The 57671-nt window shown below is 39.0% G+C and carries 50 protein-coding genes and 4 pseudogenes (2 of these 54 cut by a window edge); 24 read left to right on the forward strand and 30 right to left on the reverse strand.

The genetic code is table 11. From position 1 onward, the window contains the following. The 4 genes from I6E70_RS20685 to I6E70_RS11760 form a co-directional block, all read left to right on the forward strand. Positions 1 to 199: the 3' portion of a hypothetical protein gene (locus I6E70_RS20685; RefSeq protein ID WP_231620105.1), read on the forward strand. The gene continues 158 nt to the left of window position 1, outside the view; 199 of the gene's 357 nt are visible here — the last part of the coding sequence; the start codon falls outside the window, past its left edge; it ends in the stop codon at positions 197 to 199. Between the two features lie 62 nt (positions 200 to 261). After that, a complete protein-coding gene (locus tag I6E70_RS20690; RefSeq protein ID WP_231620106.1) occupies positions 262 to 648 on the forward strand; it encodes a hypothetical protein in 387 nt (128 codons plus the stop codon). Further along, complete coding sequence (locus I6E70_RS20695; protein ID WP_231620108.1) at positions 570 to 869, forward strand: YHYH protein; 300 nt, start codon at positions 570 to 572, stop codon at positions 867 to 869. Before I6E70_RS20690 ends, I6E70_RS20695 begins: the two co-directional genes overlap by 79 nt. Before the next feature lie 7 nt (positions 870 to 876). Then, positions 877 to 1182: a hypothetical protein gene (locus I6E70_RS11760; protein ID WP_197188775.1), complete on the forward strand. Its 306-nt coding sequence runs from the start codon at positions 877 to 879 to the stop codon at positions 1180 to 1182. A gap of 287 nt (positions 1183 to 1469) precedes the next feature. On the opposite strand, the gene I6E70_RS11765 is transcribed toward I6E70_RS11760, so the two are convergent. The 4 genes from I6E70_RS11765 to I6E70_RS11780 form a co-directional block, all read right to left on the reverse strand. Then, positions 1470 to 2273, reverse strand: a complete 804-nt coding sequence (locus I6E70_RS11765) for a hypothetical protein (protein WP_197188776.1) — start codon at positions 2271 to 2273, stop codon at positions 1470 to 1472. 703 nt (positions 2274 to 2976) lie between these two features. Continuing rightward, a complete protein-coding gene (locus tag I6E70_RS11770; protein ID WP_197112782.1) occupies positions 2977 to 3990 on the reverse strand; it encodes a DUF5924 family protein in 1014 nt (337 codons plus the stop codon). 135 nt (positions 3991 to 4125) lie between these two features. Beyond that, on the reverse strand, positions 4126 to 4875 hold the full coding sequence (locus tag I6E70_RS11775; protein WP_101163867.1) for a spermidine synthase: 750 nt from the start codon (positions 4873 to 4875) through the stop codon (positions 4126 to 4128). A 204-nt stretch (positions 4876 to 5079) separates the two neighbouring features. Next, positions 5080 to 5583, reverse strand: coding sequence for an Lrp/AsnC family transcriptional regulator (locus I6E70_RS11780; protein ID WP_165726008.1), 504 nt, complete (start codon positions 5581 to 5583; stop codon positions 5080 to 5082). A 140-nt stretch (positions 5584 to 5723) separates the two neighbouring features. Between I6E70_RS11780 and I6E70_RS11785 the strand changes: the two genes are divergently transcribed. Continuing rightward, positions 5724 to 6251, forward strand: coding sequence for a peptidylprolyl isomerase (locus I6E70_RS11785; RefSeq protein ID WP_169060974.1), 528 nt, complete (start codon positions 5724 to 5726; stop codon positions 6249 to 6251). On the opposite strand, the gene I6E70_RS11790 is transcribed toward I6E70_RS11785, so the two are convergent. The 5 genes from I6E70_RS11790 to I6E70_RS11810 all read right to left on the reverse strand — a co-directional run bounded on the left by I6E70_RS11790 (position 6248) and on the right by I6E70_RS11810 (position 16217). After that, on the reverse strand, positions 6248 to 7414 hold the full coding sequence (locus tag I6E70_RS11790) for an MFS transporter (RefSeq protein WP_197188777.1): 1167 nt from the start codon (positions 7412 to 7414) through the stop codon (positions 6248 to 6250). The two genes, I6E70_RS11785 and I6E70_RS11790, sit on opposite strands and share 4 nt — an antisense overlap. A gap of 456 nt (positions 7415 to 7870) precedes the next feature. Beyond that, the gene (locus tag I6E70_RS11795; RefSeq protein WP_197188778.1) at positions 7871 to 9553 is read right to left on the reverse strand and encodes a hydantoinase B/oxoprolinase family protein; all 1683 of its coding nucleotides are present in this window, start codon (positions 9551 to 9553) and stop codon (positions 7871 to 7873) included. A gap of 39 nt (positions 9554 to 9592) precedes the next feature. Next, the gene (locus tag I6E70_RS11800) at positions 9593 to 11650 is read right to left on the reverse strand and encodes a hydantoinase/oxoprolinase family protein (protein ID WP_165726001.1); all 2058 of its coding nucleotides are present in this window, start codon (positions 11648 to 11650) and stop codon (positions 9593 to 9595) included. 163 nt (positions 11651 to 11813) lie between these two features. After that, on the reverse strand, positions 11814 to 13991 hold the full coding sequence (locus I6E70_RS11805; RefSeq protein WP_197188779.1) for a TonB-dependent receptor: 2178 nt from the start codon (positions 13989 to 13991) through the stop codon (positions 11814 to 11816). A 438-nt stretch (positions 13992 to 14429) separates the two neighbouring features. Further along, complete coding sequence (locus I6E70_RS11810) at positions 14430 to 16217, reverse strand: aminopeptidase P family protein (protein ID WP_197188780.1); 1788 nt, start codon at positions 16215 to 16217, stop codon at positions 14430 to 14432. Between the two features lie 567 nt (positions 16218 to 16784). On the opposite strand from I6E70_RS11810, the gene I6E70_RS11815 reads away from it, so the two are divergent. Further along, positions 16785 to 17762, forward strand: coding sequence for a DUF1852 domain-containing protein (locus I6E70_RS11815; protein WP_165735120.1), 978 nt, complete (start codon positions 16785 to 16787; stop codon positions 17760 to 17762). A gap of 78 nt (positions 17763 to 17840) precedes the next feature. Further along, positions 17841 to 18875: a methionine synthase gene (locus tag I6E70_RS11820; RefSeq protein WP_197188781.1), complete on the forward strand. Its 1035-nt coding sequence runs from the start codon at positions 17841 to 17843 to the stop codon at positions 18873 to 18875. Between the two features lie 120 nt (positions 18876 to 18995). Here I6E70_RS11820 and I6E70_RS11825 read toward each other — a convergent pair whose 3' ends face one another. The 5 genes and pseudogenes from I6E70_RS11825 to I6E70_RS11845 form a co-directional block, all read right to left on the reverse strand. Next, positions 18996 to 19418 (reverse strand): retropepsin-like aspartic protease, encoded by a 423-nt coding sequence (locus I6E70_RS11825; RefSeq protein ID WP_010552826.1) that lies wholly within the window; start codon positions 19416 to 19418, stop codon positions 18996 to 18998. A 109-nt stretch (positions 19419 to 19527) separates the two neighbouring features. Continuing rightward, the gene (locus tag I6E70_RS11830; RefSeq protein WP_197188782.1) at positions 19528 to 20100 is read right to left on the reverse strand and encodes a hypothetical protein; all 573 of its coding nucleotides are present in this window, start codon (positions 20098 to 20100) and stop codon (positions 19528 to 19530) included. 43 nt (positions 20101 to 20143) lie between these two features. Then, positions 20144 to 20542, reverse strand: coding sequence for a hypothetical protein (locus I6E70_RS11835; protein WP_197188783.1), 399 nt, complete (start codon positions 20540 to 20542; stop codon positions 20144 to 20146). Positions 20543 to 20757: 215 nt separating this feature from the next. Then, positions 20758 to 21030: pseudogene (locus tag I6E70_RS20925) on the reverse strand (transposase); the annotation flags it as partial. A gap of 70 nt (positions 21031 to 21100) precedes the next feature. Continuing rightward, positions 21101 to 21916 (reverse strand): annotated as a pseudogene (locus I6E70_RS11845) (transposase); the annotation flags it as partial. 456 nt (positions 21917 to 22372) lie between these two features. Between I6E70_RS11845 and I6E70_RS11850 the strand changes: the two are divergent. Continuing rightward, positions 22373 to 23635 (forward strand): IS110 family transposase, encoded by a 1263-nt coding sequence (locus tag I6E70_RS11850; protein WP_197188785.1) that lies wholly within the window; start codon positions 22373 to 22375, stop codon positions 23633 to 23635. 49 nt (positions 23636 to 23684) lie between these two features. On the opposite strand, the gene I6E70_RS11855 is transcribed toward I6E70_RS11850, so the two are convergent. The 11 genes and pseudogenes from I6E70_RS11855 to I6E70_RS11900 form a co-directional block, all read right to left on the reverse strand. Continuing rightward, the gene (locus I6E70_RS11855; protein WP_197188786.1) at positions 23685 to 24077 is read right to left on the reverse strand and encodes a hypothetical protein; all 393 of its coding nucleotides are present in this window, start codon (positions 24075 to 24077) and stop codon (positions 23685 to 23687) included. Between the two features lie 201 nt (positions 24078 to 24278). After that, positions 24279 to 24581: pseudogene (locus I6E70_RS20930) on the reverse strand (hypothetical protein); the annotation flags it as partial. Positions 24582 to 24683: 102 nt separating this feature from the next. Continuing rightward, the gene (locus I6E70_RS11860) at positions 24684 to 25112 is read right to left on the reverse strand and encodes a hypothetical protein (protein WP_197188787.1); all 429 of its coding nucleotides are present in this window, start codon (positions 25110 to 25112) and stop codon (positions 24684 to 24686) included. A 114-nt stretch (positions 25113 to 25226) separates the two neighbouring features. Next, positions 25227 to 25637, reverse strand: a complete 411-nt coding sequence (locus I6E70_RS11865; protein ID WP_197188788.1) for a hypothetical protein — start codon at positions 25635 to 25637, stop codon at positions 25227 to 25229. Between the two features lie 396 nt (positions 25638 to 26033). After that, entirely contained in the window at positions 26034 to 26804 is a 771-nt protein-coding gene (locus I6E70_RS11870) for an SDR family oxidoreductase (protein ID WP_197188789.1), read from the reverse strand. A 9-nt stretch (positions 26805 to 26813) separates the two neighbouring features. Further along, positions 26814 to 27713, reverse strand: coding sequence for a 3-hydroxyisobutyrate dehydrogenase (gene mmsB, locus I6E70_RS11875; RefSeq protein ID WP_197188790.1), 900 nt, complete (start codon positions 27711 to 27713; stop codon positions 26814 to 26816). A 10-nt stretch (positions 27714 to 27723) separates the two neighbouring features. Then, positions 27724 to 28875, reverse strand: coding sequence for an enoyl-CoA hydratase/isomerase family protein (locus tag I6E70_RS11880; RefSeq protein ID WP_197188791.1), 1152 nt, complete (start codon positions 28873 to 28875; stop codon positions 27724 to 27726). Further along, entirely contained in the window at positions 28875 to 29666 is a 792-nt protein-coding gene (locus I6E70_RS11885; RefSeq protein WP_166110970.1) for an enoyl-CoA hydratase, read from the reverse strand. Before I6E70_RS11885 ends, I6E70_RS11880 begins: the two co-directional genes overlap by 1 nt. 10 nt (positions 29667 to 29676) lie before the next feature. Beyond that, a complete protein-coding gene (locus I6E70_RS11890; protein ID WP_010552837.1) occupies positions 29677 to 30834 on the reverse strand; it encodes an acyl-CoA dehydrogenase family protein in 1158 nt (385 codons plus the stop codon). Between the two features lie 169 nt (positions 30835 to 31003). Further along, positions 31004 to 32494: a CoA-acylating methylmalonate-semialdehyde dehydrogenase gene (locus I6E70_RS11895; protein ID WP_197188792.1), complete on the reverse strand. Its 1491-nt coding sequence runs from the start codon at positions 32492 to 32494 to the stop codon at positions 31004 to 31006. A 125-nt stretch (positions 32495 to 32619) separates the two neighbouring features. Next, positions 32620 to 33801, reverse strand: a complete 1182-nt coding sequence (locus tag I6E70_RS11900) for a thiolase family protein (protein ID WP_024590172.1) — start codon at positions 33799 to 33801, stop codon at positions 32620 to 32622. A gap of 330 nt (positions 33802 to 34131) precedes the next feature. Between I6E70_RS11900 and I6E70_RS11905 the strand changes: the two genes are divergently transcribed. From I6E70_RS11905 to I6E70_RS11945, 9 genes are all read left to right on the forward strand, one after another. Then, positions 34132 to 34566, forward strand: a complete 435-nt coding sequence (locus I6E70_RS11905) for a MerR family transcriptional regulator (protein ID WP_024592405.1) — start codon at positions 34132 to 34134, stop codon at positions 34564 to 34566. 56 nt (positions 34567 to 34622) lie between these two features. After that, entirely contained in the window at positions 34623 to 35798 is a 1176-nt protein-coding gene (locus I6E70_RS11910) for an isovaleryl-CoA dehydrogenase (RefSeq protein WP_024590171.1), read from the forward strand. Between the two features lie 10 nt (positions 35799 to 35808). Continuing rightward, positions 35809 to 37416, forward strand: coding sequence for a carboxyl transferase domain-containing protein (locus I6E70_RS11915; protein ID WP_197188793.1), 1608 nt, complete (start codon positions 35809 to 35811; stop codon positions 37414 to 37416). A gap of 12 nt (positions 37417 to 37428) precedes the next feature. Further along, entirely contained in the window at positions 37429 to 38199 is a 771-nt protein-coding gene (locus I6E70_RS11920; RefSeq protein ID WP_197188794.1) for an enoyl-CoA hydratase/isomerase family protein, read from the forward strand. Between the two features lie 8 nt (positions 38200 to 38207). Continuing rightward, positions 38208 to 40226 carry an acetyl/propionyl/methylcrotonyl-CoA carboxylase subunit alpha gene (locus I6E70_RS11925; protein WP_197188795.1) on the forward strand — a complete coding sequence of 673 codons (2019 nt, stop codon included), beginning with the start codon at positions 38208 to 38210 and terminating at the stop codon, positions 40224 to 40226. Beyond that, on the forward strand, positions 40226 to 41122 hold the full coding sequence (locus I6E70_RS11930; RefSeq protein WP_197188796.1) for a hydroxymethylglutaryl-CoA lyase: 897 nt from the start codon (positions 40226 to 40228) through the stop codon (positions 41120 to 41122). Before I6E70_RS11925 ends, I6E70_RS11930 begins: the two co-directional genes overlap by 1 nt. 261 nt (positions 41123 to 41383) lie before the next feature. Next, positions 41384 to 42082, forward strand: a complete 699-nt coding sequence (locus tag I6E70_RS11935) for a CoA transferase subunit A (protein ID WP_007580250.1) — start codon at positions 41384 to 41386, stop codon at positions 42080 to 42082. 14 nt (positions 42083 to 42096) lie between these two features. Continuing rightward, positions 42097 to 42753, forward strand: coding sequence for a CoA transferase subunit B (locus tag I6E70_RS11940; protein ID WP_077537942.1), 657 nt, complete (start codon positions 42097 to 42099; stop codon positions 42751 to 42753). A gap of 334 nt (positions 42754 to 43087) precedes the next feature. After that, positions 43088 to 43969, forward strand: coding sequence for a LysR family transcriptional regulator (locus I6E70_RS11945; RefSeq protein ID WP_024590165.1), 882 nt, complete (start codon positions 43088 to 43090; stop codon positions 43967 to 43969). Between the two features lie 879 nt (positions 43970 to 44848). Here I6E70_RS11945 and I6E70_RS11950 read toward each other — a convergent pair. Further along, positions 44849 to 45625 carry an amino acid ABC transporter substrate-binding protein gene (locus I6E70_RS11950; protein WP_197188797.1) on the reverse strand — a complete coding sequence of 259 codons (777 nt, stop codon included), beginning with the start codon at positions 45623 to 45625 and terminating at the stop codon, positions 44849 to 44851. A 134-nt stretch (positions 45626 to 45759) separates the two neighbouring features. Then, complete coding sequence (gene msrA, locus I6E70_RS11955) at positions 45760 to 47049, reverse strand: peptide-methionine (S)-S-oxide reductase MsrA (RefSeq protein ID WP_166376329.1); 1290 nt, start codon at positions 47047 to 47049, stop codon at positions 45760 to 45762. A 256-nt stretch (positions 47050 to 47305) separates the two neighbouring features. Here msrA and pxpB point away from each other — a divergent pair, with 256 nt between their 5' ends. From pxpB to I6E70_RS11985, 6 genes and pseudogenes are all read left to right on the forward strand, one after another. Then, positions 47306 to 47971: a 5-oxoprolinase subunit PxpB gene (pxpB, locus tag I6E70_RS11960; protein WP_197188798.1), complete on the forward strand. Its 666-nt coding sequence runs from the start codon at positions 47306 to 47308 to the stop codon at positions 47969 to 47971. Beyond that, on the forward strand, positions 47964 to 48890 hold the full coding sequence (locus I6E70_RS11965; RefSeq protein WP_197188799.1) for a biotin-dependent carboxyltransferase family protein: 927 nt from the start codon (positions 47964 to 47966) through the stop codon (positions 48888 to 48890). Before pxpB ends, I6E70_RS11965 begins: the two co-directional genes overlap by 8 nt. A gap of 34 nt (positions 48891 to 48924) precedes the next feature. Further along, a pseudogene (locus I6E70_RS20700) lies at positions 48925 to 49020 on the forward strand (5-oxoproline transporter, DUF979 family subunit); the annotation flags it as partial. After that, positions 49013 to 49681: a pyroglutamyl-peptidase I gene (pcp, locus tag I6E70_RS11975; protein ID WP_080670012.1), complete on the forward strand. Its 669-nt coding sequence runs from the start codon at positions 49013 to 49015 to the stop codon at positions 49679 to 49681. The pseudogene I6E70_RS20700 and the gene pcp, both read left to right, overlap by 8 nt. A 153-nt stretch (positions 49682 to 49834) precedes the next feature. Then, the gene (gene asnB / locus I6E70_RS11980) at positions 49835 to 51508 is read left to right on the forward strand and encodes an asparagine synthase B (RefSeq protein ID WP_010552851.1); all 1674 of its coding nucleotides are present in this window, start codon (positions 49835 to 49837) and stop codon (positions 51506 to 51508) included. Further along, on the forward strand, positions 51492 to 52379 hold the full coding sequence (locus I6E70_RS11985; RefSeq protein WP_197188800.1) for a PhzF family phenazine biosynthesis protein: 888 nt from the start codon (positions 51492 to 51494) through the stop codon (positions 52377 to 52379). The genes asnB and I6E70_RS11985 overlap by 17 nt, the downstream gene beginning before the upstream one ends. 18 nt (positions 52380 to 52397) lie before the next feature. On the opposite strand, the gene egtD is transcribed toward I6E70_RS11985, so the two are convergent. Continuing rightward, complete coding sequence (gene egtD / locus I6E70_RS11990) at positions 52398 to 53372, reverse strand: L-histidine N(alpha)-methyltransferase (protein WP_010552853.1); 975 nt, start codon at positions 53370 to 53372, stop codon at positions 52398 to 52400. After that, on the reverse strand, positions 53369 to 54640 hold the full coding sequence (gene egtB, locus I6E70_RS11995) for an ergothioneine biosynthesis protein EgtB (protein WP_197188801.1): 1272 nt from the start codon (positions 54638 to 54640) through the stop codon (positions 53369 to 53371). Before egtB ends, egtD begins: the two co-directional genes overlap by 4 nt. 627 nt (positions 54641 to 55267) lie before the next feature. Here egtB and I6E70_RS12000 point away from each other — a divergent pair. After that, on the forward strand, positions 55268 to 56848 hold the full coding sequence (locus I6E70_RS12000) for a BCCT family transporter (RefSeq protein ID WP_007583074.1): 1581 nt from the start codon (positions 55268 to 55270) through the stop codon (positions 56846 to 56848). A 243-nt stretch (positions 56849 to 57091) separates the two neighbouring features. On the opposite strand, the gene I6E70_RS12005 is transcribed toward I6E70_RS12000, so the two are convergent. Beyond that, positions 57092 to 57671, reverse strand: partial view of a 3'-5' exonuclease gene (locus tag I6E70_RS12005; RefSeq protein ID WP_169043594.1) — the 3' portion only. The gene runs 131 nt beyond the window's last position; 580 of the gene's 711 nt are visible here — the last part of the coding sequence; the start codon falls outside the window, past its right edge — the gene reads right to left on this strand; its stop codon occupies positions 57092 to 57094.

The following is a 57671-nucleotide window of genomic DNA, read 5'->3' on the forward strand; positions in this document are numbered from 1 at the left end:
GTTCAAACAAGAGGCTTTTATTACAGAGCCTAAAATTGTTGATTGTGAAACCCAGCAAGTACTAAAACAACCTGTTATGAGTTTACTACATCAGGTGCACCTGCAGGCAGAGACCCTGGCCCATTTTGCCCTTGCAGCACAACAGACGGAGCTGATGTATCAGGTACTTGGTTTGATAAACAAGGTAAAGGAGAGCTAGTCGACTTAACTGGCGACTTTATTCTTAAGTTAGATGAATACTACGGCGATGAAAAATGGGTATTGTATGACGCAAAAACAAATAAAGTTCGTTATACAGCAACAAAAGAATCTTGCTCGGGTGCTGCACGCCCAGATGTAGAAGAACAATACAAACAAAATTGTATTGAATGCGAACTATCCTATTTAGAAGATTATTTTTCGCTTACGTATTTAATTCCGACTACACCCATAGTGAGTAAAAAATCCAGCCGTTTCCATACCGTGGGCTTAGCGCTTGATGGTACTGAACTTTCAGGCCCTGCACCTATAAATGCTATTTTGGGCAGTTATACAATTGCAGCATTTGACGACTGCGGTGGGCATATAACCTGCACCAAGGCTATCACTATCATTCAACAACAGGATGTACCAATTCAGCTCCAAGTACTGATGGACACGCTCCTTTAATAGGTTATGCCGTTGACGGTTACGGTATTTACGCAATGAAAGATGCACAAGGCAATGAAGAGTCACTCGACGAATGCCGTGGTATAACAGATGAAACCAGAGGCTATCATTATCATGCTGCCAGCCCGAGCGAAAATTTGTTTATTGGCTGCCTTCATGGTGAGTCTGTAAGAGCAGCAGGTGGCCCGCCACCGGGTAATAAACCACCACCAAAGCATTGAGAAAGTTATGACTATTAAATATAAGTCACTGTTTGTTTTACTTGCTCCTTCATTATTACTTTTAAGTGGTTATGCGGCAGCACATTCTCAGCCTCTTAATCAAATAGCAGTGAAAGCATGCTTTGAAAAGCAAAAGTCACAATCGTGTCAGTATCAGGGTGGGCATAACGACTTATATATAGGAAGCTGCCAATATATGGCTGATGACTTAATGTGTGTTCGTAATCAACCCATTCAAAAAGTTGATAACAAAGAAAGTAAAACGAATAACAGCAATGACAGCCACGAACATCAAAATAAGCAGCATAAGTAGTTTTAAGAGTTAAGAGTTGTGGGTTTTGTATTATACCAATTCGCTTAATTAAGTGATCTATTTTGAGGGTAGAAAAACGTGTTGATAGCTAGGCAAAAAATTCGCTATTTGGTTGTTCTCGGCAATTGCTCCTGCATTGCTCTACCTTCTGCATCCATGCAGTCGTAAATGAAAGTTTTTTAACACAGGTAGCGACACGTTTAGCCCCGCAAAATGATTAAGTATTATTGCTGATTGGTATTAGGTGAAGTAAATTTACTGCACCTAATTAATTTAAACCGTTACGATTAGTATTGATAACTTAGCCCTACACCACCCCAAAATATATTTCGAAGTGTCTCGTCACCTGCAAAGCGTTTTTCATCTTTATTAACGGCAATGCTATAGCTTGTATATGTGTATAAGGCTAACTGATTAAAAAGCTGATACGACAAGTTTGCAGTAAACTTTACGTTGTTAATTCCGTTGTGCCCATCATTAACATACCCCGCATTAAACCCCACGCCCGATTGAATATCCAATAATAGTAAATCGTTAATATAAAAATCTTTTTTTACTGCCAGCTCCAAAAATGTACCGCTGGCATCAAATGAATGATAAACACTACTTAATAACTGAATATCGTCTGCATAGAGATACGCAAAGTCGAGGCTTAGCTCATTATCGTGAGCATCAATGCCTTCTTCACGAGCTTTAATATAGTTATAACCTACATACATCTCTATCCGCTCAGATAAGTGAGCGGTATAAATAGCATTTAAATTAAGCTCTGAATAATCACTACTAATACCTTTTGCCGCCCAAGGGATCACCGCAAAGTTTTTATAATTAAACTCAGTAGCAATTGATGCAATACCATTACCAGCAAGGTTATCTCGACCTTCGGTTACATATCGGCTTTCCCATAATGGGTGAATATGTAAATCAAACTCTTTATTTTTATAATTTACGTCAGTATTGGTATGCTTAATATTTCCGCCTACGCCCACTTCAAGCTCTTGATAGTGCTCTTGTGTTTTTGCTTGTGCGTAAGCTGTATTTACTCCCGCTAGAGTCGTAATAACAAATACATATTTTAAATAGTGAGTCATTTATTAAGTCCAAAACCATCATAAATGGTAAAAAGTGGCGCATAGCATTGTTATAAAACGTATTAGCGCAATAAATGGATGCACATTTATTGTTTTATTTATTAGATTTGAAGTATTTACTAAGTATTACCCATAAACTACAAGTTGCAATTAGCTCGGATTTCAACCAACAAACCAAAGCTATATACGCACCGAGCAATGCTCTAGCAGGTACTTAATTTAATAGTTCAGATGATAGTTATAGTACTCACGGTGAGGTGTTCCCTATTGCAAAAACAGGAAAAGTATAAGTAGGAAGTGTAAAAAAGTGCGGTAAAGGGGAAAACTATAAGCAGCAATAACTCATTAAGCTGCTTATTATTCTTAAAATTATTAACCTAATTTGTTGGCCAGTTTAGTGATTTAAATAAGCCATAACGGCAATGAGTGAAACATAAAAACAAAAACCGAGTAAGAAGGTTAGGTCGACTCTTCTAGCTTTACTCGCTTTATAAGATGCAAAATCCTTAAACTCGCTTTTATACTGCCCCAACGTTACCACTTTTAATAGCAGCCAACCGGTCGAGTAAAATAAAAAACTCAAACCAGTTTCAACAATTAGCCAAATAAAAATCTCAAAAGCAATACTCATAAACTATGTCCATTAGTTTGGAATGCAAAAACTATATCAGCTATGTGTTTAAAATACAGCCGACTAAGTTAATTAAGGTGTAACAGTAAATTTCGTTAAACCTATTAACTGACCTGATTCGGTGACTACTTTTACTTGCCACTTACCAACAGAGTCTTTAGGAAAGTTTACTTTGTGGGTCCATGCTCTGTACCCTAGCTCTCTCCCGCCGTTTATATTTAACGTGATCCGATCAACTTCTTTTTTATTATGAAGCCACACATGAAATATTTTTTCGTTTAAGCCTCTTGGTGCTTTAACAGCAGTCCAACTATATAAACCTTGATGGTGCAGTGTATAAGAGTCTAACTGTTTAATACTCCCTACTGGCTTTTTATGCTGTAAATCAACTTCATGAGCTAACGTAATATCGGTTAATCGCAGCGCAGCAGGAGGCACATAGCTCCTTAATTGCCACACAGCAGTGCTCAAAGCACATAAAATCAATACAAGAATAGGAAAACGCCACCAGCGTGCATTAGGCATTAAATTGTTTAAACTCGGTAGAGTAACCACTACAGCCGTTACAAGGGCTGCGGCTAAACTTTGGCTTGTTGTAAGGTTTAACAAAATAGGTAATGTAACGAGTAAAACAACGAATAAAGCAAAGTTATGAAACACACTAAATAACGTACGGTTTCTAGCAAGTTTTTTGTAATAAAAGGGGTCTATAACCGATATAACCGCACATAACACAATGAGGGAGGTAAAAAATGCTTGAGGATGATCCCACTGTGTAACCGCTAAAAAAAACGGCAAAGCAAAAAATAGACTTTCTTGTTGCACCATTTGCAGAGCAAAACGCATTACATTAGGAGATACAGCCACACCAAACTTTTCTTCTACTTTGTCACGTAACCAATTATCAATAATTAGCCACAACCAACTAATAAGCAAAAATATCGCAATAACTTGCGAAAAAGACTCTTTTCTATCTACAAGTGCAAAGCTAGCAACGCCCGACAAAAATGCCAACACAGCCAACAATCCAGGTCGCTTTTGCATCGCGCTTATAAATTTAGCGATTATATTTTTACAGTAATCCATGTATGAGTGTTTCCGTACGGGTACGTACTTTATTATTTTTATTCAGAGTATGATTAGTTTAACCAAGTTTAAATGAACAACAGATAGATGGATGGATTCAAACGCGTCATTTACCAGTAAATCAAACTAACCATTTTAATTAAATAAAAGCCCGGCATAGCGCGTCATTGGTACGTTTATTAATTTTTGTAACGCGTGAGCTTTAGCAAGTAATTCATCTTCACTAAGTGCAGGCATTTTATTGTTAAAAGCGAACACAATTTTATTACCGCCTTCAATAATAAAACTAAGAATCTTTCCTGCAAATTCTTTCTCAAGTAGTTGATCAAACGCTTCCCTCTGCCCAACTTTGGTATGGCAAATATTAAGTACTAAAACACCATCAAAAGTGAGCGCATTTTTACAATCGCGTAAGTAAGATGATTGCACCTGATCTGATTCCATCCCTTCTGAGCTATATAAATCAGAAAAAATAACGTCCGTTTTTATCTGCGTGTTTTTCATGTAGTTTGCCGCATCATCAATATGAATAAACAAACGTTCTGACACAGGAACTTCGAAATATTTTATAGCCATATCAGCAACGGCTTTTCGGTATTCAACGGTATGTATAGTCAGTGCGGGAAACGCATGATAAAGACTTTTTGCTATAGAGCCCGCCCCAAGTCCCATTATCATCGCGGTTTTTAAGTGCGGAATAAAAAAAAGCGCAGCCATCATAGCTTGCGTATAAGCTAAGCTTAACCCGTTAATATTATTTAATTTAATACAGCTTTGATAAATTTTTCCGTCAAAGCTGAGAATAAGATTTTTTTTTGTTTGATATACATAAACAGGGCCATGCTCATCAATAGTTGATGCAATACAAGTGCCTTTGATATCCACGAATACTCAATAGGTGAGGTGATGAAAAACGAGTATAACTTAGTTAACGCACTGGCATTGCTATTAATATGATTTATAGCGCTTTTATTAATAGATAAGCAGCTATGCTTTTATAAATATAATAGAAAGTCGGTTTATCCTTTCTGCGCTAGATTTGCACAAGCAGATTTAATAATCCACTTAGAGCCTATCTAAGTTAGTTTGTTATTCGTCTTGCACTTTCCACTCTAATGATTCAAGTGGATAGCCTCCAAACCATTTTGCCGTTTCTAACACAAAGTGACTTGTTATTTTTTCTACCCCTAAAGTGTCTTTCATAATTTCATTACACACACTATTAAAGTCTTCAATACTTGATGCCATCATAAAGGCTATATAATCTATACTGCCATTAACCTTCATACAATCAACCACTTCACTATATTTTTTAATGCCTTTTTCAAAAACACCACAATGCTCGTAAGTATTACTTTTTAATGTAAAGTGGGCATATGCTTTTACGTTTACACATAACTTATCGACATTAGCGACCATTGCATAGCCAATAATATATCCACTATCCTCTAATGCTTTCACTCTTTGTAAACAAGCACTTGGCGATAACCCTATAATTGTAGATAATTCATTATTACTAATACGCGCGTTATTTTGTAGTTCGGTTAAAATACGACGATTTAGTCTGTCTAATTTAATGCTTTTTCTAACCATGTTAGTTCCCGTGTAAGTAGTTTATCTACCCTAAAATAAAAAGATTATGGGGTTTTAGCTTTAAATACTAAATTATATTCGGCAGACATACATCATAATAAAACATTAATCTTTCTAAAAAATTAATGTTAGTAGGAATTATGAATAAAACTCCCCATGTTTTAATAGAGACTTCGCTGGGTAATATCACACTTGAGTTATTTTTAGATAAAGCCCCAATTACTGTTAAAAACTTCCTTAAGTATGTTGATAATAACTTATTCGACGGCAGTAGTATTTTTAGAATCGTAACAGATGAAAATGCAGGCCAAGCTGAAGATGCAAATGCAAAAATAAATGTAATTCAAGCAGGTCTCCCTCCTGAACATCCTAAATTACTTGCCGGTATTGTGCATGAATCAACAAGAGAAACAGGTATAAAGCACCTAGATGGCACTATATCAATGGCAAGGTTTGAACCAGGAACCGCCGATGGTAGTTTCTTTATTTGTATTAACGATCAGCCAGAACTTAATTATGGCGGTAAACGCTATGACGATGGTTTAGGTTTTGCTGCTTTTGGACAAATAACGCAAGGTAGAGAGATACTTGAGAAAATTTATCAAAAAGCAGAAAAGCAAGAGTACCTAAATAACCAAATTTCTATCGATTCTATAAAACGATATTAAATTACTGTATTTACTTTAAATCGAGCTAACGGCAATATTGAAACAAAACATAAACCTAGTAAAATTGTTCCCATCGTTATCACTTCAGTATAGCCGTTACCCTTTACAAGGGTAGAGGCACAAATAGGCCCAATAATATAACCAAAACCCACGACGGTTTGAGCTGAACTTATATACTTTCCTGAGCGATCAACATCAGAAATAACAGCAAATAAACGTGCGCCAGCAATACTCCAGAAAAAACTAAATACACATAACGCAATCAGGTATCGAGTTCCTGTTAAACCATCCCCTAAACCCCATAAAGGTAAAGCCATAAGTAATAACGAAATGAATAACAGCCCTATATTTTTACCATGGTGCCCTATGTAGGCAAAAAACAGCGCACCGAATAAACCCGCTATCATTGCGGTTGCTAAAGCCTGAGAAACAAATGATAAAGTTAAACCACCACTGGTACCCATTAGCGACATATAAGTCCACACACCACCAATACTGATGTAAAAAAACAATAAACTTAGCAATCCTAAATTAAGTAATTTACTTGGCTGTTTTAGTACAAGATCCTCAGCGTCTATAGACAACTTATAGTCATCACTTTTACTTGGTAACAGCTTAACAACTCCCAATGGCAGTGCGTAAAAGAATGCCATGGCGATAAAAACACCAAGTAATGAAAACTGCTCATATACTATAGGAACAAGTACCAAACCAATTGCCTGCACCATAACAATGGCAGCAGTATAAAACCCAAACCAACGATTAGGATTTTTAGTCATACCGATAGCACTTATACCAACCGCAACTATCATCCCCTCACCTAGACCCGTTAAGCTGCGGACTATACACAATAATATGAAATCATTAACTAAAGCAGACAGCAAGTTCCCTAATACTGTAATAATTACGCCTATGACTAAAACCTGTCTAAAGTTTACTTTTTTAATAAATATAGAAAAAATAAACGTCGCAAGTGCCAATCCCACAGAATCAGTAGAGGCTAGCCAGCCAATTTGCTGCTCTGTCAAAGATAAATTAATACCTACAACTTCTAGGTAGACAGGTAAAAAGAGCAAAACAAGGTAGCCTATGGGCGCTGTTGCTAATCCACTTAATCCCAAGCGTAAATCTGAATGTTTCTCTGATGAGTTTTTATTATTCATTTTTATCTCTCCGGTGGCATCAGTCATTTCAATTATGCCAATCCGTTTAAGTATGGGTCTATTTAACAATAAATATCTCTACAACTAGGATCTACTGTTTATACCTAGTTGTTGAGATACTATTTTTGACTTAGATATAAGCCATTTATTTGCTAAATTATGTAATGATTTATGTTATTTTTTATGTGTAATATCTTTATTAAGAGATGGAGATACATTGAGCTATTTATTGACTCTCAGTAAATAAAACATTGAAATTAAATACATTAATCCAAATTGATAATACCCTATTTAGTTGCCAATTATTTAGCAACTTACAACAATTAACAGTAAACACGTTCATAAAATATAGGTAATAGCATCTGCAGGAGATGCGCCATAGATAGAAACAACACTTATAAAGAATGCGTTTATCTATAACCCTTCCTGCATGGCTAATTAAATTTAAAATACGAGCTATTTTACGCCGTGTTGATAAAGAACTTGGGCTTGTTCGTGTGTAATGTAACCGTTTTTAATATCAGCAAGGACTTTCTCTTTAGGGCGTTTTACAGGATTTCCCCAGCCACCACCATTGCCTGTCACTAACCTAATTAAATCGCCTTTATTTAAAGGATACCGGCTTGTTCTGCTAAAGCGTGCTTTTTCATTTCCTTCACTATCAAAAACTTGAACATAGTTACATGAGCCCTCTTTACCTTCGTCAATTCCCCAAGGAGCCGTTATACCTCGACCAAAAAAGCTAGAAATGTCAGTCCCATCAGATAAAATTCGATAATCGAGTACAACACCATTCCCCCCTCTAAACTCACCTGCTCCCGCAGTCTCACTATTAAATGTATATTGCTCTACCAATACACCATAACGAGCTTCTGTTATTTCGATGGGTATATTGCTTGTTTCGCCATTACCAACACAAAATTGACCTGACTCACCATCTTTACCAACAGCCGCACCCCAGCCGCCAACTAACGGTTCAACCAATAAATAAGGTTCGCCAGTGTCTGGCATTTTCCCTGATAAATTCATAGTGCATACAGAGCCAAATTGCCCCGCAGTAACAACACCCGGAAGTACATCAGCCAACGCTTTGCGAATAACATCTGAAGCACACACCATAGCTTCAAAGTATGAAGACACGGGTGCAGGACGCTTAGCTGTTAATAAAGTACCTTCAGGGCAAATAACTTCTAATCGTCTAAAACAGCCGTCAGTAGCAGGAGCATCAGGCTGAACAATGCCCATGAATACCTCCCTTGCAGCTGAGATTAACACTCCCATAGTACAATTTATTGGCCCTGGTGCTTGATCAGATGAACCTGTAAAGTCGAGGATAAATGACTCATCGGTAATGGTTACTTTTACCTTTACCAAAAATGGACCATTGCCCATTCCGTCTTCATCAATAACATCTTGTGCTTCAAAAGTACCTTTTGGTAACGTTTTAAACTTCTCTAGCACCATCAAATCACCATGTTCTAGTAACTTATCAATGGCGGTTAAAGTAACGTATTTACTATACTTACCCATAACAGATAAAAAGCGTTGCTCCCCAACCTTTAATGACGCTGCACATGCTTGCAAATCACCTAAAGTCATTTCAGGCAAGCGTACATTAACTTCTATTAAATCAAGTAAAGCTTGGTTAGGTATCCCTTTTTCAAATACTTTAATACCCGGAAACTGGAGTCCTTCTTGGTATATTTCTGTCGCATCAGCACTGTAACTTCCCGGATCTTTACCACCAATTTCTGTCCAATGTGCTTTATTAGCAGTCCATGCAACTAGCTCATTTTCGAAAAATATTGGACGGATCATACATACATCAGATAAATGAGTGCCGCCGCCTGCATACGGATCATTTAATATAAATACATCATCAGGGTAAATATTATCGTTATCAAACTTTGCAATAATATTTTTTACACCCGCATCTAAAGTGCCTATAAATCCAGGAATACCATTACCTTGAGAAATAAGACGCCCTTTAGCATCTGTTACACCAATACCGTAATCAAGTGACTCATATATAATTGGACTTTTACTACTGCGCTTTAACGCTAAAAACATTTCTTCGCCAATGGCAACCAAGGCATTTTTTATAATTTCTATTGTAAATATATCAACTTTTTTATTCATAATTTTGTACCAATTTAGTTAATTTATAAAAACGACTAATTAATCTCGTAAATAAATATGCAATCCACCAAAGTCATCTACCTCAACTCGGTTATCTGGTAACACAACCGTTGTTGTGGTGCTCTCTTCTATGATTGCAGGGCCTTTGAATTTCATTCCAGGCATTAATTTTTCACGGTCAAAAATAGAAGTGGTTAACCTCGTTTTATTATCAAAATCAACCCATCGAGTACCAATTAAGGCATCATCAGCACTCGCTGTTTTACTTTTCGGTAACTTCTCAAGTTCTGCTTTATCTAAAATACCAAAAGCAACTAAGTGAATATTTACAACTTCAATTTTTGAATCATTTAATCTAAATGTGTATTCTTGCTCATGTGTTTGATGAAATCTCTCTGATAACGCTTCAATAAAATCGTGTTCATCAAGCTCAGTATCAGGCACATGAATTTTAACGGTGTGTTCTTGTCCGCTATAACGCGCATCAACATATAACTCATGTTTAACTTTATCTTGCGACATTCCATCATTTTTATAATCTAAATTAGCTTTTGAAATAACGCCATCAAACGCACTAATAACCTCAGCTTTACTTTGCTCACTTAAGCTAAATCGATGAGTTTGAATGTAGTCTCTGCGTAAATCGATCATCAGCATTCCCCATGCAGAAAACACACCCGCAAATGGAGGAATAATAACTTTACGAGCATTCAGCTCACGACCTAAAGCAGTAGCATGCAAAGCGCCACCGCCACCAAAGGCCATTAAAGAAAAGTCACGTGGGTCATAACCACGATTAACTGAGATTAATTTAAGGGCATTTACCATATTAGAATTGGCAATATCTAAAACGCCATGTGCAACATCCATCGCTTCAACATTAAGCTTATTAGCTAAGGTAAGAAAAGATGCTTCTACAGCACTCAAATCGGGGTGTATTTCACCACCAGCAAAATTCTCGCTGTTAATACGGCCTGTAATTAAGTTAGCGTCTGTTGTTGTTGGCGCAGTACCACCGCGTCCGTAAGCAACAGGGCCCGGTGTAGAACCCGCACTTTGAGGGCCAACATGTAAGCTATTAGCGGCATCAATCCACGCAATGCTTCCGCCACCATTCCCTATTTCAACAATATCTATTACAGGTGTTTTTATTGGATAACCTGCTTTTTTAGCGGTTTTTTCTAAAACGTATTCAGTTGTTATACGTGTTTTACCATTATGGATTAGCGAACATTTAGCTGTTGTTCCACCAATATCTAACGCCATTATATTACCGTCGCCTATTACAGCACCATAAGCTGCAGCACCTAAAATACCGCCCACAGGCCCCGACTCAACCAACGTAATAGGGTTATCTCGTGCCGATTGTAAAGTAGCAATACCACCATTAGATTGCATAATAAAAGGATCGTTTTTTAATCCGTAAGTACGTAACTTACTTTTTAATTTATCTAAATACTGTTGAGCTGGCGGTAATACATAAGCTGATAAAACAGTGGTACTTGTTCTTTCATATTCGCGCCACTCAGCTGAAATCTCATGAGATGCAATAACATTAACTTCAGGCCATAGCGATTTCAAAGCCGCTATCGTTTTAATCTCATGCTCTGGATTTAAGTAAGCATGTAAAAAACAAATACCGATTGCTTGTACATCTTGAGATTTAAAATAATCGACCAAAGACTGTAAGTTACTTAAGTCAACTGGTGTAATTACATTGCCTTTATAATCAAGGCGTTCTTTTATTTCTAATCTTAAATGGCGCTCAACAAACGGGTTTGGTTTTTTATAGGTATTATTAAAAATATCAGGTGTATTCCCGCGTGCAATTTCTAGCACATCACGAAAACCTTTTGTCGTTATCAAGCCTGTTTTTACACCTTTACGCTCAGTAATCGCATTAATTACTACAGTAGAACCATGAGCAAAAAAATCAACATCGGATAAGTTTATGTCAGCTTTAATTGCTGAATTAACAACGCCTTGTTCAAAATTTGGTGGCGTAGTATCGCTTTTGACAGCTTTAACATTACCTTTATCAATATAAACAAGGTCAGTGAACGTACCACCAACATCTGTAGCGACTCTAACTGTCATAATTTGCACCTTACTAACGTAGTTACCTTATATGCGGTAACAATTAACTTGATTTGCTTAGCCGTATTTTGTGCTCAACTAAACTTATAAATAAAAATTATTATTGATGACTAAATTCACCATCAACGATGGCTATTAACTTGCATTAATAGCCATATTATTTTTAGAAGTTGTACCTAACTTGCACACCAACTTGTCTTGGTTGATTACGCATTCTTATTAATGGATTGAATAGAAAAACTGTTTCTGGGGATGCTTCATCGGTTAAATTAGAAACAAATATTGAGGTAGACCATTGCTCATTTTCTAAAGTGAAGTTGGCATTTAAAAATGTATGTGTATCCGTTTCACCCGTATCTTCATTAAAGATATCAAACGAACGAGGTCCTAATGTATTAAACGAAAGACGTGCTTTAAACTCATAATCAGCAAACGCTTGTTGCGAATAGTCAACAGAGCCATTTAAATTAAAGTCAGAAACATAAGGCATAGTACCGCCTTCTGTTGCGGCTAAATCTCTGCCCGATAAAATATCAACACCTTGATTTTTAGTAATTTCATTATCAATTAAACCAAGTCCAAAATTAACCGTTAAATAATCAGTTAAAGTGGCTGACATCTCTAATTCAAAACCATCTATCGCTACTTCATCAATATTTAAGTTTTCTAAAGTGAAAGTTGTCGGGTTTAAGCGTGTAAATTGTGCATCTTGTTGATCAATATGAAATAAAGACATATTCACCCAAACTTTTCCATCAAGCCAAGTTGTTTTTAAACCTAGCTCAACGGTGTCTGATATTTCTTGATCGTATTTACGTATTACACTTGGGGCGTATTCATTAAAGCCACCCGATCTAAAACCTTTTGAATAAGTGCTGTATAGCAGATGGTCATCACTAATTTGCCAAGCAATAGAAGCTTTAGGTTGTAATTCACTAAATGTTTCATTTACTTTAGAGGCTGATGGGTCACGTTTATCAAATGCATCTCGCTCTTCTGAGTCATAGCGCAGGGCAACTGTTAGCTCAATGTCTTCTACCACATCGTAATTTGCTTGCCCAAACAAAGCATAAGCATTACTTTCTTGTACGGTTTTTTCACCGGTAATCACTAAACTAGGATCATTCGCAATATCGGCTTTTACATCTTGATAGGTAACCCTTTGCGTTGGAGTAAGGTCTAATACTTGGTCGTAAGATACATTTCTGTCTTTTGATTCATAATAGGCACCAATCGACCAACGCAGAGCGTTATCACTTGGCGAAGTAAATCGGGTCTCAAAGCTACTAGAGTCTTCTTCTATTGGATTAATTTGTGTATTAGGGAAGAAAAAGTTATCTTCGCTTGGAGCCTGAGGAGTAAAATCCCCATCAGAAAAAAACATAATGTCTGAATCATTAGCAGACGCAATAAACGTTAAATCGCCATAATCTGTTTCATGATCAAGTTTTACTGAAACTGACCATAATGTTGACTCATCACGCCCTACAGCATTTGCCTCTGGTTGTAATGAAAAGTCCTCTAACTGGTCACTGGTAATAAATCCCATATAGTTACTACCCTGCGTTTTTTCAGCGTAGTTACCATGAAAAGTTAACTTGGTATAATCACTTAAATAAAATTCAAGCATTCCTTGAAAGCCAAATGCATCATCAACATAATCTACTTTTTCATTTAAAAAAGAGTTTTCAATTAGGCCATCAGTATCTTGATAGTTAGCAGACAACCTAAAGTAAGCTTTGTCTTGAACAATTGGGCCACTGAGCGCAACGTTTAGCTTTTTATCGTTTCCTTGCGCAACTGATGCTTGAACGCTTCCTTCAAATTCATCTGTTGCTTGCTTTGTAACAATATTAATCGCCCCACCAATCGCATTTTTTCCGTACAAGGCACCTTGTGGCCCTCTAAGAACCTCAATACGTTCGATATCGTGTAAGCCTTGATTAATAAACTCTAAATTAGGCACAGTTATACCATCTACAACATAAGCAATAGGCGCTTCCCCTACCTGTGGGGTAATTAACCCTCTAACAGTTACAAAATTTAGTCCTGATCTAAAATTTGTTGATACATTTAAATTTGGCGTTAATGATGAAAAATCTTTTATGGTAGAGATACGAGCGGCTTTAATGTCGTCACCAGTGAATACTGTGACCGAGTCTGGTATTTGTTGTAATGTCTCGGTACGTCCTCTGGATGTAACAACAATTTTTTCAATTTTGTCTACTTTATTACTGCCTTCGGTATCCAACTCATTTGCGTATAACGGTGTGCTTCCTGAAGTTGCTATAATTACTGCTAGCGCTACTTTTTTAGGACAAAAACGATTACTTATTGTCATATCACTCCCCTTTAGACCTTTTGGTTTACAAAGTTATTATGTTTTTTATAAGTGCTTAATATTTTTAACACTTTTAATAGTACGCATTGGTCGGAAAATCTTTGATTCTAAAAATGCAATAAAACGCAATTTATTTTGTATTCACAATCTAAAACAGAACTTCTAGCAAAAAAGCATCCGAACTCTCTTTATTTAGTTAAATAATGGCATATTTTATGAGCTGCTTTTCGCCATACATTAAATTGTCATGCTAAAAGTAATGGGATCTCAGGCGATTTATCTTTTAAGGTTGAATAGATGGTTGTGTTGCCTGGCAGAGGCTATGTTATGAAATGTAGATAAAGCCGTTTCTATGAATGTTTAGGGAGGTTAAGAGTAGCTTAATGCCTATTATCAAATTTATAATAATAGGCATTTATATATTATGAGCTTATGTAATCACAAGGCTGTCGTCTCTTTTAATAACCAGGCGTTACTACGTGTGTCTATAAGAGGAGATATAAGTCGATATACCATTTCGTGGTATGTATTTAACCACTCTATTTCACATTTTGTAAGTTCTGCTTTATCTATTAACCTTCTGTCAAAAGGAACATGAGTTAACACTTCAAAACACAGCATATTTATATCTGACCCGCTGATATTAAGGCTTTCTTTTACAACATATAAGTTTTCGTGGCGTATACCAAACTCATCCTGACGATAGTAACCTGGCTCAATAGATACAACCATCCCAGGTAAAAGTGCAACGTTAGAATTTGCCTTTGCAATGCGTTGCGGCCCTTCATGTACATTAAGGTAATGCCCTACACCATGTCCTGTGCCATGTTCGTAATCATACCCTTTTTGCCATAAGTGTTGCCGCGCAAAAGCGTCTAATTGCTGTCCTGTTGTTCCAAAAGGAAATCGGATAGTCGCCAACGAAATATGACCTTTTAAGACTAAAGTAGCCATTTTTATTTGCTCTTTAGTCGCCTTACCTATAGCCACTGTACGTGTAACATCTGTAGTTCCATCAAGATAATGCGCGCCCGAATCAACAAGATAAATAGTATTATTTGTCATTAGTTTAGCGATCGTATCTTTATGATTATAATGACACATAGCCCCATTACTCCCAACAGCTGACACAGTATCAAAGCTAGGTTCTTGGTATAACTCATCTACAGTTCTAAATGTTTCAAGCTTATCTGCAAGTTGGGCTTCGTCGTAAAAAGTCTGTTCGCGTACTTGCAAATCTAACCACGACAAAAAGTTAATAAGTGCTGCACCATCACGAATGTGACATGCTTTCATTCCTGTGATCTCAATCGGATTTTTTTGTGCTTTTAGTAATCCTATAGGATCGCTGCTTTGAATAACGTTTACATCTGGCTTTTGTAGTAATCTCGCCATGTGCGCATTAATGACTTTTGGGTCAATTTGAGTTACGCAATTTGAAATAGATAATAAGTATTCATCTAACTGCGTAATACATTTAAAACTTACATTATGCTTAAAAGAAGATTTAAGTTTTTCATCCAGTGTAGTTAAATCTAAAAAACAAATAACCTCTGCATTTTGATCAATAATTGATGTTGAATAAAAAACGGGTAAACAAGGGATATCACTTCCTCGTAAATTGAGTAACCAACACGTTGACTCAAGATTGGTAATGATTAACCTATCTACACCCGCCTTACATAAAACGCCTGCAACTTCTTTGCACTTAGTAATGCTTGATTTACCACAGTACTTTTCATCTATTAATTTTACGTTGGTGCTTATTTTAGTCGGTCTATTTGTCCAGCATAAATCTATTAAATTATTTTTAAGCGGAAGCGATTTTCTACCTTCTATAGCAACTTTACTTATAAATTTCGAAAACCAGTCAAATGAATGCAAAGAAGAGTCGATTCCAATTTTTGCTGAGGGAGGTAGTAACGAATCAATCCAACTGTTGCTCTCAAATACAGCCATACTTTCAAATGAAAATAGCTCCCCGTCAACTTGCTTAGTCACTTGAACGCTGTATCTACCATCAACAAAAAAAATGACATCATCTTTTAAAACGACAGCAACTCCTGCGGTACCTGTGAAACCACTGATCCATTTTAAACGATTATTACAATCAGAAACTTCTTCTAAAAGATATTCATCTTCATGAGGAACCACAAATGCATCCAAATCCAATTTCGCCATTTCATTTCTAACGGCTTGTATTCGATAGTTATATTGACTCTTCATTTCAATCTCGTATTAAAGTAAATCCTAAACTTTATAACAACTTGAGAATTGATAAGTTTTTATTACCATGCACTTTCCGTAGAAAGTTTTGTTGTTCAATTTTTAAAATAGTTCATTCAACTTATAGAATAAAGCTGATCATAAGCCATAAACTTCAGTAATTAAGCTCAATAGCACCGCTAATGTACTGTTATAGCTATAAAAAACCCCTTTGAATATTCCTCATGTTCAACATGAATAAAGTGCACACCAAAACAAAGGAAGTCTAAACGGCTAAACATCCATCTTTTATTTTTACCGATTTATGCCTTTTTCTCGTCAATTGCTACGTAATCGAATCTAACAATAGTGATTAATGAATATGACTCATGTTTTATGTGAAATTAAACCGTTTTTCTTCATATACCAATCAACGTATAAATTACTCATCCCTTAGCGCTAAACACTATTACTAACAACTTAAAGCTGCTGAATACCTAAACCAGCTAAGCCAGCTAAGTAAGTTGCAAGGCTAATAAAGCGCAGAGCATCAATCAGGTTTAAATTATAAAATTGGATATAAACACGATGAAAAAAGATTTTACATTTAATATAAAGAGCGTTTCACTCGACGAAAATTATCATCCATCAACTAATACGCGTATCACAACCAACTTTGCTAATTTAGCCAGAGGTGAATACCGCAAAGCAAACTTGCGTAACGCCTTAAACATGATTAACAACCGTTTTAATGCCCTAGCCCACTGGGATAACACCAAAGGTGAGCGTTATGCTGTTGAGCTTGAAATTGTCTCTGTTGAGATAGGTATTGAAGATGGCGGCGAAAGCTTCCCATCAATCGAAATATTAAAAACAAATATTGTTGACCATAAAACTAATAAGCGCATTGAAGGCATTGTAGGAAACAACTTTTCATCGTATGTGCGCGACTACGACTTTAGCGTACTCCTACAAGAGCACAATAAAGGCAAGCCTCAATTTAGTATTCCTGATGACTTTGGGGTTTTACATGGCAAGCTATTTCAGTCATTCGTAAACTCGGATACATACAAACAAAACTTTAAAAAACCACCGGTTATATGCCTAAGTGTGTCAGATAACAAAACCTACAACCGCACTGAAAACCAACACCCGGTACTTGGCGTTGAATACGAACCAAATGAATCGTCTTTAACTGAGCAATACTTCAAAAAAATGGGCTTACAGGTACGTTACTTTATGCCACAAAATAGCGCCGCGCCTTTAGCATTGTTTTTCTTTGGTGATTTACTCAATGATTACAGCAACCTTGAGCTTATAAGCACTATTAGTACGATGGAAACGTTTCAAAAAATCTACAGACCAGAGATTTATAATGCCAACGCAACAGCGGGTAAATCATATAAACCAAATTTAAAAAACTTGGATCACTCACTAACGCAAATTGTGTATGACCGAGAAGAGCGCGGCAAGTTAGCGAATGAGCAAGGCAAGTTTGCGCAAGAGCATTTTATCAAGCCGTACCAAACAGTTCTTGAGCAATTCTCTACTAGCTATCTGTCATAACAACTAATAGTAACAACCAGTAATAACGCGCTTAACGCTACGTTTAATAATTAACTAAAATATACGGCATTATTTATTATGAAAAAATTACTACCTTCATCTACCGCTGGCAGTTTACCTAAGCCTTTATGGCTTGCAGAGCCAGAAACACTTTGGTCACCTTGGAAATTACAAGGTGATGAATTAACCCAAGGCAAACACGACGCCCTACGCTTGTCATTATTCGACCAGCAACAAGCAAGCATTGATATTGTTAGCGATGGCGAGCAAACAAGGCAGCATTTTGTAACTACATTTATAGAGCACCTAAATGGCGTTGATTTTGAAAAGCGCAAAACAGTAAAAATTCGTGACCGATACGACGCAAGTGTACCTACAGTTGTGGGCCCTGTTAGCCGTCAAAAGTCTGTGTTTGTTGAGGACGCTAAGTTTTTACGCAAGCAAACCAAACAACCTATTAAATGGGCATTGCCAGGCCCAATGACAATGATCGACACGCTTTACGACGATCATTATAAAAGCCGCGAAAAACTAGCGTGGGAATTTGCCATAATTCTAAATCAAGAAGCAAAAGAATTAGAAGCCGCCGGCGTTGATATCATCCAATTTGATGAGCCCGCGTTTAACGTATTTTTTGATGAAGTGAACGACTGGGGAATTGCCTGTTTAGAGCGCGCAATTGAAGGTCTTAAATGCGAAACCGCCGTGCATATTTGCTATGGCTACGGCATTAAAGCCAATACAGATTGGAAAAAAACACTAGGAAGCGAATGGCGACAGTACGAAGAAGCATTCCCTAAGCTTCAGCAATCTAATATCGATATTATCTCACTAGAGTGCCATAACTCGCATGTACCAATGGATTTACTAGAACTCATTCGCGGTAAAAAAGTAATGGTAGGCGCAATTGATGTAGCAAACCACACTATCGAAACACCAGAGGAAGTAGCAAGTACGCTACGTAAAGCACTGCAATTTGTAGATGCCGACAAACTCTACCCGTGTACAAACTGCGGCATGGCTCCACTACCTCACCATATAGCCAGAGGTAAACTAAATGCCTTGAGCGCTGGGGCTGAAATTATAAGAAAAGAGTTATTAAAAAAGAACTAGAAAAGTAGCTTTGAAATACAAATTGTAAACAATAACAACTGTCGCACCATGCCATAGTAAAATCCATAAACATGGTGCGTTAGCTAAAACCGACTAAAGAACAAAGTTTAGGTTAGTTATTTAATTTTTTTTATTAAAAAGCTCTAACCTATTTTTTGAAAAATCGATAACTGCTTGGTATTGAATAAAAAAGGGAGAGCCTAACAAGCCATGTACTCCCTTTTCACCACCCGCCACTTGTACATGGTCAAGATTAAGTGACACAAAGGCAGGACTTTCAAACAAGGCACTACCAAACTCAATTGAATCAACTTCTATATCTCCCATAGCGTGATCCGAAGTGCCCAAGCCTGCTGCATTCTCAACATTGAGTGTCTCTTCAATGCCTAACTCACTTAGGCATCCCCTGTCTAAAACAGATGTTCCAGCGCCAGTATCTAAAATAAAACGTAACAATTTACCGTTAATTTTAGCTTCAACAATTTGGTGGCCTGTTTCTGATATTTCAAACTCAATTACAGTTTTGCCTTCAGATAAATTCATATACGTTCCTTGTTATAAAGTTTTTAAAATCTTACTTACTATTTTCAGCTTCCCACAATTAATAGCCAAATTTTACTAGTCGCCCACCTCAGCGCGTTTTGTTATATGGCTATTTTCTATCTAGCCAGCATTTTTCAAACACTACTTGGTTTGAGTTAGAAACAATTAACTTATGAACAAAACTCAAGTCATCCAAGGGAGCAGGATCATTGCCTACCATGTAAGTAACGCTTGATGAATTTACCCAATTACCATTAATACTAACTGACGCCTCATTTTTTAATAGTAATCCCTCGAATGGCCCTTGATATCCAGCCATAACATGAATAGCTTTACTCAACTCTCGTCCTTGCAAGCCATCTGTTGCAATTAAGAGGTTTGAGTGGTCTATAAGTTTGTTTTTTGGCAATTTAGATAAGCTTTCAAGTATGTAAGCTTTAGCGTCTTTTAAATATGCCTTATGGTTTGCCATATTATTTTTAACAAAGTCTATCGCTTTTGATACAGGTAAAATTACCTTTGAATAATTAGTTTTGTAGAAAATGGCTCGAAGCTCATAAGATTCGGGATGCACTAATTCAGATTCCCATTTAACTGGGTATTGGGTTGACTCACAAAGATCAGATTCTGCTTTCACAAAACCAGAAACTAAAAAAAACGTTAAAACTAAAATTTTCTGCATACTTTCCCTAGCTATGGTCCTGCTTAGTTGGCTTGTTATGTGTTTATACCACTTTGTTTTTATTGGAAAAGCTACTGAACAAATAAACTATTCCATACCAAGAAATACAACCAACAACATATACAACTATTTCGCGAAAACTGTAATAAGGTATAGCTCCGCTCCTTAAATCACCTATTGCGCCAATAAATAAACCAACTGAAATTAATGAACCGATGGCTAAACTTATGGAAGTATTGAGGAGCTTAGAAAATGAAAATGTAATGCATGCTGAAAAGAAACCTAAATAAATGATTATATGAAGCTCAATATAGTAAATGAGTTCAAGTTCATGCTTTTCACCTGCAAAGGGATAAAGTGGTTGTGGCGGTGCTAGAAAATAACCTAATAGCGCTCCTAGTAAAGTAGCTACAGGGATTAATAAAACTTTAAATTTACTCATAGTTTGAAAAACACATAACGAGCCTGTAGATTAACTCGTTTTTTATTTGTTTTTATTGATAAACAAACCATAGCTGAGTTCCTATTTTGGTTCAATCGATTACTGTATTTTATGCAGAATATAAAGTGGGAATTTGATATTGTTTTAATTGGCGTTTTGGAAGGGATTAAGGGTGCTTGAGTGGCTTTTATTTAGGGTAAAAGCGCTTACCCTTCTTAATGCATCGTGTTTTGCAGCTTTTCTATATTATGAACAAGACAATACAGTTGCCATTGCGCATTCACTTTCGCTTGACCCCGTAAGGTCAGTTTATTCATGCCTTTGTTCACTGTAATATTCCGCTTTTTATTTAAAGGAAAGCCGGTTTAATACAGCCGAGTCGTTTCCCATTCTTTAATAAACAGCTATCGTAGCTCGATTGGGCTGTCTATTTTTACTTTCATTTTGTCTACATAGCTCAGCTTTTTGCGTGATTCATTATTTATAATAATGCACTCTTCATACTGTTTTTTTTGGCTTTTTTCCTAATGATTAGGATGGGTGTCATCCTAATCATTATTGTTCGCCCACTGAGCCCCACGCTTGTGCTTGCAGGATGATTTGATGTTTATCATCGTTTATCGCGATGCCGTTGTAGCCTTGAATTGTCCCTTTTGAGGTCGTCATCTTCGCACTATCTGGGTCAGTGATATTACTTTTAACAGGCTTGCCTTTACTGCCTGTTTTCTCTTCGTGAGTGGCTAAAAACTCGGTGATTTTATTTGCACTTTTATCCAGCTTTTCTTTTTGTTTTAAGTCCTGAGTTATCAACTCTTCGCCCAGTCCATCTTGTGATTGGTGGCGTTCAATAATACGTTTGCTTGCGCGTTCTAGTTTTGCTTTTTTGCGACCTAGCTCATCGAATGTGCCGCTCCACTCTTTACTCGCATTGGACTTTAATTTACACCCATCAATGGCAAACATGTTGCGGCCTATCAAGTCTTCCTCATCACATATCATCAGCACTTGCGTAAAAAGCGGCTCAATCTGTTCATGCATTTTAGACACAAAACCCGCTATAGATGTGTAATGCGGCTGGATATCTCCCGACACACTCATAAATAAAATGTTCGTCTCACACGCTTTAGCAATTCGACGGCTACTGATCAAACCATGTGCATAGCCCAGTAAAATAATCTTTAGCATTACCGAAGGTGGATACGCCGCCGCGCCCGTTTTGTCATTGTTGTACCACGCGTCAAACCCCGATAAATCGAGTTTATTTTCGACAATATAACAAAGGGCATACTCAAAAGTGCCAGGCAGAATTTGCTCAGCGAAATTGATAGGAATGAATTTATTTTGACAGGATAAGTCAGGCTTGTAGTTAGCCATAACAGTTTACCGTGGGTGAATAATATCTATTAGATCACAGCGAACAGATGGATTCAAGGTTAAAAAGCAACCAACCAAGAATAGTTGGATACGTTCCTAAAAAGAGTAATTCTACAGCCTCAACGCCCATTTAAGGGGCAAAATTCAGTTGGCTAAAATAGGTGAACGGAGTGAACAAAAAGCCAACTGTATTTTGTCCCGCTTGAAATTCTTATAGTTCGACCAAGCCACTTAATTTAAAAGTAACTGACTATTATATTAAGTGGAATATGCTTCTGTTGGTTACGAATATTGAATGCCAAACATCCAATGTTTTTAACAAGACGTTCGAGCCAACAGAGCACCTCGATTTCAAAACGCATACTCAGGGATTGCCGACCAAGACTATCTATAAGACCTGCGAGAAACGAGATTTAAGCACATTCCGTCCTTAACTTTAACCGTAGGCGCTATAAAATGAAAGCATATAACGTTGATAATTTTGCTGTACTCATTGGCATTGACTGGGCCGATAAAAAACATGATATTTGTGAACACCCAACAGGCACTAATAAATATCATTACACCGTTATTAAACACACACCTGAAGCGTTGCATGAATGGGCTATGGATATTAAACAACGTTATCCAAAGCAGAAAATAGCGATTGTTTGCGAGCTTAAAAAAGGGCCGCTTATTTATGCATTAGCTAAATACGACCACCTTACTTTATTCACCGTTAATCCTTGTGCTGTTGCTAAATACCGCCAGGCTTTTAAGCCCAGTGGCGCAAAAGATGACCCATCAGATGCCTTTCTACAAGTTGAAATTCTCACGTTACATATGGACAAGCTGTCTGTCATTGAGCCCGAGTCAGCTGCTATGCGTTCGCTGTCTCAGCTTGTTGAATATCGCCGAAGTTTAGTGCAAGACAGTGTCGATTTATCCAATAAAATAACAGCGACATTAAAAAATTATTACCCGCAGGCACTTGAATGGTTTAAAGAAAAGGACACGTATATATTCTGCGACTTCATTCAGAAATGGCCGTCACTCACTGCGGTTAAAAAAGCAAGAAAACAGACTTTACTCGACTTTTTTGAGAGTCATAACTCACACTATTGCGCGGTCAATAATGCACGACTAGACAGTATTAAAAATGCGATGCCATTAACTCTGGACGAAGGAGTAATTGTGCCTAATCAAATGCTCGTTGGAGTGCTTATCACGCAATTTAAAGTGTTATTAAAGGGCATTGAAAAGCTCGATAAAGCAATAAAATCGGCTTATAAAACCCACCAGGATAAAAAGATATTTGATAGCTTACCCGGTGCAGGCCCACAACTCGCCCCACGTTTACTTGTTGCTTTTGGTAGTAATCGTGCGCGTTATAATGATGCTGCAGAGCTTCAAAAGTACGCTGGTATAGCGCCTGTTATTGAGCGCAGTGGTCAAAAAATGTGGACTCATTGGCGTTATAGTTGCCCTACTTTTTTAAGGCAAACATTTGTGGAATGGGCAGGCTTTTCTATTCGTTATTCGTTTTGGGCTAAAGCGTATTATGAGCAACAAAAAGCCAAGGGTAAGCCGCATAACAGCATTATTAGATCACTGGCATTTAAATGGATAAGGATTGTATTTAGGTGTTGGAAAACGAATACACCCTACAATGAATCGACGTATTTAGCGGCCTTAAAACGCAGAGGCTCACCACTTTTAAAATTTGCAGTTAATAGCTAAATTTTACTAGTCGTCCACCTCAGGGCGTGTTGTTATGTGTATATTGCACTCAAGGCCAAGTTCTACAACTTAAAGAGTTACCACCTTTATCAAAACCCCAATCAATTATGATTTCCGTTTTAGGATCAACATCGTAATAAATAAGACATTTACCGACATAGTCTTTAATACTGTAATTCGGTAAGACTTCTTGCCTGCTAAAATGGTATCGCAAAAAACCAGTATCTAATGTTGTAATATTGGTTAACCCTTCGCCTGCAATTAAATAATCCGATCTTATCAACTCACCAGCATCGAGTGATTTAGAAATCTTTTGATTATTTATATTCTCACCAATATTCATATTCAGATATCTCTGATAGTCCTTATGACCGACAGTGCAACCCGAAAGGAAAAATAAAAGGAGAATACTAGCAATTATTTTCTTAAATTGTTCAAACACTGGAATATTGCACCATATAGATTTATACACATAACGAGCCTGAAGATTAACTCGTTTTTAAATTTATTTTTATTGATAAACAAACCATAGCTGAGTTCCTATTTTGGTTCAATTGATTACTGTATTTTTACGTAGAATATAGAAGTGTTTGATATTGTTTTAATTGGCGTTTTGGAAGGGATTACGGGTGTTTGAGTGGCTTTATTTTAGGTTAAAAGGGCTTACCCTTCTTAATGTATCGTATTTCAGCTTTTCTATATTATGAACAAGGCAATACAGTTGCCACACAATAAAGTAAAGGCATTCACTTTTGTTTGACCCCGTAAGGTCAATTTATTCATGCCTTTGTTCACTGTAATGTTCCGCTTTTTATTTAAAGGAAAGCCGGTTCAATACAGCCGAGTCGTTTGCCATTCTTTAATAAACAGATATCGTCCCGATTGGGCTGTCTATTGTTACTTTCATTTTGTCTACATAGTTCAGCTTTTTGCGTGATTCATTATTTATAATAATGCACTCTTCATACTGTTTTTGTTAGCTTTTTTCCTAATGATTAGGATGGGTGTCATCCTAATCATTATTTGCGTCTTTACCATTATTGGCTTGTTATATTTTACTATTACACCAATTATCAAACCTTTGGGCAAACACTAAAAATATATAGAAAAAGCCACCGACAATAAAGGCAATTGGTACTGTCCATAATTCATGATTCCACTTCAAAGTGACACAAAGCCAAAATAAGCCAAATGTAGTAGCTCCTGCAATAGCATTCGTTGCATGTGAACCTTTTGAGTGTTTAATAGACAATGTTAACTTAGCAATTCCACGAGCTAATTCTCCAGAACCAATACAACCTATAAAATAACCGCTTAGTTCAAAGTTAACATTAAATTGCCAACCAAAAAGTGGGAATATTAGCCATAGGAATAAGAATCCAATTCCATAAGCAGCGGCAAAAACAAGAACAGTTAAAGCGGAATGTAACTCTTGTCTAGTTTGGCTATATAGGTATTTAATTACTGCTCCGAACATTTGATTGACTCCGACTCTCCGTAAAATATAACGCCGAGTGGAGTGGCTTTTTCTGTAGCGTAGCGGATTACACAAAAGAAGCCACGGAACAAACTGTCCGTCTGGCACGACTTGTTAAATTTTTTCATGCACGGAGAACACAACTGGTTCTTTACTATGCTGCTCTAGGAAAAGCCCTCGACTTAAATAAGTACAGCCGTGTAATTTCTTTAGCCCGCGCCCAATTTGACCAAACTTAATCTTATTCCCTACCTGACCAGATAAATACTCCATTGCTTCTGCATGACCCGACAAAGACATCGGCCGTTTATACCCAGCCCAGTACTCCTGATCATACGTCCCTTTAAGGAGGATGGAATTACATTTCTTGCTAATACCTTCACCAGTGAAATTCAGAACGAGATGAAATTGATCACCCTCATCGAACGGCTCAACGTATTCAGAAAGTAATACATCATAATATTCCCCACCTGAATATGCGTTTGCGCATGTGAAAAATAGAATAATTGTGATTATCTGCTTCATAAATTTAACAGCTTATTGAACACCACTTTGGGGGTTATAACACCCCAAAACGGCATATATTACATAACTCAATAATTCCACCAAACAACTTTAATGTAAACAAGTAATTACGTATGTTATAAAATTACCATTGTTAAAATACGCCAAAACGATTTTTAATAATGTTATTGGACAAAACACAAGGAACTGTCTATGCACAGTGAACATTTGAAGTTGAATATTATTCATAAAATTTATCTTTTAACGATGATTAAAGAGCTTATGTATAGCAAGCGGTTTACAACAAAATGCCAACGCCGTTATCAGCCCTTTTTCAAGATTATAAACTCCTCGATTTAAAACAAAAAAGCATAACCCAAAGAGCTATGCTTTTAATCAACCTTAATCCAGTTCGGTTTACAAACGAATGCCGCCGTCTATTTCAACCACGCGACCGGTAAAAAAGTCGTTTTCAATTATGTATTGTGCAGTATGGGCAATTTCGTCGCTTTCGCCTAAGCGCCCTACTGGCGTTACCGCGAGCATACGTTGTTTGGCTTCTGGCTTCATGGCGTCGGTCATGGCGGTGCTTATAACACCTGGTGCAATAGCGCCTACGCGTATACCAAATCGGCCAAGTTCTTTAGCCCATGTGGTGGTAAGTGCCACTACGCCTGCTTTTGATGCCGCGTAGTTTGTTTGGCCTATGTTACCTGCACGCGCTACGCTCGACATATTGACTATAACGCCGCCTTTGCCTGATTCAATCATGTGGCTTGCAGCTTCCCGCCCTGCTAAAAACACACCGGTCAGGTTTACATCAATCACGGATTGAAATTGCTCAAGAGACATTTTTTTAACAACCTTGCCATCTTTAGCCTTAATAAACATGCCGTCGCGTAAAATACCGGCGTTGTTTATAAGCACACCGATGTGGCCAAAATCGCTGTTAATGGTATTAAATACGTTTTCTACTTCGCTCTCATTTGTTACGTTTGCGGCATAACCTTTAATATTGCTAGTTACACCTTCAAGTTGCATAAGTTGCTCGCATGCGGTGTTTAATAAGTCTTGTGCTATATCTATTAAAGCAATGTTAGCACCTATAAGTGCAAACTTTTGCGCCATTGCAAAGCCTAAACCTTGTGCGCCACCGGTTATTACTACCGTGTTATTTTTAATTTCCACGCGTTGCTCCTACTTAGAAAACAGTTTAAAAATGGCACTAAAGTCATCACTACCCGCACCTTGGTGTTGTAGCATAGTGTATAAATTTTTAGCCATTGACCCCATAGGCGTTGATGAATTACTTTGCTGCGCGGCTTCCATGGCAAGGCCTAAATCTTTAGCCATTAAATCAACCATAAAGCCTGGTTTGTAATCGTTACTTGCAGGGGCTGTATCCATTACACCTGGGCAAGGGTTGTAAAGTTCAAGCGTCCAGTTACGGCCCGAACTTGCGGTCATTATGTTGCTAAGTACTTTAGGATCGAGGCCATTATTAATACCCATTTGCAGTGCTTCGCTGGTGCCTGCCATTAAAATACTGAGTAGCATGTTATTACATATTTTGGCTACTTGCCCTGCACCAATATCGCCTGCATGAAATATGTTTTTACCCATATCACTCAGCACTGTATTTGCTTTATCGAACGCGGCTTTTTCGCCGCCTACAATAAAAGTAAGTGTGCCTGCGCTTGCGCCTGCAACACCGCCCGATACAGGTGCATCCACGAAGCTTATGCCTTGTTTGCCAAGTGCAGTGCCTACAGTGCGTGCTGATTCTGCATCTATTGTTGAGCAATCAATTACTAATGTATTTTTGCTTAGCACATTAATTAAACCGCTGTCGTCGTTATTACCCAAATACAGCGATTTAACATGCTTGCCTGCAGGTAACATACTAATAAGTACGTCAGCATTGGTTGCGCACTGCTTTGCATCAACTGCTGCTTTTGCACCTTTGCTTGCAAGTTCATTTACGACCGGCTGGTTTAAATCGAACACACTCACAGTATGTCCAGCTTTAATTAAGTTAGCCGCCATTGGGCCGCCCATATTACCTAAGCCGATAAAACCAATATTGAGTTTAGTCATCGTCTTTCCTTTATTTGTGTGTTGCCGTGTCTAAGCCATTGAGTGGGTGGTTTTCGCCAAAGCGATTAGCAAAAAAGCTGTCTACTATTGTTTGTGGGACATCACTAAGTGTTTTGTACTGCCAATTAGGCGCGCCGTCTTTATCTATTAGTAGCGCCCTTACACCTTCTTGAAACTCACCTACTTCGCCAGCGCGAACCGACATACCCAGCTCCATTTTAAAACACGCTAATAAGCTTTTGCCTTTGCTTGTTTTTAATTGCTCACTAACGAGTGCGCAGCTTAGTGGGCATCCGTGTTTAAGTGACTTTTGAGCGCGCTGTAGCCATTTATCGTCAGTGGTTAGCCCTAAAATATAATCAACTTGCTCCTGCAATGTTGTAAATTCACCCAGCTTTTGAATGGTTGATAAGTTAGCTTTAATATTGCCTTTTGGCATACGCGCAGATTGGTTGTCTAAATCGGTTAATAACTTAGTTAAACGCTCATGATTTAAGCTTGCGGTTTTGCCCCATTTAGCTGCTAAAATTTGCGCAAGCATGGAATCATATTTAGTGCTGTCGATGAAGTGATCGGCAAGTGATACAAAACGCGCGTCGTCGCAGTTAATTGATGCCGACGTTAGCCCTAAAAATAGCCCCACACTTTGTGGCATTTTATGTAAAAAGTAACTGCCGCCTACATCAGGGTATAAACCTATGGTTTGCTCTGGCATGGCAATGCGTGATGTTTCTGTAACAACACGGTGGCTAGCACCGGCCATTAGCCCTAAACCGCCACCCATTACTATGCCGTTACCCCAAACAAGGATTGGTTTATCAAATGTATGGATAAGGTAATCAAGCTTGTACTCAAGCGTAAAAAATTCTTCAACTAAGCTTGTTGGTTTACCTTGCGCCATTGCATGATGAAGGCTTACAACATCGCCACCTGCACAAAATGCTTTATCGCCTGCGCCCTTTAACAACACCATTGCAATAGCATCATCGTCTTGCCAAGCTCGCAATTGCGGTTCAAGTAATTTGATCATCTCAAAATTAAGTGCATTTAACGCTTTTGGCGCATTGAGTGTAATAAGCCCAATTAAACTGCCGTTTTCTGCGGTTGCGGTTTCAAAAACCACGGGCTCATCGGCGTTATTTAATACTGTTAAAGCACTCATTAGCCGTTTACCCAGTTAGCGCGGCGTTTTTCTAAAAAGGCATTTACGCCTTCTTGTTGATCTTCGGTATCAAATAAACCAACAAATAACTCGCGCTCAAGAGGCAATACACTTGCCATTGGTTGATGGCGCCCTTTTTGAATCAATGTTTTACACGCTGCAACTGAGGTAGGGCTTTGCTCGCTTACTTGATTAGCTAGTTTTAATGCTGCCGCAAAGCTTTCACCCTGTGGTACTACTTCTTCTACTAAGCCAATTTGCAGGGCTTTATCGGCTTTTAAGCGCTCGCCGCATAAAATCATGCGTTTTGCCCAGCCTTCGCCTACAAGCCATGCTAAATTTTGTGTGCCACCAGCACAGGGTAATAAACCTACTTTAGCTTCAGGGAGCGCCATTTGTGCTTGCTCTTCCGCTATACGTACGTCGCACGCAAGCGCCACCTCTAAACCGCCGCCCATTGCATAGCCGTTTATGGCAGCAACCGACACGCCTCTAAAATTAGTAAGCGCTTCAAATGCTTCACCAAATACACGCGACATATCAGCAGCTACGCCTTTATCGCCACATGCAAATACGTTTAGATCGGCACCCGCGCTAAAAAACTTCTCGCCTTCGCCAGTCAGTACTAATGCATAAATATTTTTATTATTATTAAGCTCATTAACGGTATTTTTTAAATCAACTAAGGTGTCTTTTGTCCAGGTGTTTGCTGGCGGATTAGACATCGTTAAAATAGCAACATGACCTTCAATTGTAAGTTCAATACTCGGATTAGATTTAGATTCTGACATACATTGCTCCTTATAAAACGTCGCTTGCAGACTCAGCCAAAATACGGCGCGCAATAATTACACGCATAATTTCGTTAGTGCCTTCTAAAATTTGATGAACGCGTACATCACGTACATGGCGCTCAAGCGGGTATTCTTTTATATAACCGTAACCGCCATGAATTTGCAGTGCGTCGTTACATACGGTAAAGCCAACATCGGTAGCAAAGCGTTTAGCCATGGCGCAGTAAGTGGTTTTTTCAACGTCGTTATTATCAAGTTTAAATGCAGCAAGCCTTACCATTTGGCGCGCGGCTACAAGCTCGGTGTTCATATCGGCAATTTTAAATTGCAATGCTTGAAACGCAGCCAATGGTTTACCAAATTGTGTACGTTCTTTTAAATATTCACGGGCTGTATTAAGCGCCGCTTGCGCTGTACCAATTGAACATGTGGCAATGTTAATTCGGCCGCCATCAAGGCCTTGCATCGCAAATTTAAAGCCTTCGCCTTCTGCCCCTAATAAGTTATGCGCCGGAATGCGCACATCTTCAAAGCTAATTAGGCGTGTAGGTTGTGCGTTCCAACCCATTTTTTCTTCTGCTTTGCCGTATTCAACACCTTTTGCGTCGGCCGGGACTACAAATGCCGAAATACCAGCAGCACCTTCGCCGCCTGTACGTGCCATTACAACTAATACTTCGGTTTCGCCAGCGCCCGATATAAACATTTTTGAGCCGTTAATAACGTACTCATCGCCCTCAAGCACGGCTTTTGTTTTAAGTGATGCGGCGTCTGAACCCGACCCTGGCTCTGTTAAACAATAAGAGGCAAGTAACTCGCCCATTACTAATTGCTCTACGTATTTGTCTTTAACTGCATCGGTACCAAAACTTGCTACCATCCAGGTGGCCATATTATGAATGGTTAACATGGCCGTTGTTGCGGTACAGCCCATAGCAAGCTGCTCAAAAATAATGCTCGAATCTAAACGTGATAAACCAAGGCCGCCCGCTTCCTCTGGCGTGTATAAACCACAAAAACCAAGCTCGCCTGCTGCTTTAATCGTGTCTTTAGGAAAAATATGTTCGCGATCCCATTTTGCTGCATAGGGGGCAAGTTCTGACTCGGCAAATTGGCGTGCAGTTTGCGCAAAGGCTTGTTGATCTTCAGATAAGTTAAAGTCCATGGTAGACCTCTTTAATTGTGTAAGTTATGTTAGTTGTGTTGTTAGTGTTTCCCGTCACGGGAGTAGTTCGTGACGAGCGGCGAAGGCTTATGTGTGTTGTGTGTGAAGTAGCCTTCGCGCCCATCTTTATTATTAATTATTCTTTTATTTACTCATTTTTTAATTACGATTATTTTAAGTTAATGCTCATATTTGGACCCGACGCAATGTCGTCTTCAAACCAACGTGAGGTAATCGTTTTAGTTTCTGTGTAAAAACGAATGCCTTGTTTACCGTACGTGTGAGTATCGCCATAAAACGAGCCTTTCCAACCAGTGAACGAAAAGAACGGAAGTGGCACCGGAATTGGCACATTAATACCTACTTGGCCTACTTCAATTTCGTGTTGGAATTTACGAGCCACTGCACCGCTTGACGTAAATAACGAGGTGCCGTTACCGTAAGGGCTGTCGTTAATAAGTGCGATTGCTTCATCAAGCGTGTCTACAAACATACACGCCAGTACAGGACCAAATATTTCTTCTTTATATAAATCCATCTCTTTGGTTACATCGGTAAATAACGTTGGGCCAACCCAGTTACCTTGCTCAAAGCCTTCAACCGTAAAGTCAGAACCATCAATTAAACAAGTAGCGCCTTGCTTTTTACCACCGGCAATGAGTGATAAAATACGAGCTTTTGCTGCTTTTGATGTTTGTGGACCGTATGCCGCGTTTGCATCATCCCACACGCCTGGGCGTACATTTTCAAAGCCTGCTTTAATTTCATCTACCCACTGACTTGCTTGACCTACAAATACAGCAACCGAAATACCCATACAACGCTGGCCAGCAGCACCGACCGATGCGCCTACAAGGTTGTTTACAACGTGCGATTTACTTGCATCAGGCATAATAACCATGTGGTTTTTAGCACCAACACACGCTTGCACACGTTTAAGATTTTGTGTGCCTTTAGAATAAATATAAGCACCTACACCACACGAGCCAACAAACGAAATAGCGCGCACTGCTTTATCTTCTAGTAAGCGGTCTACTTGTGGTTTTGTACCGTGAACAACTTGTAATACGCCTTTTGGTGCGCCGGCTTCAATAAATAGCTCTGCTAAGCGTATTGGTGTAAGTGGATCTTGCTCAGACGGTTTTAAAATGAAGGTGTTACCACACACAATAGCCAGCGGGAACATCCAAAGTGGGATCATTGCAGGGAAGTTAAACGGGGTAACACCTGCACACACGCCAAGTGGCTGCATGTAAGAATACGTATCGATTTTACGCGCTACGTTTTCCATTGTTTCACCCATCATTAATGATGGCGCGTTAGCAGCTTGTTCTACTACTTCAATACCACGCCAAACATCGCCTTTTGCATCTTCAAATGTTTTACCCAATTCATGGCAAATAATGGTAGCAAGCTCATCATGGTGTTCTTTTAATAGCGCAGCGTACTTCATCATAATACGAGCACGTTCAGTAATGGGTACGTCTTTCCATGTTTTAAACGTCTCAGAGGCTGAGGCAATTGCCGCGTCCATTTCTGACTCGGTGGTGCATGGCACTTGTGCAAGTACTTCTTGAGTTGCTGGGTTTATAACATCGATAAGCTCTTTTGATGCTGATTGAATAAATTCGCCATTAATAAGTAGTGGTACTTGGTGCATGATTAAATCCTAGTGTGTGAGTTGTGTGTTCTCTTTTAAAATTGGTAGCGCCGCTTTGTTAGTATTATTAGTGCAGCGCTTTTATAGTTATTCGTATAGCTTTCTTATAACTGCTTAATACCTAGTTAATACGCTTCTACGGCCATAGCAACCGCTTCACCGCCACCAATACATAAAGACGCAATGCCTTTTTTAAGGCCTCGGTTTTTAAGGGCATGAATAAGCGTTACTAAAATACGCGCGCCGCTTGCACCAATTGGGTGGCCAAGTGCACATGCACCGCCGTTAACGTTTACTTTGCTTTCATCAAGTTTTAACTCGTTAATAGCCAGCATGGTTACCATGGCAAATGCTTCGTTAATTTCCCAAAGGTCAACGTCGTTTACAGCCCAGCCTGCTTTTTCAAGCACGCTGCTTATTGCACCTACTGGCGCTACTGTAAATTCACTTGGTTTTTGAGAGTGAGTACTGTGCGCTACAATTTTACAAAGCGGTGTTAAGCCTTGCTCTTTTGCTTTTGATTCGCTCATTAATATAAGCGCTGCGCCACCGTCTGAAATTGACGATGAATTAGCGGCTGTAATGGTGCCGTCTTTTTTAAAGGCTGCACGTAGGCTTGGAATTTTTTCTGGGCGGGCGTTACCTGGTTGCTCGTCAATCGAAACTGTTACATCGCCTTTGCGTGTTTGCATCGTATGCGGGGCAACTTCGTTATCAAAACTGCCATTTTGTATTGCTGCTTTTGCTTTACTTAATGAGCCTAATGCAAACGCATCCATTTGCTCACGACCAATGCCGTACTCGTCGGCGGTGTCTTGTGCAAAACAACCCATTGCTTTGTTGTCGTAAGCATCTTCAAGGCCGTCGCTCATCATGTGATCTTTTATTTCGCCGTGACCCATTCGCATACCGCCACGTGCTTTTGGAATAAAGTACGGTGCGTTTGTCATGCTTTCCATGCCACCGGCAATGGCAGATTGGATAGAGCCTGCTTTAATTAAATCGTTTGCAAGCATGGCGGCTTTTAAACCAGAGCCACATACTTTGTTAATTGTTGTAGCGCCAGTGCTAAGTGCAAGGCCTGCTTTTAACATTGCTTGGCGTGCGGGCGCTTGCCCAAGCCCTGCTGGTAATACACAGCCCATAATTACTTCATCTATTGCATCATTAGCTAAACCAGTTTGTGCAAGTGCACTGGCAATGGCGGTAGCGCCAAGCTCGGTAGACTGCGCATCACTTAACGCTCCCATAAAACCACCCATTGGGGTGCGTTTTGCTGCTACAATTACCACTGATTCTAAAGTCATAACTAACTCCGTTGTAATTTAATGCAAATAATTGTTAGTATATTTGCTCTATTAATTTAGTATTCATTTATTATTTAATACTTACACACAATACTAATGTTTACGCCAACGTCAACTAAAAACAGCTTAATTTTTAGTTTTATAAGTGTACGCATTATTTTCCAGCTGTTAGGTCACACTGAGGAAATAAAATTAACCTACTGAAAATTAATAAAATAAGTTAACTCTTCGCGCCAACACTCCTTTATAAATAGTTTCAAAACACACCAAGCTTTACCTTTACGTAAACTTCACTTATATTGGAGTTATTCGAATGAGGTAAATACAATTATGAAACCAGATAATCAAACAAACTTTGCAAGCTCAGCCAAAATGCCGGCTAGTAATGAACAAACATTTAGCATTAGCGAACTCGCTAAAGAATTTGACATTACAACCCGCTCTATTCGCTTTTACGAAGATCAAGGGTTAATAACGCCTGATCGTAATGGTCAAACACGTATTTATTCAAAACGCGACAAAGTGCGTTTAAAACTAATATTACGTGGTAAACGATTGGGCTTTACGCTTGCTGAAACAGGCCGTTTGTTTGAACTGTACGACGCTGATAAGTCGAGTGCTAAGCAGCTGGTTACCATGCTTGATTTAATTGCCGATAAAAAGTCTGACCTATCTCAACAAATGGACGACATTAAAGTTGTTCTTATGGAGTTGGTGACGGCCGAGCGCCGCTGCAGAGACACGCTTAATAAAATAGACGAGTAAGTTTATTTTTAAAATAACAACACACTGACAACACACACGTCACACAGGAATGAATCATGAGCACTATTTCACTATATAAAGAAATGAACTTTGGCCTTGGCGAAACCGCCGATATGATCCGCGACCACGTAAATAGTTTTGCGAGTCAGGAGATTGCCCCGCTTGCTGAAAAAACTGATTTAGATAACGCTTTCCCAAATCAACTTTGGGCTCAAATGGGCGAAATGGGCGTACTAGGTATGACCGTATCTGAAGAACTTGGCGGCGCCGGTTTAGGTTACTTAGAACATGTTATTGCTATGGAAGAGATTAGCCGTGCCAGTGCCTCTATAGGTTTAAGCTATGGAGCACATTCTAACCTGTGTGTTAATCAAATTAACCGTAACGGCACACAAGCTCAAAAAGAAAAATACTTGCCAAAGCTTATTAGTGGCGAGCACATTGGTGCCCTTGCAATGAGCGAGCCTAATGCGGGCTCTGACGTTGTATCGATGAAACTTAAAGCCGAGAAAAAAGGCGATAAGTACATTTTAAATGGCAACAAAATGTGGATCACCAATGGCCCCGATGCACACACACTCGTTATTTACGCTAAAACAGATTTAAACGCCGGCGCTAAAGGCATTACCGCGTTTATTGTTGAGAGCAACTTTCCTGGCTTTTCTACGGCGCAAAAGCTAGACAAACTGGGCATGCGTGGCTCAAACACCTGTGAGCTGGTATTTGAAAACTGCGAAGTGCCAGAGGAAAACATTTTAGGTAACTTAAACGAAGGCGTTAAAGTACTTATGAGTGGCCTTGATTACGAACGCGTAGTACTTGCAGCAGGTCCGCTTGGCATAATGCAAGCGTGTATGGATATAGTGGTACCGTATATTCACGAGCGTAAACAGTTTGACACCCCTATTGGTCAATTTCAGTTAATTCAGGGCAAAGTAGCCGACATGTATACACAAATGAATGCTGCGCGCTCATATGTGTATACGGTAGCTCGCTCTTGTGACCGTGGTGAAACAACCCGTAAAGATGCAGCCGGTGCCATTTTATATGCCGCAGAACTTGCGACTAAAATGGCGCTTGATGCGATTCAAATTTTAGGTGGCAATGGCTACATAAACGAATACGCAACAGGCCGCCTGCTGCGCGACGCTAAATTATACGAAATTGGTGCAGGCACATCAGAAATACGCCGCATGCTTATTGGTCGCGAACTTTTCACTGAAAGCCGTTAAGGATTAAACCATGACGATTTTAAAATCGAGCGTTAACCCTCACGATCCAACGTTTGTGCTAAACCATAAAAACATGTCGGCGCTGGTGGACGATTTACGCAGTAAAGTAGCAACAATTAGCCAAGGCGGAGGCGCGGCATTAAAGGAGCGCCACGAAGGCCGTGGTAAATTATTTGTTCGCGACCGTATAAGTACATTAATTGATGAAGGCTCAGCGTTTTTAGAAATATCGCAATTTGCTGCCTTTGGTGTGTACGAACAAGCAATACCGTGCGCCGGTGTTGTAGCCGGTATTGGCCGTGTTAAAGGCATTGAATGCATGATTATTGCAAACGATGCCACGGTTAAAGGCGGTACGTATTTTCCGCTTACCGTTAAAAAGCATTTACGCGCACAAGATATCGCCGAGCGTTGCCACTTACCGTGTATTTATTTGGTGGATTCAGGCGGTGCTAACCTGCCTGAGCAAGATGATGTATTTCCGGATAAGCTGCATTTTGGTCGTATTTTTTACAATCAAGCCCGTATGTCGGGTAAAGGTATTCCACAAATTGCCGTGGTAATGGGTTTATGTACCGCAGGTGGTGCATACGTACCCGCTATGGCCGATGAAAGCATTATTGTAAAAGATCAAGGCACTATATTTTTAGCAGGTCCGCCGCTTGTAAAAGCAGCAACAGGCGAAGAAGTAACAGCCGAAGAACTAGGCGGTGCCGATGTGCACTGTAAAGTGTCGGGTGTTGCCGATCACTACGCTGAAAACGATGCTCATGCGCTATCTATTGCGCGCCAATGTATTGAGCGCATTAACTACACACGCCCTACAGCCCCTCTTCTAGAAGATGTAAAGCCACCGCGTTATGATATTAACGAGCTTTACGGCATTGTAGGCACCGACCTTAAAAAGCCATTTGATGTACGCGAAGTAATAGCCCGCACAGTGGACGACTCATCATTTGATGAATTTAAACGCTATTTTGGTGAAACGCTGGTCACCGGTTTTGCCAGTATTTATGGCAATCCTGTTGGCATAGTGGCTAATAACGGTATTTTATTTAGTGAGTCGGCGCAAAAAGGCGCGCACTTTATTCAGCTGTGTGCTCAGCGCAATATTCCTTTAGTTTTTTTACAAAATATTACCGGCTTTATGGTGGGTAAAAAATACGAAGCCGAAGGCATTGCAAAGCACGGCGCTAAAATGGTGATGGCGGTTTCGTGTGCTGATGTACCTAAATTTACAGTACTTATTGGCGGCTCTTACGGCGCCGGTAACTACGGAATGTGTGGTCGTGCATTTGAACCAACCATGATGTGGATGTGGCCTAATGCCCGTATTTCGGTAATGGGCGGCGAGCAAGCAGCGGGTGTAATGGCGCAAGTTAAACAAGATGGTTTAGCACGCAAAGGTCAAAGCATGAGCGAGCAAGAAATCAGTGACTTTAAAAAGCCAATTATTGACCAGTACGAAGAGCAAGGTCATCCGTATTACGCCAGCGCACGCTTGTGGGATGACGGTATTATAGACCCTGCTGACACGCGTAATGTATTAGGGCTTGCGTTAACGGCTGCGAATAACGCACCAAAACGTGATTCGAAATTTGGCGTATTTAGAATGTAACCGGAGCGCAAAATGTCAGTAACACTACAAATAACAAAATCTAATGTGGCTGTACTTGTGTTAAGCCGCCCAGAAAAAAGAAACGCATTTAACAGCGAAGTAATACATGAGCTGATCCAATGTATTGAACATGCAAATACGCTTGATATTCGTGCCCTGGTTTTAAAAACAGAGGGTAAACACTTTTCAGCCGGTGCCGATTTAGCCTGGATGAAGTCTATGGCGGATAACAACTACGCCGATAACCTAGCTGATTCGATGCAATTGGCTAAATTAATGCAGGTGCTGGCAAACTCGCCCCACCCTACAATTTGTGCTGTGCAAGGTGCTGCTTTTGGTGGTGCACTGGGCTTAATTGCCTGTTGCGACATAGCCCTTAGTAAAGACGATGCGCAATTTTGTTTAAGCGAAGTAAAGCTTGGCCTTATTCCGGCTGTTATTAGCCCGTATGTCATTAAAGCCATTGGTGAGCGCGCTGCTCGCAGGTACTTTTTAACGGCTGAAGTGTTTGATGCACATACTGCTAAACAACTTGGTTTAATTCATCAAGTAACCGGTAATTTAGACTGTGCCCTCGATAATATGCTGCAAACACTAATTGATAACGGACCTGTTGCAGTAAAAGCCGCAAAAGCATTAATTAACGATGTAGCAAATAAACCAATTACCAATGAACTCATTGAGCTTACCGCAGAGCGTATTGCAAAAATTCGCGTATCTGAAGAAGGTCAAGAAGGGCTAACTGCTTTTTTTGATAAACGCCCACCCGCTTGGCAACTGTAGGATTGATTATGAACACACAACGATTACAAAAAATACTGATTGCCAATCGTGGAGAAATTGCGTGTCGAGTAATGCGCAGTGCAAAACAAATGGGCTTAACCACGGTCGCGGTTTATTCTGATGCAGACAAACATGCCGGGCACGTAAAAATGGCTGACGAGGCTTACCATATTGGTGCTGCACCAAGTAAAGATTCGTATTTAGTAGCAGACAAAATTTTACAAGTTGCCAAAGACTGCGGCGCTGATTGTATTCATCCAGGGTATGGTTTTTTATCTGAAAACAGCGAATTTGCTAAAGCCTGCGAAGCTAACAACATTGCTTTTGTAGGACCACCAGCAAGTAGCATTGAAGCAATGGGATCTAAAACCCGCGCTAAAGAAATAATGGCAGCTGCTAATGTGCCGTTAGTACCTGGTTATTATGGTGATAAACAAGACCCTGCTTTTTTACAAAGTGAAGCTGAAAAAATTGGCTACCCTGTACTAATTAAAGCCGCCTTTGGCGGCGGCGGTAAAGGCATGCGTGTGGTTGAAAAAGCACAAGACTTTATGAGCGCATTACAAGGTGCGCAACGTGAAGCCATTGCCGGTTTTGGTAACGATTTAGTATTGCTTGAACGTTACGTAAACCAGCCTCGCCATGTGGAAGTGCAAGTATTTGCAGATAACCATGGCAACTGTGTTTATTTAGGCGATCGTGATTGTTCTTTGCAACGTCGTCATCAAAAAGTAATTGAAGAAGCCCCGGCTCCGGGTTTATCTGACGAACTACGTAAAGAAATGGGCGAAGCGGCTGTACGTTGTGCATTGGCTATAAATTATAGAGGTGCAGGTACGGTTGAGTTTTTACTGTGTGGCGATGAATTTTTCTTTATGGAAATGAATACGCGCCTTCAAGTAGAACACCCAGTGACCGAAATGGTAACCGGTGTAGATTTAGTCAATTGGCAAATTAATATTGCGGGTGGGCAAACACTGCCACTGACACAAAGTGATATTCAATTGCAGGGTCATAGCTTTGAAGCGCGAATATACGCAGAAGATCCACCTAACGACTTTATCCCGTGCTCAGGCACTATTGAAGCACTACATACACCGCTTAACAGCGAATTTGTACGCATTGATACAGGCATTGCACAAGGCGACGAAATTAGCCCGTTTTACGATCCGATGATTGCAAAACTTATTGTGCACGACGACAATCGCGAACAAGCACTGAGCCGTTTACAACAAGCCCTTGAGCAATTTCATTTAGCGGGTTTTAGCACTAACATTGGCTTTTTACATAACTTAGCAAGCCACCCTACGTTTAAACAAGGTGCGCCAAGTACACACTTTATTGCAGAGCAAGGCGACTCGTTAGTTGCGGTTGATAAATCGTTATTACAAGCAAGCCAACTTATAGGTGCTTTTGCGTATTTAGAATCGTTAACTAATACCCAAAATACGCAAAACAGTGCAAGCCCGTGGCAACAACTGAGTGGTTTTACACTCAATGCACCGCAAGTAATTAAAATCCCTTTTGCTGATTTACAGCTAAGCGCTATAAAAACCACAGCGGGCTATAGTATTACGCATAACGAGCATGTATTTAACCTACAAGGCACATTAAATAGTGGTCTTTGCAGTGTATTTATTAACGGTGAAAAACATAGCGCGCACGTAACTACGGTAGGTAATAATACTGTTGGCAATAATACCGTAGCCAATATTGTCACTGTTATGAATAAAGCACTGCAAACTAAGCTTGAACTAGTTGATAAGCATTATATTAGTTCGCACGAAAGCGAAGCACTGCCACTTGCCGCGCCGCTTAATGGCACGGTAGTTAAGCACTTAATCGACATTGGTAGCACAATTACCAAAGGTGATGCGGTTGTTATTATTGAAGCCATGAAAATGGAATACACGCTTAACGCACCGCATGACGGCATTTTAAAAAGCTATTGTTTTGGTGAAGGTGAATTGGTAACGCATGGTGCTCTGCTTGCTATAGTAGAAGATACAACAGAGGAAGGTGCATAATGAGTGCCTTTCCAAGTAAAGTACGTATTGTTGAAGTTGGCGCGCGAGACGGCCTACAAAACGAAAAAACAGTAAGCACAGCCAATAAAGTAGCACTTATTAACGCCCTAAGTGCTGCAGGTTTAAAAGATATTGAAGCAGGCGCGTTTGTCTCCCCTAAATGGGTGCCGCAAATGGCAGACTCAGCGGATGTAATATCAGCCCTTAATTTACCCGATGTAAATTTAAGTGCCCTTACACCTAACTTAAAAGGTGCACATGCAGCGCACGCTGCCGGCATTAAAGAGTTTGCAATATTTACCGCTGCAAGTGAGTCGTTTTGTCAAAAAAACATAAACTGCTCAATAGATGAGAGTATTGAACGCTTTAGCGAAGTAATGGCGTTTGCTAAAGCGAATAATATCCGCGTACGTGGTTATGTAAGCTGTGTGCTAGGTTGCCCTTATGAGGGTGAAATTAACCCGCAAGCAGTACTGAGTGTATCGCAAAAGCTAATAGATTTAGGATGTTACGAAGTAAGCCTTGGCGATACCATTGGTGTTGGCACCGCTAAAAAAGTAACGCAATTAATCGAGTTACTTTTAACGCACATTGATAAAGCCAAGTTGGCCGTGCATTTTCATGATACTTACGGTCAAGCGCTTACAAATATTTACGCAGCCTTAAGCCTAGGTATAGCAACGGTTGACGCGGCAGTTGCAGGCCTTGGAGGCTGTCCTTATGCTAAGGGTGCGTCAGGAAATGTTGCCACCGAAGATGTAGTTTACTTGCTGCAAGGGCTTGGCATTGAACACGGAATTGATTTACAAAGGTTAAGTGACGCTGGCTGGGAGATAACCAAAGCACTTGGTAAGCAACCTGTGAGCAAAGTATCTGTGGCACTACACACTAAATAACCTGAGCTCTGGATAGTAAATCTATCTCGAGCAGCTATTTTCAGCACTAACTGCGTTGAATTTACTTGCAATAGGCCAGCTATTGACGCGTAAATTCGCCTTGTTTTCACTGAAAATCTCTGGCTAGAGAAAATAAATTTAAATATCACCCTGATTCATATGTTAGTAAATCTATTAACCAGAGTTCAGGTTAAATAGCTATCTTATAAAATGATAATTCACGATAGTTAACAATAAATAGCACACAATGAGGAGAGACTCATGGCCGGTTTTGATAAGGTAGTTTATAGCTACGAAGCTGCAATGGAAGGATTAAAAGACGGCGATACCATTATTGCCGGTGGTTTTGGTTTATGTGGTATTCCTGAGGGCTTAATTAAACAAATTAAGCACATGCAAACAAAAAACTTAACCGTGGTATCTAATAACTGTGGTGTTGATGACTTTGGTTTAGGTATTTTATTACAAGACAAGCAAATTAAAAAAGTAATTGCCTCATACGTTGGCGAAAACGCCCTATTCGAGCAGCAGTTATTGAGTGGCGAAATTGATGTAGAGCTTACACCTCAAGGTACACTTGCTGAAAAAATGCGTGCTGGTGGCGCGGGTATACCTGCGTTTTACACCGCTACCGGTTACGGTACTCCTGTGGCTGAAGGCAAAGACGTAAAAGAATTCAATGGTCGCCCGTATATTTTAGAAGAGTCTATAACAGGTGAATTTGCCATAGTAAAAGCATGGAAAGCCGATCGTTACGGTAATTTAGTGTTTAGACACACCGCCATGAACTTTAATCCAATGGCAGCAACGGCTGGCAAAATTACCGTTGCCGAAGTAGAAGAAATTGTAGAGCCGGGTGAGCTTGAACCAAGCCAAATTCATACACCGGGTATTTTTGTAAATCGCGTTATTAAAGGCAACTTTGAAAAACGCATTGAACGTGTAACAACACGAGATTAAGCAGGAGCATAATTATGGCATTATCACGTGAACAAGTTGCAATGCGCGTTGCACAAGAACTTCAAGACGGTTACTACGTAAATTTGGGCATAGGAATTCCGACACTCGTCGCAAACTATGTACCGGATGATATTGAAGTTATGTTACAGTCCGAAAATGGCCTTTTAGGCATGGGTCCGTACCCTACTAAAGCAGAGCTAGATGCCGATATGATTAACGCGGGTAAAGAAACCGTGACAGCAGCTAAAGGTGCAGCCATATTTAATAGTGCAGATAGTTTTGCCATGATACGGGGTGGTCATGTAGACTTAACTGTTCTGGGTGCATTTGAAGTTGACCAGAACGGCAACATCGCATCGTGGATGATCCCTAAAAAGCTGATTAAAGGCATGGGTGGCGCGATGGATTTAGTCGCTGGCGCGAAAAATATTATTGTTACTATGACCCATGCAAGTAAGCATGGTGACTCTAAACTATTAGAGTCCTGCTCTTTACCGCTTACTGGCGTTAATTGCGTAAAAAAAATAGTAACAGATTTAGCCGTATTAGAAGTTAAAGACGGCGCATTTCATTTATTAGAACGCGCTCCGGGCGTTACTGTTGATGAAATCATTAGTAAAACAGCAGGTAAATTACTTGTTGACGGTGAAGTACCAGAAATGGTTTTTTAGGCTTTAGCTTAAAAATAACGCTTTACCCTGTACCGACCTCATTCCCAGTGCCAATGGCGCTGAGTTACCCAAAATCCCTCTCACGAGGGATTTTTTTTATCTTTTGCCATTATTTTTACCGTCATTCATACATCTGTAGTAAATTTTATCTATAATACAAATATAAATTAAATGTAAGCGCTTAGATTCTTTGCACTATTTTGTGGATAGTCTGCACCCTTTTTGTGAACTAGCGTTAAATTTATTTTTAACCTACTGATATTTATGTATTAAATAGTTGGTTCAAATTTTGCCTAAGTAAGGCGTCTCAATAAATTAAATAATTCTGGAAAACATGCAAACTCCTATTCGTGGCCTTCGCTCTTTTTGCTTTGCCGCAAGAAGCCTAAGTTTTAAGCATGCAGCTAATGAGCTGTACTTAACGCCGTCTGCGGTAAGCCATCAAATAAAACAACTTGAAGAACAACTTGGTATTGAACTTTTTCAACGTAAAACGCGTTCAATTAGCTTAACCACAGCGGGTAAAAACTTTTTTGATGCTGTGTCTCCTATCATCACAATGTTAGAGGGCACCATTAACGAGTTTAGTCAGATGCAGCAAAATACAAATTTGACAATTACGTTGCCTGAGTTTTTTGCCAGCGAGCTACTCATGCCTAAATTAAGTGAGTGGACGTCAGAGCATCCTAATATAAACCTGCAAATGGACACGCTTAAAACACGCAAAGAGTTAACGCGTCATAGCGATTTATCTATTGTATTGTCCTCTGGTAAACCTACTGAAGGGTTAGCGACTGAGTTGTTTAACCTTGAATATATCCCTGCATGTAATAAAAAATTGCTCGATCAATGGAGGGACGATCATCGTCAAGCGCTTAACCAAGTTCCCCTCATCCTCCACAAGGCTCGCCCTTGGGCATGGCACCAGTGGGCCGAAAAAGCGGGTATTGATGACTTTTCTCCTTCGCAGATTATTCAAATAGATAGCATGTTTGGTGTAGCGCGTGCAGCGCAGCAAGGCATGGGCATTGCGCTTATTCCACTGCCTATTAGTCAAAGCTGGTTAGATGAGCAATGGCTGTACAAATTATTCGAGCAGCCTTTAACAACTAAAGATAAATACTATTTAGTGCAGCACGAATCAAGCACGCCTAATCACCCGCTTGATTTATTTGCGAAGTGGGTTGTAAATACGTTTAGAAAAATCCAAGAATAATCCCCTATTAGACGAGTTCAGTAATACAACCCACTCTGTGTTTTATTACTGAACTCGTCTAAACCTCTCTGCAATTTTTAATAATATTTTTTATTTAAATACATAAACTTAACGCCGATCATTAGACTAAAGTCTATAGTTTAATTTTTTTCACTCATTGGTTTCATTTTTATCGTTTGTCGAAAATAAGGTTAAATATTAAAGTTACTTCATCAGCTCAAAACAACTTAGTTAATTTGTTTTTTAAGAGCAATAAATGCAACCTTTTGAGTTTTAGTAACTCAAACTTAGCAGTTAAAAGAATCTTATATTGTGTGTGTAAGATGTTGTCAGTGTGAAAAAGCGGTTCAAGTTAGGTGGTGACTTGGCTTGAACTGTTTTTATTCTTGGCTCAACCACATGATATGCATTACAAAGCTACTAAAGCGTAGCAAACCGAATCTTTATATTGTGTGTGAAGATGTTGTCAGTGTGAAAAGCGGTTCAAGTTAGGTGGTGACTTGGCTTGAACTGTTTTTATTCTTGGCTCAATCACATGATATGCATTACCAGGCTACTAAAGCGTAGCAAACAGAATCTTTATATTGTGTGTGAAGATGTTGTCAGTGTGAAAAAGCGGTTCAAGTTAGGTGGTGACTTGGCTTGAACTGTTTTTATTCTTGGCTCAAACCACATGATATGCATTACAAGGCTACGTAAGCGTAGTAAACAGAATCTTTATATTGTGTGTGAAGATGTTGTCAGTGTGAAAAGCGGTTCAAGTTAGGTGGTGACTTGGCTTGGACTGTTTTTATTATTAAGCACATACATAATATAGTTATATACAGGTTAATACCTTTTAAAAAGCCCCGTAAGTTATAACTTACGGGGCTTTTTTAGTTAATTTTTTATTTGATACTCTTTTTTTAATTTACTTATTTGCACTTTATGTGAAAGCAAAAATGTATCAAATTGCTTAACTACCTCAGGATAGTCAATCGACGATAATAAAAAGGCTTGTAAATCTGTCGGCAATTCGTTTTGAAAATAAACGGGTCGGGTTAATTTGAAATATTTAACAATATTATAGTTTAATACATCGTTAGATATGTAAATACACTCCACTCGCTCTTTTAAAAGCATCTCTATTAATTCCATTACGTTAGCTGTTTCAATTAGCTCAACGTTTTCGTTATTCATTAAAGGTTTAAAGCTTTGAGACGTAAACCCTCTCACCGTTGCAAAACTAACGCATTCATCAATAGTGATATTTTTATTTAAACTCGCAATACCCGTTTTAGTCACAACGGTTGGCTGCGAATAAATAATTTCATTTAAATCACCAAAGGAAGTTTTATAACTTGGTTTCCATTGAGGGTTATCTGGATATTTAAAATCAACATGATGGTGATCAATGAATTCTTTATAAAGACGATTAATTGGCAGCGTGTAAAACTCAAATTCAAAATCGTGCTGCTGTGCAAATAAATTGAGCAACTCTTCACTGAAGCCATAATAGTCAGCACCATTTGTTCCACTACCATCAAAGTAAGGTAGATACTCTATATTCTCTACACCGACGACATAGTGCGTTGCCGACTTAGCATCGGTTATAAAAATTAAGAAAGCTAAAGGCAAATACATTAACTGCGTTGTTATTTTTATAAATTGATTCATTTACAGCCTAAGTTATATTATTGATGTGTAGCTCAACGCTTTAATTTTAACAAATTTGCAAAGAATATGATAAATCTATTTTATTTTATTCAAAAAAAAGCCTGATTAAAATCAGGCTTTACAAAGTAAAAGGTTTAGCTTTTATCTCTTGGTACAAAATCGAGTACTGTTGCGTTTATACAGTAGCGGTCTGTGCCTCTAGGGCCTTCTCCTGGGAATAAATGACCAAGATGAATACCTGTACTTTTAGAACGTAGCTCAATACGTGTTATTCCCCAGCTGCTATCGTCATGCTGCGTTACACTACTTTTTACTGGGTGCTTAAACGACAACCAACCAGTACCGGAGTTAAACCTATCGCTTGTATCAAATAGTGGCTCTCCACTTAATTTATCAACAAAAGTACCATCAGGTGTATTTTTAAACTCTTTGTACTCTTTACAATAAGGTCTATCTGTTCGTGCATCGAATGCAACTTTGTAAGCATCACTGTTACCTAATTTAAAAGCGCCTAATGCTTTATAAAACTCTTCAGGTGTTGCATAGCCTTGACGGCCATATACCTCAACGCCATTTTCTAGAAACAAAATAGTCGGCGTTGCCCACGTGGCTGACTTAATAGTTAAATCATTAAGTTGGTCAGCATGGCGAAATGTCATAGGTATTGTGCCTTTGTAATCATTTGCGACTGCTTTTTTAAATTTTTCACAGTACGGGCAGTAATCACGAGAATCAAGTACCACTATTTGCTTACCTGCGAGTAGAGCACTGTTGTCTGCTTTTTCTACGGGTGTTTTATTAAAAACTACGCCTGTAGAATGATCGGGGCAATAGCCATTAGGGTTCTTTTCTAGATAATTTTGGTGATATTCTTCTGCCGATACAAAACCTGTAAGCGGTTTAATAACCGTTTCGATTTTGCCGTAGCTCGCATCAGTTAAAAGCTGCTGATATTGCGATTTAACTTGCTCAGCTACTTTAGCTTGTGCATCAGTAGTCGTTAATACAATTGAACGATATTGCGTACCGATGTCGTTACCTTGGCGATTTTTTTGCGTAGGATCGTGACTTTCAAAATAGTTTTTTAAGAGATCTTCTGCTGAAATTATATTGCTGTTATACATAACTTGCACAACTTCAGCATAATTGTCCTCGTCAAAACGACGAGACTGATCAGTAATATTTCTGTACGTTGCTTTAAACCCATTACCGTCAGCATAACCCGACTCAGCATCAATAACGCCATTAAGCGCTTCGTAGCGTTTTTCTGCTCCCCAAAAACAACCAGACCCCAGTACAATGGTTTCTACATGCATGGTGGCTTCTACATTACTGTGTTCTACCTTTTCCATAGATAAAGCAAAGCTGCCTGCGCTAAATATAATAGCAGCGCCTGATAAATATAATAAATGCTGGTGTTTCATAAAGTACCTCATAAACAAGTGCGTGCTAATTAAGACCTCCTTATCTTAATTTTCATTTCAACCTAATTACTTATTTAGTACGAAATGTATTAAGTTTTAGTCCTCAATAAGTTAAATACGATTAATTGAATATAAAAACACTCTTAAAGTAAGCTGGGTAAATAAACACTAAACATAACAACTTAGTCGCAATGGTGTAAATAAATTAATAAAACTGTGTTACGTTTAAATTATGTTGTACAAATAGGTTTATTTAATGAAGCCAGCTCCCCATATTTATGCATTAACAAACAGTAGTTTACTACTTGATGCATCGCATTTAGACGCTACAGATAGACTCTCTATTCAAAAGAAAATTTGGGCTTTAGCTAGCCACTGTAAAAGCACTGATAAATTTACCGATTTGGTGCCGGCCATGAACTCGCTCACTCTCTATTTAAAATCAGATAAACACTTAAATAAGTGGTTACAAGTCCTACCTTCGCTGTGGAATGATATTAAAACGAGTACTTTTAAAGGGCAACATCACTTAATCGAAACCATATACAAGGGTGAGGATATTAATTACGTGGCTCGTTATCACAATTTAAGCGCTGATGAGGTTATTAATATTCATAGTAAAACCAAATACCACGTTTTATTTTTAGGCTTTCAGCCCGGTTTTGCTTACCTACATGGCTTAGATGAGCAATTACATACGCCAAGGCGTGATGAGCCACGCATTAAAGTTCCTAAAGGCTCTGTTGCGATAGGTGCTGAACAAACCGGAATTTACCCCGCAGATACCCCTGGTGGTTGGCACATAATAGGCCATACAGATACTGCTTTGTTTGATTCGACCTCGGAGCAACCTTGTTTAATTCAACCAGGCGATACGCTTGAATTTGTTCCGCTAGTTAATAAAGGAGCAACTCATGATTAAAGTACTTAAAAGTGGTGTATTACTTACAATTCAAGATTTTGGCCGTGATGGCTACCGCCATTTAGGTGTAAGCAAAGCGGGCAGCTTAGACCCCTTTGCACAAATAATTGCTAATAGATTACTTAACAATAACGACAATGATGCCGTTTTAGAAATAACTGTTGGTCTGTGCGAGCTGGAATTCACCTGCGACACAGTAATTGCGCTTCATGGTGCAGATTTGCAAGCAACCCTTGATGGACAAGCAATTTACCCTGGTTGGACATACACAGTAAAAAATAAACAAGTACTGAGCTTTGCTACTGGTAGAGCTGGATTAAGAGCTTATTTAGCAGTGAAAGGCGGTATACAAAATACTGAAGTTATGGGCTCTAAATCTACAGATTTAAACGCATGTTTTGGTGCTATTGAAGGTAGAGCTCTCGCCACTGGTGATGAAATACCTATTACTCCTTATTATGGAGAGTTTATAAAAGTAGGCGCAATTGCTCCCGCCCAGCGCAAGCTTATAAGACTGCACCCAAGCCCTCATGCTAATTTGTTAGGCGAGCCTTTACTTAACAACTTTGTATCTACCCCATTTAAAGTTAGTAGTAACAGCAACCGAATGGGCGTAAGGCTTGAGCATAAAAATAATTTGGCACATTCGCACTCTTTGCCATCACTAGGGGTGAGTCCTGGGAGTATTCAACTGCCACCGAATGGTGAGCCTATTGTGCTACTTAACGATGGTCAAACAACCGGGGGTTACCCTCTTTTAGGGACTGTAATTGAAGCCGACTTACATCAATTTGCACAATTTAGACCTTTAGATACTGTTGAGTTTAAATATGTAACGTTTGAAGAAGCAGCAAAGGCGAAGCAGAAACTTGACGGGCACCTACATCAATTGAGCCTTGCACTTAAAAATAACCTATAAAATATTCTAGAATCAACACGCCCTAGATTTTAAAAATAGGTACCATGTAATAAAGGTTCAAATTCCGACGGCCGTTACCTTACTCGCCGTTAATATTATTTTAATGTATAGCTTGGTGTTTAATGACTAAATCAACTTCTACTATGCCGTGTGTATTAATAACTGGCTTTGCTCCTTTTGGTGGCGAAGCTATAAACCCTTCTTGGCAAGCAGTGCAAAAACTTGATGAAACTATCATCATGAAACACAAAATATGCACACTAGAACTTGCCTGTGAATTTAATACGTCTATCAGTCAGCTTATAAACGCCATTGAGTCGCACAATCCGGCGGTTGTTTTATGTATAGGCCAAGCTGGTGGGCGCAGCGAAATATCAATTGAGCGTATTGCAATAAACGTTGACGATGCACGCATTAAAGACAATGCAGGTAAGCAGCCTATCGATACACCAATAGAAAAAAATGGCCCTGATGCCTATTTCACAAACTTACCAATAAAGCGCATGTTACAAGCATTGCACAACAGCAATATACCTGCTGCCATTTCCAATACAGCCGGTACGTATGTGTGTAATCACGTTATGTATGGTCTTATGCATTACATAAATGATCACTGCGCTGTAATGAAAGGTGGCTTTGTGCATATTCCTTATTTACCAAGCCAAGCTGTGCACCACAATGGCGCACCAAGCATGAGCGAAGAAACCGTTATTAATGCCCTGAGAGTTATGATTGCACAAGCTTTGAACAATAATAGCGACGTAAAAATAGCAGCAGGAACTACGCATTAACCACTTTGGTGCAATTACATCTAGCTTGGTGCATAAATTATTCTTAATTAATTGTAAAAGCTATGTGACTTGAGTAATTTTTTCTGATAAAACAAGGTTTCGCAGCACAGCAAATTGGCTCTGCTGCACACATAATAGGAATGAGGAGTTACTATGTGTTCAATTTTTGGGGTATTAGATATTAAATCTGATCCCACTCAATTGCGTACCCAAGCAATTGAAATGTCAAAGCTGCTTAGACACCGTGGCCCAGATTGGTCTGGTGTATATGCATCTGAAAAAGCTATTTTAGTGCATGAGCGTTTAGCTATTGTTGGTGTATCAAGCGGTGCACAGCCTTTATACAATCCTGAAAAAACAAATATTTTAGCGGTTAACGGTGAGATTTATAATCATAAAGAACTTGCAGCAGAGTTAGACGTTGATTTTACTTTTCAAACTCAATCAGACTGTGAAGTTATTTTAGCGCTGTATAAACAAAAAGGGCCTGACTTTTTAGATGACCTAAATGGCATTTTTGCATTTTGTTTATACGACGAAGAAAATGACGCCTACTTAATTGGCCGTGACCATATTGGTATTATCCCGCTTTACACCGGTCACGACGAGCACGGTAACTTTTACGTTGCTTCTGAGCTAAAAGCACTTTCTCCAATTTGTAAGCATATTGAAGAATTTCCACCAGGGCATTACCTGTACAGCAAAGATGGCAAAATGACGCCTTATTACAAACGTGATTGGGAAACATTTGATGCAGTTAAAGATAACAGCGCAGAAGCGCAAGACGTTAAAGATGCATTAGAAGCGGCCGTTAAACGCCAATTAATGTGTGATGTGCCTTACGGTGTATTACTTTCTGGTGGTTTAGACTCATCGGTTATCTCTGCTATTACCCAGCGCTTTGCTGCAAAACGTATTGAAGATAACGACGAAAGCGATGCATGGTGGCCTAAGCTGCATTCTTTTTCAGTAGGTCTTGAAGGCTCACCTGATTTAGCGGCTGCACAAAAAGTAGCTGACATGATTGGTACTATTCACCACCCTATCATTTTTACCATTCAAGAAGGTATTGATGCATTACGTGAAGTGATTTACCACATAGAAACCTACGACGTAACAACAATTCGTGCCTCTACACCTATGTACCTAATGGCTCGCCAAATTAAAGCAATGGGCATTAAAATGGTGTTATCTGGCGAAGGTGCTGATGAGCTATTTGGTGGTTACTTATACTTCCATAAAGCCCCTAACGCACAAGAGTTTCATGAAGAGCTAAACCGTAAAGTATCAAAACTGCATATGTTTGACTGTTTACGTGCTAATAAATCAATGGCGGCATGGGGCGTAGAAGCACGTGTACCGTTTCTTGATAAAGAATTTGTTGATGTTGCTATGCGTATCAACCCTGAAGCTAAAATGTGTAAAGATGGAAAAATTGAAAAACACATTTTACGTGAAGGCTTTGAAGGTTACTTACCTGATGAAGTGCTATGGCGTCAAAAAGAGCAATTTTCAGACGGTGTAGGCTACAGCTGGATTGATACCTTAAAAGAGTTTGTAAACGAGCAAGTAAGCGATCAAGAGCTTGCAAATGCAAAATTTAAATACCCTATTAATACACCAGATTCAAAAGAAGCTTACTACTACCGTACTATTTTTGAATCGCATTTCCCTGGTGATGCATCAGCTAAATGTGTACCGCATGGTAAATCGGTAGCGTGTTCGACTCCTGAAGCACTTGCATGGGACGCATCGTTCCAAAACAATGCAGATCCATCAGGTCGTGCTGCAGGCGTTCATAACGACGCATATGCAAGCAAAGGTTAATACTCTTTGTTTAACGAAGCGTAAGCCTAAATGGCTTACGCTTCGCTTTATAGAGCTCACTTCCACCGAATCTGTTTTTTATAGCCCTGCACATAACTTAAAAGGCTCAAGTGCTTTAATTGTTATTTATAAAAATGGGTTAACTTCAAAAACAATGCAATATATTGCATCACAATCAACTTACCCTGCTACCGTATTTTTAAATCAAAATGAGATAACTAAACGCCATTGTAAAATTCGCTGGTTTAATCAAACGAGTGAAATTAAACGCTGTGGACATGGTACTTTAGCAGCCGCTAATTTTTTAATAGACCATTTTGGTTATTGCCCTGAAGCATTTACTTCAATGAGTAATGAGCGCTTTACTATAAGAGTAAAAAAACAACGCGCTCAGCTGTTACTAAAAAGCATAGAGCCTAAAAAAAGCGAGTTAGCTGAAGGTGAGTTAAAAAGTGTGTTTTCATCAGCAATAAAAGCAGCCTACAGTACCGGCGACAAAAACGGTTATACGGTTGTATTATTTAATGAAGAATTTAATAAAGAATTTAGTAAAGAATTCGATAAAGAAGTTGAAAAAGACGATTTAAAAAGCATACGCATTGATTTTAAAGCTTTGTGTGCACTCCACAAAAATGCAGTAATTGCCCTTAGTATAAAAAATAAAGACAAGAAAAATGCCATAGCGCATTTTAGATACTTTGCACCCCAGTTTGGTGTAAATGAAGACAGTGCTACAGGCTCTGCGGTATCTGTTATTGCCCCCCTGCTATTTAGACTACACGGTTTAAATAAAGCTATGCTTGTACAGCAGTCAAATAGTGGCGCATTGCTAAACTATGAGTTTAACAATGCTAAAGTTGTCATTTACTAAACATAACTTAAGTAATGCTTAAAGCGGTCTTAATAAACACAGGGCAAAATAGTTACTATCGTCTTGCCATGTTTGCTCTAACTTTAAATTAGCTTGCGCTGCAAGCTGCTTAAACGACTCGAGCGTGTACTTGTGAGAGTTTTCTGTATGGATACTTTCGCCTTCTATAAAGTCTATTTGCTGATCATTTATAATCACGCTTTGAGTACGATTACTTACTAAATGCATTTCAATACGGCTATGTTGCTCGTTAAAGCGTGACTCGTGGCTAAAGTTATCTATATTAAATGTGCCGTTTAGCTCGTTATTAATACGTTGTAGTAAATTTTTATTAAAAGCAGCGGTAACTCCCGCTTTATCGTTATATGCATCAAGTAACACTTGGCGCTCTTTTACTAAATCAACCCCAATTAATACATAACCATTTACACCGCATAAGCGATGGAAATTATTCATAATTTCTATGGCTTTAACTGGGGCAAAATTACCAAGAGTAGAGCCCGGAAAGTACACCAAATTAGTTTGACTGTCTAAAGCGGTGTCTTTGGTTAGCTGTTTGACCATTTGGCTATGTGTAAAGTCTCCTAATAATGGCGAAATTGCCAAATCTGGAAATAATGGTGACAAATGTGCAAGTGAATAACTGAGCATCTCCTCAGATATTTCAAACGGTACAAAGGTTTTAACGTTTGCCATATGCGCTAATAAATAGGCTACCTTTTTACCCGAGCCACAGCCGGGCTCTATAATAGAGAGGTTTTCAGGTAGCATTTGAGCAATCGACTTTGAGTGTTGCTCTAATATAGAAAGCTCAGTACGTGTAACATAATACTCTTGTAAGGTTGTTATTTGCTCAAATAATGCAGCACCTTTATCATCATAAAAATATTTACATGGAAGCGTTTTTTGTTGTTGAGTTAATCCGCTTATCACGTCGTTTAGAAATTCAGTGTCGGTTATGTTGCTTTGCTTAATCGCTGTTACTTGGCTCATACTATATCCTTAGCTAGTCTTATCCCGCTGCACATCCACGCTTGATGCGGGTAATAAAAATTACGGTATGTTTGTCGTAAATGGTTTTGAGGGGTAAACACACACCCACCACGTAACACCATTTGGTTATTCATAAACTTACCATTGTATTCCCCTGCTATTCCTTCAATAGGCTTAAAACCGGGGTATGGTAAATATGCACTGTTCGTCCATTGCCAACACGAATCAGTTAACTGATTTATTTCAGTATCACTCTTTCCTTGCTGAGGTGTTAGGTAGTGATTATTAATCTCTGTTGAAGGAGTATTTTTAGCTGCATATTCCCATTCGAACTCTGTAGGCAAGCGAGCCTTTACAAAATTAGCATAGGCACTGGCCTCAAAATAACTAACATGACAGATCGGGGCATTTAAATTGAGAGGCTCTAATCCATAGTGTGTAAACTCAAACCACTCGTTATCTATACAATGCCAATATAATGGTTGCGTTAGAGCGCTGTTTTGTATATTTGCCCAACCGTCGCTTAACCAATACTGTGGATTGCTGTACGCGCCTGCATTTATAAAGTCTAAATATTCCCCATTAGTGACCAACCTATTGGCGAAGCTAAATGGATGAATTAATACTTGGTGTTTAGGGCGCTCGTTATCGTATGCAAATTCATCGTCGGCATTTGTACCTATATTAATAATGCCTTGCTCAAAGTTTATAAAATTAAGGGGCTTAATATCTGCTGATTTGTTTTGGCTGTTTAAAGGCGATGTTTTATATTGCGGAAATAATGGATTTACTGAAAAGTTATATTTGATGTCCATCAGCATTAGTTCTTGATGCTGTTGCTCGTGGTGTAATCCAAGATTAATAATATCTTTAATTTGTGGGCTAACTTCAGTTTTAAGTAATTCAACCACACAGCTATCTACATGCTCTCTATAAGCTAAAACTTCATCTAAACTAGGCCTAGATAAACTACCTCGGTGTGCGCGCTTAAATTGCTCTCCAATCCCATTGTAGTAAGAATTAAAAAGCATTCTATAGTGAGAGTTAAACACAGTGTACTGCTTGCAATAAACACTAAGTAAAAACGTTTCAAAAAACCACGTCGTGTGCGCTAAATGCCATTTACTTGGGCTGGCATCTGCCATAGCTTGTAATTGGCAATCTTCTACAGTGAGTGGTTCAATAATAGCCAGGCTTTCGCCTCTAACGCTGTAAAAGCGTTTAACAAGTTCGTTTTGATTGGTATTGTTTAAAGCGCATTCACGCATAATAGTATTAATCCTTTGCCTATCTATTTATAAAATATAGCTTAGTGTTGTGTTAAATCATATTCATATTACAACTTGATTAAAGATGCTTATCAGCTTATAAATTTATACTAGCCCTGAAGGGAAATTTGCTCTTTACTGCTCAGCTTTTAATTATTCTCACGTGTATGTAAGCATGTAGAATAACGCAGATTTGAAACAGCACCGTTAGGTTACAAACTTAGGATCGATTAAATCGCTCCTAAATAGAACAAATTTCAATCCTAAAAGGTCAACAAGCCCTAGTATTTAAGCATTAATTAAGTTGCTTAAAAGTGATCTTTTTTTACTTAACCAAGTAAATTAATACTTTTAATAGCAAACTAAATTTTAACGTTCACTGAATTTACAATTTTAGGGCTTTTTAAATAAAAGAATCATGAATTTGGCTATATAAACAGCGTTTTAAATGCAAATTCATTTACATTTAATATTTAACTCATACACTACTAGCTGTATGATCACTCTTCAAATTAGTTAGTCTTCAAATAATTATGGTATTACATTTACTTAATATTTAAAGGCTAATGTAATTCGATATGACGCCGAATTTATTTTGGCTTGTTAGGACAACTAAAGAGGTATTGCATGAAGGAAAATCATGACAAATATAGTATTGACAGTACAGACTACACTGTAGGTCAAGACAACGTACAAAAATGGGGGCTTGATATACATAACTCTGTTTTCGGCATAAGTGCCGGACTGATTGTCATTTTTTTAATCGCCATTCTTGTTACCGATCCACAAACGGCTAAATCTGCTCTTGATGGTATAAAAACAGATATTATCAATAACTTTGACGCCTTATTTATGTGGGCTGCTAATTTTTTCGTTGTTTTTTGTTTAGCGCTTATTGTTTCACCTTACGGTAACATTCGTTTAGGTGGTGATGATGCTAAACCGACTCATTCACGTATCTCATGGTTAGCTATGTTATTTGCTGCGGGAATGGGTATTGGCTTAATGTTTTGGGGCGTTGCTGAACCACTTGCTTATTATACAGGCTGGTTTGAAACACCACTGAATGTAACACCTAATACACCCGAGGCGGCAAAAGTAGCAATGGGTGCGACTATGTTTCACTGGGGCCTTCACCCGTGGGCTATTTATGCCGTTGTAGGGCTTTCGCTTGCATTTTTTACTTATAATAAAGGCTTACCACTGTCTATTCGTTCTATCTTTTATCCTATTTTAGGTGATAGAGCATGGGGCTGGCCAGGTCACCTCATCGATATTTTAGCCGTGCTTGCAACCCTGTTTGGTCTTGCTACTTCTTTAGGACTTGGGGCACAGCAAGCTTCTGCAGGAATAGACCATGTATTTGGTACCTCAGGCGGAGTTGGTTCACAAATTTTAGTCATTATAGGTGTTTCACTTTTAGCTATTGTTTCAGTAATTCGTGGGATTGATGGCGGCGTTAAAGTACTTAGTAATGCCAATATGCTAATCGCCTTAGTTTTGCTTATCTTTGTTTTTTTAGTAGGCTTTGCTGTTTCTGTAGGTAATATCCCGACTACTGTTATGGGGTATATAGAAAATATCATCCCACTAAGTAATCCTCATGGTCGTGAAGATGAAACTTGGATGCACGGGTGGACTGTATCTTATTGGGCATGGTGGATTTCTTGGTCACCGTTCGTAGGTATGTTTATCGCGCGTGTATCACGTGGTCGTACAATTCGTGAATTCTTAATTGCGGTATTGCTTGTTCCTACTGCTGTTACTATTTTATGGATGTCTATATACGGCGGAATTGCAATTGATCAAGTAATCAACGGTGTAGGTGAACTAGGTGCTAACGGCCTAACTGAAGTACCTTTAGCTATGTTCCAAATGTTTGATGCATTACCTATGGCGAACATTTTATCATTTGTAGCAATTATTTTAGTATTGGTTTTCTTTATTACTTCATCGGACTCTGGTTCTTTGGTAATTGATTCAATCACTGCCGGTGGCAAAATTGATGCTCCAGTACCACAGCGTATTTTTTGGGCTGTGACTCAAGGTGCGGTAGCCGCTGCATTACTTTGGATAGGCGGGACTGAAGCGATTCAAGCACTTCAAGCTGGCTCTGTATCAGCAGGATTACCTTTCACTATTGTATTGTTATTTATGTGTTTAAGCTTAGTTTTAGGTTTACGAACTGAGCCTCGCTCAATTAAATAATACTTTGAGTAAGTAACACTTTTACTTAGTAACAAAAGCGCCGCAATTTTTGCGGCGCTTTTTTGTTTAACTATTTAAAATCATACCAATTTGCTTAATAAAGTGATCTATTTTGTGGCAGGAAAATCGTATCGATAGTAAGGCAAAAATTTCGTTATTTAGTTATTCTAAATGAGAGATTTTTAACGCAGCTAGCGTCAGGTTTAACCCCTAAAATCATTAAAGCATTATTGCGTATTAGTATTATACCCACAACTCTGAAATTGGAGTATCTACACGGTAATGATGACTCAGTTGCGCTTGTAGGAGCTCGGCTGTAGCAAGCGCATCCGTTAAAGCATTATGGTTATTATATGGAGGTAATGAGTATCGCTCGCGGCAATCTGTTAATCTGAGCGATCCAAGTTTTGTGTTAAACAATCGACCTAATACTCCCTGCCTTGCTTTTAGTGCTCTTTTTTCTAGCTCCATTGTATCAACAAGTGCAAACTCAATACCTTCTTTAAGCCTAAGTAATAACGCATTATTTAAAAAATGTCGCTCTATTGCAGCGTAATGCACCACGACAACTTTGCCACTTAGCGCTTCAAGTAAAGGTTCAATAATTCGGTTAAAATCAGGAGCGTCGTCTACCTCAGAGTGCGTTATTCCATGGATTAAAATAGATTCTTCATGCAGGTTACGTCTTGGTTGAACAACCCAATGCCGACTGTGTTTGCAATAAATACGCTTTAAATTAAACGGCACTAAGCCAACACTCACTATATCGTCGTTCTGGCTATTTAAACCTGTTGTTTCAAAGTCCATTGCTACAAAAGGCACA

This window comes from Pseudoalteromonas sp. NGC95, from assembly GCF_015864705.1.
Taxonomy (GTDB): Bacteria; Pseudomonadota; Gammaproteobacteria; order Enterobacterales; family Alteromonadaceae; genus Pseudoalteromonas; species Pseudoalteromonas arctica.

Bases quoted from the DNA above. Each gene is read 5' to 3' on its own strand.
- I6E70_RS11760 (WP_197188775.1), top strand. From the start codon at position 877: ATGACTATTAAATATAAGTCACTGTTTGTTTTACTTGCTCCTTCATTA.
- I6E70_RS11765 (WP_197188776.1), bottom strand. From the start codon at position 2,273: ATGACTCACTATTTAAAATATGTATTTGTTATTACGACTCTAGCGGGA.
- I6E70_RS11770 (WP_197112782.1), bottom strand. From the start codon at position 3,990: ATGGATTACTGTAAAAATATAATCGCTAAATTTATAAGCGCGATGCAA.
- I6E70_RS11780 (WP_165726008.1), bottom strand. From the start codon at position 5,583: ATGGTTAGAAAAAGCATTAAATTAGACAGACTAAATCGTCGTATTTTA.
- I6E70_RS11785 (WP_169060974.1), top strand. From the start codon at position 5,724: ATGAATAAAACTCCCCATGTTTTAATAGAGACTTCGCTGGGTAATATC.
- I6E70_RS11790 (WP_197188777.1), bottom strand. From the start codon at position 7,414: ATGAATAATAAAAACTCATCAGAGAAACATTCAGATTTACGCTTGGGA.
- I6E70_RS11795 (WP_197188778.1), bottom strand. From the start codon at position 9,553: ATGAATAAAAAAGTTGATATATTTACAATAGAAATTATAAAAAATGCC.
- I6E70_RS11800 (WP_165726001.1), bottom strand. From the start codon at position 11,650: ATGACAGTTAGAGTCGCTACAGATGTTGGTGGTACGTTCACTGACCTT.
- I6E70_RS11805 (WP_197188779.1), bottom strand. From the start codon at position 13,991: ATGACAATAAGTAATCGTTTTTGTCCTAAAAAAGTAGCGCTAGCAGTA.
- I6E70_RS11810 (WP_197188780.1), bottom strand. From the start codon at position 16,217: ATGAAGAGTCAATATAACTATCGAATACAAGCCGTTAGAAATGAAATG.
- I6E70_RS11815 (WP_165735120.1), top strand. From the start codon at position 16,785: ATGAAAAAAGATTTTACATTTAATATAAAGAGCGTTTCACTCGACGAA.
- I6E70_RS11820 (WP_197188781.1), top strand. From the start codon at position 17,841: ATGAAAAAATTACTACCTTCATCTACCGCTGGCAGTTTACCTAAGCCT.
- I6E70_RS11825 (WP_010552826.1), bottom strand. From the start codon at position 19,418: ATGAATTTATCTGAAGGCAAAACTGTAATTGAGTTTGAAATATCAGAA.
- I6E70_RS11830 (WP_197188782.1), bottom strand. From the start codon at position 20,100: ATGCAGAAAATTTTAGTTTTAACGTTTTTTTTAGTTTCTGGTTTTGTG.
- I6E70_RS11835 (WP_197188783.1), bottom strand. From the start codon at position 20,542: ATGAGTAAATTTAAAGTTTTATTAATCCCTGTAGCTACTTTACTAGGA.
- I6E70_RS11850 (WP_197188785.1), top strand. From the start codon at position 22,373: ATGAAAGCATATAACGTTGATAATTTTGCTGTACTCATTGGCATTGAC.
- I6E70_RS11860 (WP_197188787.1), bottom strand. From the start codon at position 25,112: ATGTTCGGAGCAGTAATTAAATACCTATATAGCCAAACTAGACAAGAG.
- I6E70_RS11865 (WP_197188788.1), bottom strand. From the start codon at position 25,637: ATGAAGCAGATAATCACAATTATTCTATTTTTCACATGCGCAAACGCA.
- mmsB (WP_197188790.1), bottom strand. From the start codon at position 27,713: ATGACTAAACTCAATATTGGTTTTATCGGCTTAGGTAATATGGGCGGC.
- I6E70_RS11880 (WP_197188791.1), bottom strand. From the start codon at position 28,875: ATGAGTGCTTTAACAGTATTAAATAACGCCGATGAGCCCGTGGTTTTT.
- I6E70_RS11885 (WP_166110970.1), bottom strand. From the start codon at position 29,666: ATGTCAGAATCTAAATCTAATCCGAGTATTGAACTTACAATTGAAGGT.
- I6E70_RS11890 (WP_010552837.1), bottom strand. From the start codon at position 30,834: ATGGACTTTAACTTATCTGAAGATCAACAAGCCTTTGCGCAAACTGCA.
- I6E70_RS11895 (WP_197188792.1), bottom strand. From the start codon at position 32,494: ATGCACCAAGTACCACTACTTATTAATGGCGAATTTATTCAATCAGCA.
- I6E70_RS11900 (WP_024590172.1), bottom strand. From the start codon at position 33,801: ATGACTTTAGAATCAGTGGTAATTGTAGCAGCAAAACGCACCCCAATG.
- I6E70_RS11905 (WP_024592405.1), top strand. From the start codon at position 34,132: ATGAAACCAGATAATCAAACAAACTTTGCAAGCTCAGCCAAAATGCCG.
- I6E70_RS11910 (WP_024590171.1), top strand. From the start codon at position 34,623: ATGAGCACTATTTCACTATATAAAGAAATGAACTTTGGCCTTGGCGAA.
- I6E70_RS11915 (WP_197188793.1), top strand. From the start codon at position 35,809: ATGACGATTTTAAAATCGAGCGTTAACCCTCACGATCCAACGTTTGTG.
- I6E70_RS11920 (WP_197188794.1), top strand. From the start codon at position 37,429: ATGTCAGTAACACTACAAATAACAAAATCTAATGTGGCTGTACTTGTG.
- I6E70_RS11925 (WP_197188795.1), top strand. From the start codon at position 38,208: ATGAACACACAACGATTACAAAAAATACTGATTGCCAATCGTGGAGAA.
- I6E70_RS11930 (WP_197188796.1), top strand. From the start codon at position 40,226: ATGAGTGCCTTTCCAAGTAAAGTACGTATTGTTGAAGTTGGCGCGCGA.
- I6E70_RS11935 (WP_007580250.1), top strand. From the start codon at position 41,384: ATGGCCGGTTTTGATAAGGTAGTTTATAGCTACGAAGCTGCAATGGAA.
- I6E70_RS11940 (WP_077537942.1), top strand. From the start codon at position 42,097: ATGGCATTATCACGTGAACAAGTTGCAATGCGCGTTGCACAAGAACTT.
- I6E70_RS11945 (WP_024590165.1), top strand. From the start codon at position 43,088: ATGCAAACTCCTATTCGTGGCCTTCGCTCTTTTTGCTTTGCCGCAAGA.
- I6E70_RS11950 (WP_197188797.1), bottom strand. From the start codon at position 45,625: ATGAATCAATTTATAAAAATAACAACGCAGTTAATGTATTTGCCTTTA.
- msrA (WP_166376329.1), bottom strand. From the start codon at position 47,049: ATGAAACACCAGCATTTATTATATTTATCAGGCGCTGCTATTATATTT.
- pxpB (WP_197188798.1), top strand. From the start codon at position 47,306: ATGAAGCCAGCTCCCCATATTTATGCATTAACAAACAGTAGTTTACTA.
- I6E70_RS11965 (WP_197188799.1), top strand. From the start codon at position 47,964: ATGATTAAAGTACTTAAAAGTGGTGTATTACTTACAATTCAAGATTTT.
- pcp (WP_080670012.1), top strand. From the start codon at position 49,013: ATGACTAAATCAACTTCTACTATGCCGTGTGTATTAATAACTGGCTTT.
- asnB (WP_010552851.1), top strand. From the start codon at position 49,835: ATGTGTTCAATTTTTGGGGTATTAGATATTAAATCTGATCCCACTCAA.
- I6E70_RS11985 (WP_197188800.1), top strand. From the start codon at position 51,492: ATGCAAGCAAAGGTTAATACTCTTTGTTTAACGAAGCGTAAGCCTAAA.
- egtD (WP_010552853.1), bottom strand. From the start codon at position 53,372: ATGAGCCAAGTAACAGCGATTAAGCAAAGCAACATAACCGACACTGAA.
- egtB (WP_197188801.1), bottom strand. From the start codon at position 54,640: ATGCGTGAATGCGCTTTAAACAATACCAATCAAAACGAACTTGTTAAA.
- I6E70_RS12000 (WP_007583074.1), top strand. From the start codon at position 55,268: ATGAAGGAAAATCATGACAAATATAGTATTGACAGTACAGACTACACT.